We start from the raw sequence: 55634 nt of genomic DNA, 5'->3' as shown, positions 1-55634 counted from the left end.
CGGTGCCGCGCAGGTCGTCGCCGAAGTCCAGGCTCTCGGCGAGCTCGCAGACGGCGTCGAGCTCGGCGGGGGAGAAGTCGCGCCTCAGCGGTATGCGCTCGCCGCCGGTCACGAGCGTGGCCTTCTTGGGGCGCGCGCCCACGGTGACGTGCCAGGATCCCTGCCAGCAGGCGGCCGCCGCGTTGAGCGCGGAGAAGTCCGTCGCGGCGTTGCGGACGGACTCGAAGGCGGCCTGGTAGCGGTGCTTGCGCACGACGACGTGCGTGAGGACGTCGTTTCTCGCCCCGCGCTCCACGAAGGGGATGACGGGCATGGTGCCCGCCCCTTCGAGCTCGACCTCGGTGTCGAGCGCGAGCAGCGCCGTGACGATGTCGGAGAAGCCCATGCGCGCGTAGAGCGAGCCGCCCACCGTGGCGAGGTTGCGGAACTGCGTGCCCACGATGTCACGGACCGCCTCGGTGAAGATGCCGCAGGTGGCGGCCTGGAAGCGCTCATGGTTCTCGAGCTCGCCCAGGGTCACCATCGCGCCGATGCGAAACGCGTCCTCGGTCTCCTCGATCCGGTCGAGCCCGCAGTGGGAGAGGTCGATGCCGAGTGGCGAGGTCCGGTCGGCGAGGCGCAGCCACATCATGCCGCCGATCACCGTGGCCTGACGGTTCTCCCGCAGGAGCTCGTAGGCCTGTCGCGTGGTGCCGGGGCGGACGTACTTCTCGAAGGTGAGCACGTGTCCTCCTCTTGGTTCTTCTCGGTAGCGCCTCAAGAATACCGCAGGTAGGGGGCGCCGGGGTGCGCACCGTTATACTTTCGGCGAGACAACGCCCCGGCATGGCGGGGCCTGGCCCGCACTTCTCGCCCAGACAGAGCCAATCGACAAAAACATCCCCTCGAGGGCAGGATTTTGTCCGGATGCTCTGTCTCGGCGCGTGGCGAGAAGCCCGCCCGGGCGCGCCCTCCCGTCATCCCGGCGTGAGGTAAGATTGTCGCCGCTGCGTCGGCCGTCGAGGGAGGTGGGATGGGCGAGAAGATCGTGGACGCGCATGGCGTCAGCCACGCGTACGTGAGGGGCCGCGCCACGCTGCGCGACGTCTCGCTCGGCATCTCCCGGGGCGAGCTCGTGGCCATCGTGGGCGAGAACGGCTCCGGCAAGACCACGCTCGCGCGGCACCTGAACGCGCTCATCTCCCTGCAGGCCGGCGAGCTGCGCGTCGCCGGGATAGACGCGGCGGACCCGTCGCGCGTCTGGGAGCTGCGCCGCGTCTGCGGCATGGTCTTCCAGAACCCCGAGAACCAGTTCGTCTCCTCCGTGGTGGGGGAGGACGTGGCCTTCGGGCCGCTGAACTTCGGCGCCGACGGGCCACGCGCGCGGGAGGCGGCGTCGGCGGCCCTCGCCGCGGTGGGGCTCGCGGGCTTCGAGCGGCGCGACACGCACGCGCTCTCCGGAGGCCAGCAGCAGCGCGTGGCCCTCGCGGGCGTGCTCGCGTGCGACGCCGACGTCATCGTGCTCGACGAGGCGACCTCGATGATCGACCCGCGGGGGCGCGACGAGCTCGTGCGCGCCGTGGCGCGGGCGCGCGAGGAGCGGGGCACCACGGTCATCTGGATCACGCACGACATGGAGCTCGCCGCCCGCGCCGACCGCGTCGTGGTCATGCGCGGCGGGGAGGTCGCGGCCGACGGCGCCCCGGCGGACGTGCTCTCGGACGAGGCGCTGCTCGAGGGGGCCGGCCTGGAGCCGCCGCTCGTGGTCCGCGCCTGGCGCGAGCTCGAGGGGGCCGGCGTCGTGGCCGGGCCCGCGCCCGTCACGGTCGAAGGGCTGGTGAGCGCGCTGTGCGAGTGAGGCTCGAGGGGGTTTCCGTCACCTACGAGGGCGCGGCGGGCGAGAGGAACCGTGCGCTCGACGACGTCACGCTCTCGCTCGAGGGCGGCGTCACCGGGCTCATGGGACAGACGGGCTCGGGCAAGTCGACCCTGCTCGACGTCCTTGCCGGCGTGCTGCCGCCCGACTCCGGGCAGCTGCTCGTGAACGGCGCGGACGCCCTGCGGGGCCCCGGCGCCCGAGCGCTCGCCGCGTCCGTCGGGCTCGTCTTCCAGATCCCCGAGCGGCAGTTCTTCGAGGCCACGGTGGAGCGCGAGGTGTCCTTCGGGCTGCTCGCGCGCGGCATGGGCGCGGCCAAGGCGCGCGAGCGGGCGGGCTCGGCGCTCGCGCTCATGGGGCTCTCCCTGGACGAGCTGGGCCACCGCTCCCCGTTCGCGCTCTCGGGCGGCCAGCAGCGGCGCGTCGCCATCGCGTCCGTGCTGGCGCTGCGTCCCGCGCTGCTGCTGCTCGACGAGCCCACGGCCGGGCTCGACCCGCGCGCCCGCTCGGCGTGCCTCGCGGCGGTGCGCGCCGCGGCCGAGGACGGGGCCACGGTCGTCGTGGCCAGCCACGACGCCAACGCGCTCGCTGCGGTCGCGGACCGCGTGGTGGCGCTCGAGGCCGGACGCGTGACCCTCGACGGGCCGATGCGCGCCCTTCTCGGCGACGCGGGGCTCATGCGCGCCCACGGCCTCGAGGGCGCCTGTGCCGCTCGTGCCGCCTCGGCTCTGAGGCGCTCCGGCATCGACGTGCCGGGCGCGCCCCTCACGGCCGGGGAGCTCGCGTCGGCCATCGCGCGGGGGAGGGCGTCATGAGGTCGCTTGCCGGATACGTGTGGGTGGACTCGCCGCTCCATCGCATGGGGGCCGGTCCCAAGCTCGTCGGTCTTCTCGCCTGCGCCCTTCTCGTCGTGCTCGCCACGACCCCGCTCGAGCTCTTCGCCGTCTCGGCGGGCGTCTGCGCCCTCGTGGCCGTCTCGCGCGTGGGCTGGCGCGCCGCGGGACGGGCCGCGTGGGGCCTGCGCTGGTTCCTGCTCATGGTCCTCGCCATGAACGCTCTCTTCTTCAGCGACGCCGACCCCCTCGTCTCGCTCGGGCCCGCGCACCTCACCCCCGCGGGGCTCGCGCAGGGCGCGCGCGTGGTGGTGCGAACGCTTCTGGTGGTGGTCCTGGGCACCCTCCTCACGGCGACCACGCGCCCCCAGGAGCTCGTGGACGGCGTGAGGCGCCTGCTGCGCCCGCTCGGCCGCCTCGGCCTGCCCACGGAGGCGGCCGCGCTCGCCGTGGGCGTGACGGTGCAGTTTGTGCCGACGCTCCTGCGGGAGAGCCGGCAGCTCATGCGCGCCCAGGAAATACGTTGCGGTGGCGTCGCTTCTCATGGTATTGTGCGACGAGCCGTCAGCTATGTACGGCTGCTCGTACCCATCTTCGTATCGGCGATGAGGCGAGCCGACGAGCTCTCCTGCGCCATGGAGGCCCGCGGGTACCGGATCGACCGCCCGCGCGCCGCCGACACGACGGGAGAGGGGAAGAGGAACCAATGAGTCAGGTGAAGAAGGTCGTCGTCGCCGCCGTGTGCGCGGCGCTCGGGATCGTGCTCCCGATGGCGTTCCACTCCATTCCCAACGCGGGCGCCACCTGGCTGCCCATGCACATTCCCGTGATGATCTCCGGCCTCGTGGCCGGCCCCGTCGCGGGCGCCGCGACCGGCGTGCTCGCGCCCGTCCTGTCCGGCCTGCTCACGGGCATGCCGCCCGCGCCGATGCTGCCGCCCATGACCTGCGAGCTTCTCGTCTACGGCCTGGTCTCCGGCCTGCTCTCGCGCGTGGTCCGCACGGGCAACACCACCGCCGACCTCTACATCTCGCTCGTGGGCGCCATGCTCGCCGGGCGCGTGGTGAACGGCGTGCTGCGCGCGCTGATCTTCTCGGCGGGCGCCTACTCGCTCGAGGCCTGGCTCACGGCCTCCTTCGTGACGGCGATCACGGGCATCGTCCTGCAACTCGCCGTCGTGGTGCCGATCGTGGTCTCGCTCGAGCGCGCCGGGCTCGTCCCGCCGCGCTATTCGGAGGAGTAGCCGACGACGTTTCCCGGATTCGTCCCGAACACCCCACACGTCTGTCGTGGGGGGGGCTCGCGACGTTTGCATCGAGAAAAGCGTCGCGAACGCCCCGCTCGGCAACCGTGCGGGGCCTTCGCGACAGAAGCGGGGAGAAGAGCGTCGCATTCGCCCCGCTCCGCAACTGTGCGGGGCCCTCGCGACGTTCTTCTCGGCATGAGGGGCGTCCCCGCCGTCACGCCAGCCGCGTGCTCGCGCGCTCGATGACGGTGCCGGGCACCTCGATTCGCTCGGTCGGTCGGGCCGGGTCCTTCGCCCGGGCGAGCACGCGCACGAGCACCTCGCCGGCCACGCGTGCCGTGTCCTGGGCGACCGTGGTCACGCCGCCGAAGAGCACGCGGTTCCAGGCGTAGTCGTCGAAGGTGGCGAGCGCCACGTCATGACCGACCGCAAGGCCGCTCCCCCTGATGGCCTCGGCGAGGCGCAGGAAGACGAGGCCGTTTACCGCCACGATGGCGAGCGGCCCCTCCCCGCGCTCGTGCGCGAGGCGGCCGAGCACCTCCTCGATGCCCTCGCCCCCCTCGCCGAGCCCCTCGACGGAGCCGACCATGCCGCGCCTGGCCAGGCCAGATGCGAAGGCCTCGGCTCGGGCGCGCCGCGTGGCGCTCGTGGAGACGGGCTCCGTGAGCAGCGCGGCCCTTCTCGCCCCGCGTCGGGCGAGAAGGTCGAGCAGGTGCTCCACGAGCCGGGTGTTGTCCGAGGTCACGAGGTCGACCGCGCACGCGCCCCCGTCCGGTCCCGAGATGGCGCGATCGAGCAGGCAGGTGGGGACGCGCGCCGCGGTCTCGGCGATGAGCTCGTCGTTGCCGCCGGTGGTGTTGACCACGAGGCCGTCCACGCGGGCGTCCACGAGCCGCTCGATGGCCTCCGCCTCGCGCGTGGGGTCGTTCTCGGAGAAGGAGCACATGAGCGTGTAGCCCGCGGACTCGGCCTGGTCGCAGAGCTCCTGCAGGACCTCGCCGGAATAGGGGTTGCGCACGTCCGCCATGACCACGCCGAGCGTGTGGGAGGTCTCGAGGCGGAGGCTGCGCGCCACGCTGCTCGGCCGGTAGCCCGTGCGCTCCACCACCTCGGCGATGCGCTCGCGCGTCTCGGCCGACATGGAGGTCCAGCGGCCGTTCAGGAACCGCGACACCGTGGCCGGGCTCACGCCCGCCTCGCGGGCGACATCCCGTATGCTCGTGCGCGCCATGCCGCCCCCTCGCGTTTGTCGAGACTTCGTGTGCGCGCGCCTTCACGCGCAGATCGTTCTTCTCGGTACTATACTACATGCCGTTGGGAAATCGATTTCCCAAAGCTAGACACGCTAAAGAGGGGAGACGTGGTGGACGAGAAGACCAAGGTGCTCGCGTTCGGTGAGATCATGATGCGGCTCTCGCCGCCGGACAACCTCCGACTGGAGCAGGCCTCGACGTTCGAGGTCCGCTACGGCGGCGCCGAGGCCAACGTCGCGCTCTCCCTCGCGTTCCAGGGCGACGACGCGGCCTTCGTTTCCATCGTCCCCGCCAACCGCATCGGCGACTGCGCGTTGCGCTCGCTCACGTCCTACGGCGTCGACGTCTCCCGCGTCGTCCGCTCGGGGGACCGCCTCGGGTCCTACTTCTTCGAGGTGGGCGCGTCGGTGCGCTCCAACGGCTGCGTCTACGACCGCAAGTACTCCGCGATCTCGCTCGCGGGCCACGACGAGCTCGACTGGGACGCCATCCTCGAGGGCGTCGGCGCCTTCTACGTCTCCGGCGTGACCCCCGCCGTCTCCGAGGAGATGGCCCTCGCGTGCGAGGAGGCTCTCGCCGCCTGCCGCGAGTGCGGGATCACCACCGTGCTCGACCTCAACTACCGCGGCAAGCTCTGGTCCCCCGAGCGCGCCCAGGCCGTGATGGCGCGCCTCATGCCCCACGTCGACGTCTGCGTGGCCAACGACGAGGATGCCCCCTCCGCGCTGGGGATGACCTGCGTCTCCGGCTCGCTCGCCAACGGGATCGAGGAGCGCGAGGACTACGTCGAGATGGCGCGCCAGATCTGCGAGCGCTACGGCTGCAGGATGGTGGCCTCCGTCATCCGCGACGTTCGCGCCGTCGAGGACTCCGACTGGATGGGCATGGTCTACGCCGACGGCGCGCCGCACTTCTCGTCCGTCCACCACGTGCACGTGCTCGAGGGCGTGGCCGCCGGCGACGCCTACGGCGCCGGGCTCGTCCACGCGCTGCTCCACGGCTTCGACCTCGACCACGCGAGCGAGTACGCCATCGCGGCGAGCGTCCTCAAGCTCACGATCCACGGGGACTCCAACCTCGTGACGCCCGCCGAGATCGAGGCGGTGGCGTCGAAGGGCGCCGGCACGCGCGTCGCCCGCTAGCCGCGCCGCTGTGCCGCTGGCGTCAGGTTTATTTGGCACGTTCGTCAGGTTTTGCCGGGGGTCCCGGCAGGAGGGGAGAGACATGGGATACATGGACGGGTTCTACCGCGAGGTGGAGAAGGTCGGCGTGGTGCCGGTCGTCGTGCTCGACCGCGTCGAGGACGCGCTGCCGGTGGCGGACGTGCTCGTGAGGGGCGGCCTGCCCTCCGCCGAGGTCACCTTCCGCACCGCCTGCGCCGCCGACGCCATCCACGAGATGAGCGAGAAGTGCCCCGACCTCCTCGTGGGCGCCGGCACCGTGCTCAACCTCGATCAGGCGCGCCGCGCCGTTGACGCGGGCGCTCGCTACATCGTCTCCCCGGGCTACAACATGCAGGTCGTCGACTGGTGCCTCGAGCACGAGGTGCCGGTGCTTCCTGCCGGCGTCACCCCCACCGAGGTCACCGCGCTCGTGAACGCGGGCCTCGAGGTCACCAAGTTCTTCCCGGCGGCGCAGTACGGCGGCCTCGCCACGATCAAGGCGCTCGCCTCGGTCTTCGTGGGGCACCGCTTCATGCCCACCGGCGGCGTGTCTGCGTCAAACCTGCGCGAGTACCTCGAGTGTCCGGCGATCCTCGCCTGCGGCGGCACCTGGATGGTCAAGCCCGACCTCATCCGCGCTGGCGAGTTCGACCGCATGCTCGAGCTCACCGCCGAGGCCTCCGCGCTCGTCCGCGAGATCAGGGGCTAGTCGTGGCCGTCCACGTCATCGAGGAGGCCAACCGCTGCCTGGGCTGCCGCCGGGCGATGTGCCAGGAGCGTGGCTGCCCCGTCCACACGCCCATCCCCGAGGTCATCCGGCTCTTCAAGGAGCGCAGGATGGACGAGGCCGGCGCGCTGCTCTTCGAGAACAACCCCATGAGCGCCGTGTGCTCGCTCGTGTGCAACCACTCCAACCAGTGCGAGGGCAATTGCGTCCAGGCGCGCAAGGGCAACCCCGTGCACTTCTCGAGCATCGAGCACTACATCTCGAGCACCTACCTCGACCGGCTGGAGCCCGAGCGGCCGCAGCCCTGCGGGAAGTCCGTCGCCGTCATCGGCTCGGGGCCCGCGGGGATCACGGTGGCGATCAAGCTCGCCGAGCGCGGCTGCGCCGTCACGGTCTTCGAGCAGCGCACGGAGATCGGGGGCGTGCTGCAGTACGGCATCCCCGAGTTCCGCCTCTCCAAGGAGCTCGTCCAGCGGTATCGCGAGGTCATGTGTGCGCTCGGGGTGCGCGTGCGCCCCTCCACCACGATCGGCGGCGCCCTGCACATCGACGACCTCTTCCGCGACGGCTACGACGCGGTCTTCGTGGGCACCGGCACCTGGCGCGCCCGCAAGCTCGACATCCTGGGGCAGGCGCGCGGCAACGTCTTCTTTGGCATCGACTACCTCGTCGACCCCTCGAGCGTGTCCATCGGCCGCGACGTGGCCATCATCGGCGTGGGCAACGTCGCGATGGACGTGGCGCGCTCGGCCCTGCGCCACGGCGCGCGCCGCGTGACGCTCTACTCCAACACGCACGAGGTCACCGCCAGCTCCGAGGAGGTCGAGTACGCCGAGCTCGAGGGCGCCGAGATCGTCTACGGCAAGGACGTCGTCTCCATCGACGACGAGGGCCCGACCTTCCGCACCGCGATCTTCGACGAGAAGAACGACGTCGTCGGCTACGAGGACGAGCTCGACCACGTGCGCTGCGACACCGTGATCATCGCCGTCTCCCAGCTCCCCAAGAACAAGCTCGTGCTCACCACGACGGGGCTTGCCACCAACGAGCGCGGCCTGCTTGAGGTCGACGAGTCCTGCATGACCACCGTCCCGGGCGTCTTTGCCGCGGGCGACGTGGCCACCGGCCCGCGGACCGTGGTGCACGCCGTTGCCGGGGCCAAGCGCGCCGTCGAGGGGATGCTCGCCTACATGGGCCTTCCCGCCGACGCCGACCCGGCAACGCCCTAGCCATCATCGATGACCCATCTCGACGCGGGGTCCCGCCATGCACCCCTCGCCGAGCCTCCTTTCCAGTGCCGCGCCCCGCCTCCCAGCACAGGCGGGGCGCGGCGTTTTGCGGGTAGGGGGCAAGCGGGACGGCGCGCATCATGCATTCTGCGCCGTGTCCTTCTCGCCATCTGCGCCCCTGCGGGGCTCGTCGCGCAGAATGCGTGCGAGGGGCGTCGACTCGGGCCGTCGACTCAGCGGCTGCGCCCGACGCGCTCGAAGAACGCGAGCGCGTTGCCCGAGCAGAGCCGCGCGCATACCTCATCGCCAAAGCGCCTGGCGAGAAGGGCCTGGAGGGAGGGCAGCGTCCGCGCGCCGTCGAGGAAGGCGGGGACGGTGGCGCCGTCGAAGTCGGCCCCGAGCGCGATGACCCCCTCGCCCCCGAGGTCGAGCCAGTGCTCGACGTGGGCCGCCACGTCATCGAACGTGACGTCGTCGGCGCCGGCCCCCTCGCGCAGGAAGCCGCAGCAGAGGTTGAGGCCCACGAGGCCTCCCCGGTCGCGAATCTCCAGGAACTGCCGGTCGGTGAGGTTCCTCGGGTGCGCGCAGAAGGCGCGGGAGTTGGAGTGGCTCGCCACGACGGGGCGCGTCGCGAGGGCGAGCGCGTCCGCGAGGCTCTCGTCGTTGAGATGAGAGACGTCGAGCACCATGCCGGCGCGCTCCATCTCCGCCAGCGCCTGCGCGCCGAGCGGGGTGAGTCCGGCATGGGAGTCGCAGCCGCTCGCGAGCGGGCCCTCGGCGTTCCAGCTGAGGGAGGCCATGAGGACGCCCTGCTCTGCGAGGCGTCCCACGAGGCCGAGGTCCGCGGCGAAGAGGCGCGCGTTCTCGATCGTGCGGACGGCGGCCATGCGGCCCGACCGGAGGGCGGGGCGGATCTCGTCGGCACCGCTCACGAGGGCGACCGCGCTCGCGTTCTTCCGGACCTCGGCCTCGAGGTACGCCGCGACGTGCCGGTAGAAGCGGGCGGCCTGCTCGGGGGAGAGCTCGTCGGGGATGAAGCAGGCGAAGCACTGCGCCCAGGGCGTCTCGCCGACGGCCTCGAGGGAGACGTGGCAGCGGCTCCGGGCGAGCTCGCGGCAGCCCTCGGGGTCCTCTCCGTCGCCGGGGCCGTAGAAGTCCGTCCCGCAGGCGCGGCGCAGGTCATCCGGCAGTGTCTGCCACGCGAGGCGGTCGGCGGTGTCGCAGTGCAGGTCAAATACGGGGTGGCGCATGAGGCCTCCTTGGGTGCGGGACGGGTCGGCGGGCCCGGCCCGTCGTGCAATCTGACGGATAGTGCGAAGAATCTGCCAACGGGCCTGCAATCAGGCGGATAGTGCGAAGAATCTGCCAACGGGCCTGCAATCAGGCGGATAGTGCGAAGCAATTATCCGCCTTCTGAGGCGCCCCGTCGGGTGTCCGTCCCCTGCCCGGGGCAAAACGGCCAGTTGGCAGCGGCGTCTCTTGGGGAGCGGGGCCGGAAAAGGCTTCCCACTATCCGCCCGATTGCAGGCCGCTCAGGGAAAGTTTCCCACTATCCGCCTGATTGCAGGCGATGGCCGCCCCAGGGCCGTCGGGATGCCGGGCTCAGCGCCGCCCCTCCCCCTCGAGGAGTCGCCCGAGGCGCGCGAGGCAGTAGAGCGCCCCGGCGGCGGCGATGACGCCGCCCACGAGCCCCACGCCGACGGGCCCCGCGGCGTCGCACACTAGGCCGCCGATGATCGAGCCCGTGCCGATTCCCACGTTGAAGAGGCCGGAGAAGACCGACATGGCGACCGGGGTGGCCGCCTGCGAGGTGCTGCGGATGACCTCGGCCTGCGCGGCGACGTTGTAGGCGGTGGCGGAGACGCCCCAGATGACGCAGACCGCGAAGGGCCCGGCCGGAACCCCCGCGAGGGGGAGGAGCAGGAGGAGCGCCGCCGCCATGCCGAGCATCGTTGCGGTGAGGAAGGGACGGCGGTGCGCGTCGAAGAGGCGGGCGAAGAGCCAGCTCCCGCCGAGCCCCGCGACGCCGAACACGGTGAGTGCGGCGGTGATGAGCGCGTCGGGCATGGCTGCCACCTGCTTGAGGAAGGGCTCGATGTAGCTGTAGCCCGTGTAGTATCCGGTCGCGAAGAGGATGGTGGCGAGGTAGAGCCCCACGAGCGCGCGGTTGCGAGCGAGCTCGGGCAGGCGGCCGAGCGTGAACGGCTCTCCCGCCTCGAGCCGCGGGAAGAACGCGACGAGGCCGACCAGCGCCACCGCGGCGGCCGTCCCCACGCAGACGAAGGTCATCCGCCAGCCGAGGGCGAGCCCGAGCGCGCGGCCGAGCGGCAGCCCGAAGATCATGGCGACGGAGGTTCCCGTGACGATCATGCTCATGGCGAGCGAGGACCTCTCGGGCGCCGCCACGCGCACGGCAAAGGGGGAGGCCACCGACCAGAAGACCGCGTGCGCGGCGGCAACGATGAGGCGGGATGCCACGAGCAGCTCGAACGTGGGGGCAAGGGCCGAGGCGACCTGCCCGCCGCAGAAGACGGCGAGCACCGAGACGATGAGGGCCCTCGGGGAGATGCGGCTCGCGGCGAGCATGAGCGGCAGCGAGAGGAGCGCCACGGCCCATGCGTAGATGGAGATCATGGCGCCGGCGCCCGACTCGCTGAGCGAGAACGCCCCGGCGATGTCCGTGAGCAGGCCGATGGGCACGAACTCCGAGGTGTTGAGCAGGAAGGCTGACAGGGTGAGGGCGACGAGCGGGAGGAGCTCTCGCGTCGTCATGCGGGGCGTGGGGGAGGCCATGGGTTCCCTTCGTACGGTCGCGGCTCGACGTTTCCGGGGGAGACTCTAGCGTAACCAGAGCCAGAGGGATAGCAGCATGGCATCAGGTCTCATGCCCCCTTGCGAGGTCTTTCGGGAGCGGCCCGAAGGCGCGGCACTCATGCGAGCGGCGCCCGCCCCGGGGGGCGGGCGCCGCATGAAAGGGGCCTGTATGGCAGGTCCTTCTCGCCCTAGCGCTCTGCCTGCTCCTTGATCTTGCCGGACAGCACGAAGCACAGCACCGCGAAGACGATCGAGACCACGTACATGCTCATGTTGGCGGCAGCGCCGTCGAGCGCGACGCCGAGCACGAGGCCGACCACCGAGAAGACGACGGCGACGAGGCTCATGGCGCGGAAGGGCCCGATCTTGCGCGGCGTGTTGGCGCCGCGGATGCCCGCTCCGGCGTAGATGAGGTAGAAGACGCCGGACACGATGCCCCAGATGCCGAAGATGACGGCCCAGGCCTGCAGGTTGAAGTCGATGCCGCCCACGCTCACGACGTCGGCGGGGTCGAGCAGCCCCATGCCGGCGAGCGTTATGCCGCCGAAGACGAGGCAGGCGAGGGCGTCGAGGATGTACAGGAAGCAGACGATCTTGAGGAGCTTGCGCTCTTTTGACATGGTTCCTCCTTAGGGTGACGGTCACCTCAACTATACCGCGAGCCGTCTCCCGTCATCCTTATAATGGGGCGCGTGAAGGTATCCGACGAAGGGTTGGTCATGACGAGGGTTGCAATCATCTTCGGTGGCGTCTCCACCGAGCACGACATCTCCTGCAAGTCCGCGGACAACGTCATCTCCGCGCTGGGCGGTCGCTTCGAGCTCGTGCTCGTGGGCATCACGCGCGACGGACGCTGGCTGCGCTACGCGGGGGACCCGGCGGAGCTCACCGGGTCGTGGGAGGAGCACGACTGCGCGCCCGTGGCGCTCGTCCCGGGGTCGGGCCTCGTCGAGCTGGGAGAGGGCGGCGTCGCGCGTCCACTAGCGGTTGACGTCGCCCTTCCCGTCCTGCACGGCCAGGGCGGCGAGGACGGGACCGTCCAGGGCGCGCTCGAGGTCGCCGGCGTCCCGTACGTTGGCTGCGGCGTCATGGCGAGCGCCGTGTGCATGGACAAGGACGCGTCTCACCGGCTGGCCGCGGCGGCCGGCGTGCGCTCGCCGCGCTGCGAGGTGCTCTGGCGCGGGTGCTCCCCGGAGGAGTGCGCCGCGGCCGTCGAGGCCTGCGGCGGCTACCCGGTCTTCGTGAAGCCCGCGCGCGGCGGCTCCTCGATCGGCGTCTCCCGCGCCGCCGACGAGGCAGCATACGCCGAGGCTCTCGACGCGGCCTTCGCGCTCGACGAGAAGGTCGCCGTCGAGGAGGCCATCACGGGCGTCGAGGTGGGCTGCGCCATCGTGGGCGACGCCGTGCGCGGCACCTGGATGGGCGAGCCCGACGAGATCGTGGTCTCCGGCGACGGGTTCTTCCGCATCCACCTCGAGAAGGACCCGGGCGCAAACACCGAGCTCCGCTGCCCCGCCCAGCTCCCCGAGGATGTCCTCGCGCGCGTCCGCGCCGCCGGGACGGCCGTCTACGAGGCGCTTGGCTGCGAGGGCCTCGCGCGCGTGGACCTCTTCGTCACGCCGGAGGGCGAGGTCGTCTTCAACGAGGTCAACTCCATGCCGGGTCTCACGTACTACTCGCGCTTCCCCCAGATGATGCGCGTCGCCGGCCACGAGCTCGGCGACGTCCTCGAGTCCCTCGTCGCCGAAAAACTCGCCTAAAAGGGGCCAGGCCCCTTTTAGGCGAGTTTTCGTGGAGGGCGCATCGCGTCGCTCGCCGTGGGTAGGATACGGGCGGAAGAACCCGACCAGAGAGGAGCTCTCCATGCCCGCGTCCGATTCACCCTCATACCGCCTGTTCGTCATGCCCGGCTGCCCCTACTGCCAGAAGGTCCTCGCGTACCTCTCCCGCGTCGGGCTCGATGACGGGCGCGTGACGGTGGAGGACATCACCTCCGACCCCGCCGCGCGCGACGAGCTCGTTCGCGTGGGCGGCAAGGGTCAGGTCCCCTGCCTCTTCGTCGACGGCGAGCCGATGTACGAGTCGGAGGACATCATCGCCTACCTCGGGGCAAACCTCCGCTGAGAGACTGGAAGGGGGCGGTCCGTCGGGGCCGCCCCCTGTTCCGTTTAGCGCGCTACTCCGCGCGCATGCAGCGCATGGCGTTGAGGATCGCGATCATCGCAACGCCCACGTCCCCGAAGACCGCGAGCCACATGCTGGCGACGCCGAAGGCGGCGAGCACAAGGATCAGCACCTTCACGCCGATGGCAAACACGATGTTCTGCCAGACGATTCGCATGGTCTTTCGGGCCACGCGCATGGCCTGGGCGATCTTGGAGGGCCTGTCGTCCATGAGGACGACGTCGGCGGCCTCGATGGCGGCGTCGGAGCCCATCGCGCCCATGGCGACGCCCACGTCCGCGCGCATGAGCACGGGCGCGTCGTTGATGCCGTCGCCCACGAAGGCCAGGCGCGCGCCGTCCTTCTCGCCTGCGAGCAGGCGCTCCACGGCATCGACCTTGTCCTGGGGGAGGAGCTGTGCGCGGACCTCGTCGATGCCGAGGCGTGCGGCCACGGCCTCGGCCACGTCCTGACGGTCTCCGGTCAGCATGACGCAGCGGCGCACGCCGGCGGCGTGGAGGTCGCGGATGGCCTTCTCGGCGTCCTCCTTGACGACGTCGGCGATCACGATGTGGCCCACGTACTCGCCGTCGACGGTGACGTGCAGGATCGTGCCGGTGAGGTCGCAGTCGTGCCAGGCGGCCCCGTGCTCGGCCATGAGCTTGTCGTTGCCCACGAGGACCAGGTGCTCGTTCACGCGGGCGCTCACGCCGTGGCCGGACTCCTCACGGGCCTCGGCGATCCTCTCGCGGTCGATCTCTCCGGAGTAGGCGGCGCGCACGGAGACGGCGATGGGGTGGTCAGAGAAGGACTCGGCGTGCGCCGCCATGGAGAGCACGTAGTCGGGGTCCACACCGGCCTCCGGGTGGATGGCCACCACGTTGAAGGTGCCCGAGGTGAGCGTGCCGGTCTTGTCGAAGACCACGGTGTCCACGTGGGCGAGAAGCTCGAGGTAGTTGGAGCCCTTGACGAGGATGCCGAGGCGCGAGGCGCCGCCGATGCCGCCGAAGAAGGAGAGCGGCACGGAGATGACGAGCGCGCACGGGCAGCTCACCACGAGGAAGGTGAGGCCGCGCAGGACCCAGTCGGACCAGGCGCCCATGCCGGCGAGCGGCGGGATCACGGCGAGCGCGAGCGCCGAGAGCGTGACTGCCGGCGTGTAGACGCGGGCGAAGCGTGTGATGAAGTTCTCGGTGCGGGCCTTCTTCTCGCTCGCGTTCTCCACGAGCTCGAGGATGCGGGCGACCGTGGACTCTCCGTAGGGCTTGGTCGTGCGGACACGCAGGACGCCCGTCATGTTGACGCAGCCGGAGATGACGTCTGCGCCCGGCTCCACGTGGCGCGGGACGGACTCGCCGGTGAGCGCGGCGGTGTCGAGCTGGGAGGCGCCGTCCGTGACCACGCCGTCTATCGGGACGCGCTCGCCGGGCTTGACCACGATCGTCTCGCCCACGGCGACCTCGGCGGGGTCCACCTCTACGAGCTCTCCGTCCTTCTCGACGTTGGCGTACTCGGGCGCGATGTCCATCATGGCGGCGATGGACTTGCGGCTCTGGCCCACGGCGTAGCTCTGGAAGAGCTCGCCCACCTGGTAGAAGAGCATGACCGCCGCGCCCTCGGCCATGTGGGGCTCGGTCTCGGGGAAGAAGACCATCGCAAAGGCGCCGAGCGAGGCCACGGACATGAGGAACGCCTCGTCGAAGGGGTCTCCGCGACGGATGTTGCGCGCGGCCTCGAGCAGGGTCTTGTAGCCCGCGATGAGGTAGGGGACGAAGAAGAGCGCGAAGCTCGCGTAGACGTCGCCCGGCGTCCCAAAGAGCGTGGCGAGAAGCCCGCTCTCCTCGACGGCGAACGCCGCGGCGAAGAGGGCCAGGGCGACGATGATGCGGTTGCGCCACCGCTTCTGCTTCTTGTTCACAGCAGCTCCTCTGCAAATTGGGGACGTGTTTTTTCTCTCAGAGAATTTGGGACAGGCCTGGGCTGTGTGGCGCGCCATGTGCCGCGCGCGTTATCGACCTGTCCCGAAAACTCTGAGAGAAATAACCCGTCCCCTTCTAGCGCTTCTAGCGGATGATCTCGCAGTCGGGCTCGATCTTGGCCGCGAGCGCGACCACGCGGCCCAGCACGTCGTCGAAGCGGTCGTCGGCTGCGGAGAGCGTGAGCTTCTGCGTCATGAAGTTCACCGAGACGGCGTCCACGCCGTCCACCCTGGCGAGCTCGTCCTGCAGCTTGCGCGCGCAGTTGGCGCAGTCGATCTCATCGAGCTTGAATGACTTTCGCATCGCGGTCTCCTTACTCGCAGATGTGGGACATGCCCTGGTTGAGCATCGTGTAGACGTGGTCGTCGGCAAGCGAGTAGAGGACGTTGCGCCCGTCTCGCTGGAACTTCACCAGGCGCGCCGACTTGAGGGTCCTCAGCTGGTGGGAGACGGCGCTCTGCGTGGACCCCGTCTCCTCGGCGATGTCCGCGACACAGAGCTCGCGACCCATGAGCGCGTAGAGGATCTTGATGCGCGTGGTGTCGCTGAAGACCTTGAACAGGTCGGCGAGGTCGTAGAGCAGCTCCTCGTCGGGCATCTCGTCGGGGGCCTCCCCGGCTGCTACCTTCTCGGCCATGATGAGCCTCCTCTCACGTGAGAATGAACATCTGAACGGATGTTCATACGTTTTCTTACTCATGATTATATGAGCATCTGTTCATATGTCAACGGGAATTTGGCGTCTGGTCGCGCCGTGGACGCGCACGGACCCCTGTGCCCCAGACGGCAGGGGACAGGGGTGACGATTGTCGGTGATCTTTGAGCGGAATGCTCGGTAGCGGCAAAAAGAGGCTACAAGAAGCGCAGGTAGAAAATGTCACAGTCGGGGTAGTACTGGAGTCTCGTCCAGAAAGCCACCGACAATCGAAGCCTGGGCAGGGTGCCGCGCCTACGCGAACACGATCTCGCCGGTCTCGGCGTCCATGGACTTCACGATGGCGAGCGACTCCACCTGGTAGCCGCGGCGGCGCAGCTCGTCGCCGCCCGGCTGGAAGCCCTTCTCGATGGCGATGCCGATGCCCTCCACGATGACGCCCGCCTCGTCGCAGATCTGGAGCAGGCCGTTCATCGCGCAGCCCATGGCCATGAAGTCGTCGATGATGAGCACGTGCTCGCCGGGCGTGAGGAAGCGCTTGGCAACGATGACCTGGTACTCACGGCCCTTGGTGTAGCTCGTGATGTTGGTGCGGTACTGGTCGCCGTCGAGGTTCTTGGACTCGGTCTTGCGCGCAAAGACCACGGGCACGCCGCCGAAGTGGGTTGCCGCCACGCACGCGATGCCAATGCCGGAGGCCTCGATCGTGAGGATCTTGTCGATGCGCTTGCCGGCAAAGAGGCGCGCCCACTCGGCGCCCATGTGGTCGTAGAGGGCCACGTCGCACTGGTGGTTGAGGAAGTTGTCGACCTTGAGGACGTTGCCCTCGCGAACGATCCCGTCCCTGCGGATGCGGTCCTCAAGCTCCAGCATGTGCCTGCCCCTCTCGTGTGGTGTTGGCGTCCCGTCCATTATGCACGCTCGGCGCGCATTTGGTTCCGCTCACCTGAAACTTCGTCTGGAATTGTCGGGAGTCAGCGGCTGGCAGCGTCGGGACGCACGCCGAGAGGGGCGCGGGCGAGAAGGACGCGCGCCCGCTACTTGGCGCGCCGACCGAAGAACGGCAGGCGCGGCAGCCGCCCGCGGTACGGGCTCACGAAGTCCTCGTCCCCGATCTGCTCGGCGGCCTCGACCTCGGGAGGCACGCTCTCCACCACGCCGTTGGGCACGTCGGCCACCGGCATGTCGGTGATGTCGGGGACCACGGTGGCGACGGGGCGCTCCTCGCCCGCGGCCTCGGCGGCCGCCTCCGCCTTCTCGCGGTAGCGCATCATCATGTCGCGCTGCAGCTCGACGACGCTCGGCGGAGCCCAGATGAGCGCGTTCGCGCCCGCGGCGATGGTGGCCGCGGCGGTCTCGTCGTCGCGCCCGCCGGTGGCGATGATCGGCAGCGTGGGGAAGGCGGCGCGCAGCTCGGCGATGACCTCGGGCGTGCGCCGGCCGGCCGCCACGTTGATGATGCGCGCGCCGGACTGGATCTTCTCGGCGGCCTCATTGTCAAAGCGCGTGATCGTGGCGATCACGGGGATGTCCACGGTGGAGGCCACCTGGGCGACCATCTCCGGGGTGGCGGGGGAGTTCAGGACCACGCCCGCGGCTCCCTGCATCTCCGAGACCGCGGCGAGCTCCGCGGCGCGCCGGCCCGTGGTGGTGCCGCCGCCCACGCCCACGAAGAGCGGCGCCTCGGCTACCGTGAGCAGCGCCTGCGTGATGGCGGGCTGCGCGGTGAACGGGTAGACGGCAAAGATCGCGTCCGCGTTGGAGTTGCGGATCGCGGCGACGTCGGTGGAGTAGAGCAGCGTCCGGATGCGCCGGCCGAAGAGCGTGAAGCCGCTGCACTCCTCGTAGTTGTCAGGCACGCGCAGCGGCGCCTTGCGCAGGCGGCCCTCGATCGGCTCGGGGCCGTCCGCGGCGGGGACGACCTCGTTGGGCGAGTGGCCGACCTCGAAGATGCCGGGGCTCGCGAAGTGAGCGTTGTGCTCGGGGGCCGGGTTCTTCTCGGCGTGCGTGTCTTCCATGGGGCCTCCCGGGTCTCGTCGTTTTCAGACAGTGTTTTGTTCCCCGCTACGGCCGCTCGTATTCACGTGGCGAGAAAAACCATCTGGCTCGCCTAGGCCTCGGTCTCGAACTCGGCCGCGACCTCCTTGAGCAGATCGCGGATGGGCAGGTGCTGCGGGCACGCGCGCTCGCAGGCGCCGCAGCCCACGCACTCGGACGCAAGGCCGTGGCCGTGCCCCGTGTGGACGGACTTGTAGTAGAACTCGGCCGAGCTCTCCCCGTAGGCGCGCTTGGCGTTGAGGCAGGAGAAGACGTCGGGGATGTTGATCTTCTTGGGGCAGCCGTCCACGCAGTAGCGGCAGGCCGTGCACTCGATGGCGTTCTGGCCGCGCAGGATCTGCGTCACGCGGTCGATGGCGTCGCGCTCGGCGGGGGAGAGCGGCCTGAGCGGCGAGAACGTCGCCACGTTCTCCGCAATCATCTCGGGCGTGCCCATGCCGGAGAGGACCATCTCGACGCCCGGCAGCCCCGCGGCGAAGCGCAGCGCGTAGCTCGCGGGCGAGCCGGGCCCCGCGGCGGCGAGCGCCTCGCGCGCCTCGTCGGGCAGGTTGACGAGCCGGCCGCCCTTGACGGGCTCCATCACGATGATGGGCTTGCCGTGGGCGGCCGCGACCTCGCAGCACGCGCGGCTCTGGATGACGCCGCTCTCCCAGTCGAGGTAGTTGACCTGCAGCTGGACGAACTCGACGTCGGGGTGGTCGGTCAGGATGCGGTCGAGGAAGGCGGCGTTGCTGTGGAACGAGAAGCCCACGTGGCGCACGAGCCCGGCGTCGCGCGCGGCGAAGGCCTCCTCGTAGGCGCCCTCGCGCTGGTACTTCTCGTAGTTGCCCATGCCCTGCGAGTGCATGAGGTAGAAGTCGAAGTAGTCCACGCCGCAGGCGCGCAGCTGGTCCTCGATGAGCGGTCGGATGTCCTCGCGGCGCTCGAAGCCGTTGGGGGAGAGCTTGTCCGCGAGCAGGAACTCGGAGCGGTCGTGGCGCGAGGTGAGCGCCTGCGCGAGCGCCGGCTCGGAGCCTCCGGAGTGGTAGGGGCGCGCGGTGTCGAAGTAGTTGAGGCCACCGTCGAGGAAGGCGTCGACCATCTGCGTGAACGTGGCGATGTCGACGGCGCCGTCCTCAAGCTTGGGCAGGCGCATGCAGCCGAAGCCGAGCTTGCCCCTGGCGTCCTGGAACGGCGCGACGCGCGTGGTCTCTGATCCGATCATGGGTCCCCTCTCCCTCGATGGTCCGGGACCATTGTACGCCGTCCCGGGCGGCCCGTCTCGATTTTGATGCGGGGCGCGCCGCGAGCCGGGCCCCGGGCAGCGAGGCCTCACCTAGAGCGCGAGCTGGGCGAGCTTGAAGAGCGCCACGGCGATCGACCCCACGGCGACGATGCCCTTGAGCAGGGGGGCGTTGATCCTGTGCGCGTTGAAGCTGCCGAGAAGGACGCCCGCCCCGTGCGCCACCAGCGCCGCGGGCAGAAGCGACCACACCTCGGCCCCGACGCCGCCCCCGAGGAGGTAGCCCACGGTCGCGGGCACGGCTATGGCGACGGAGTCGAGCAGTGCCATGCCCACGGCCGTGCGCGGCCCCACGCCCATGAGCATGAGCACGGGAACCACGAGCACGGGCCCGCCCGCGCCTGAGGCGGCGCAGACCACGGCGGTCACGAGGCCCACGACGAAGAGCCTCCCGGCGCCGGGCATGGGCGCGACGTCGGCCGCGCCCTTCTCGCCGGCGCGCATGCGGAGAAGGACGGAGGCCCCCGAGCCCAGCACCACGAGGTAGAGGATCACGGTCAGCACGTCTGCCGGCAGGACGAGCCCGACCTGCGTGCCCGCGAGGGCGCCGAGGAAGCTGCCCGCGAGCAGCCCCGCGCTCGCGCGCAGCGGCAGGTCGCCGGTGCGGCGGTAGGCGGGGCAGCCCAGGGCGCCGGAGACGATGAAGGCCGCGAAGGAGAGCGCGAGGCCTTCCACGGGTGCGAGGCCGAGAAAGCCGGCGTAGAACATCGGCAGCAGGAAGCCCGCGATGCCCGTGAGGCCCACGCAGGCGCCCACGAGCGCGTTGGCGGCCGCGACGAGCGCGAGCGTGCCGGCGCCCACTACGCGACCGCCCCGCTCTTCTCGGCCTCATGCGCGGCGGCGTCGGCGAGCTCGTCGAGGTGGGCCTGGTAGTCCGCGGCGCGGTCCATGATGGCGGCCTCGTCGAGCGTGAGGACCTCGCGGTCGCGCATGACGAGCCGCCCGTCCACGACCATGTCGCGCACGTCTGCCGCGCCCGCGCACTCCACGAGGGTGTTCACGACGTTGCCGGTGGGATACATGCCCGGGTTCACCAGGTCGACGGTGATGAGGTCGGCCACGGCGCCGAGCTCGACTGCGCCCGCGCCCTCGGTGCCCATGAAGGCGGCGCCGTTCTCGGTGGCCATGTTGACGATCGCGCGGGCGGGCATGACGGCGGGGTCGGCGATGGGCACGCCGTGGGTGACGTTCATGATCGAGCGGAAGAGGTGCATCTCCGCCCAGAGGGAGAGCCCGCCGTGGGCCGCGCCGTCGGTGCCGAGGCCCTCGACGACGCCGCGGGAGCGCAGGCTCGGGGTCTCGGGCGTGGCCTTGGCGCAGTTGGAGAACGGGCAGTGGCAGACCTTGACGCCGCGCTCGACGAGGATGTTCTTCTCGACCTCGGAGAGCATGAGGCAGTGCGCGCCGAGGAAGCGCTCGGAGAGCACGCCGCCCAGGCGCTCGAGGTACTCGAAGGGCCGCACGCCCTGGCTCTGGAGGGTGTAGTTGACCTCGGCCGCGTACTCGTTCATGTGGGCCTGGATGAGGGCGCCGCGCTCGTTGGCGTGCTCTGCCGTGCGGCGGATGAGCTCCTCGGAGCAGCTCATGAGCGCGCGCAGGGCGTAGGCCACGCGGATGCGGCCGCCCGCGGCGCCGTCCCAGCGCTCGTAGAGGGCGTCGGCCACGGCCACGGCCTCGTCGGTCGTGGTGGCGATGGAGGCGGGAAGGCCCGGCTGGTCCATCGTGGAGACGGAGAGCGTGGCGCGCAGGCCGGCGGCCTCGTAGACGGAGGCGGCCTCGTCCATGAAGTAGCTGCCGGCGTCCACAAGCGAGGTGGTGCCGGACTTGATCATCTCGAGCGCGGAGAGCTCGGCCGAGAGGCGCATGAGCTCGGGCGTGAGCGTGGACTCGAAGGGCAGCATGATGCGCGTCCAGATCATGGGGAGCTCGTCGAGGACGCGGCCCTTGAGCAGCTGCTGGCCGGTGTGGGTGTGGCAGTCCACGAGGCCGGGCATGACGAGCTTGCCGCGGCCGTCGATGCGCTCGGCGGCCCCGAGGGCGGCGTCGGCCTCTGCGTCCGCCGCGCGCAGCAGGGCGATGCGCCCCGCTTCGATGCCGACGGTCTGGTGGCGGGCCACGCCGGCGGCGTGGGGGAGCAGGACGGTCGCGTCCGTGATGAGGATGTCGAGCATGGTTGCCTCCTGGGGATGTTGAGAGGAAACGGTGCGAAGGGCGTGCCACCGGCGCCGGTGAGGGTGAGCAGGAGCTGGGAGATGATGGCGGTGATGACGAAGGAGCCCGTCATGAAGACGATGCCCACGACGACCATCTTCCAGCCCTGGCGCGCGAAGAAGCCGAGCTGGTCGGCCACGCCGATGCCGGCGAACGCGCCCACGAGCGCGAGCGGCGCCGTGAGGTTGATCACGCCCACCGAGGCGATCACAAAGTCGCGCACCGGGCTCCACGGGCCGGCCACGAGCAGGCCCAGGATCGAGACGTAGGCCACGATCGGGAGCTTGAGCGGGATGAGCTTGGTGCATGCCATGCCCGCGAGGGAGAGCGCCACGAGGATGAGGATCCCCGGCAGGCTCTCCACGATGCCCACCTGAAAGCCCACGAGGTTGGCCAGCGCGATGCCCACCGCGGACACCACGAAGAGAAACGCCCATTCGATGCTGCGCACGCTACTCACCGCCCTTCTCGCCCGCGCCGCCCCTGCCCGCCGCGGCCGCCTCGCGCTCGGCGAGGACCGCGGAGGGCTCGTGCCTCAGCGCCGCGAAGCGCGGCTCGAGGGTCCTGTAGAGCCCGGCGGCGAGCGGCAGCGCGACGAACATCGCCAGGTACACGCCGTCGATGCCGGCGATGGTCTGGCTTGCGGAGGCGAGCGCCGTGATCTGGTCGGCCTGCCCGGGGTAGATGGCGCCGAGCACGCCCGTGGCCGCGGCCATCATGATGCCCGCGCCCACGCCGGCGGCAAGGCCGAGGGAGAGTGGGTCAAAGAGGCCGAACGCCGCCACGAGGCTGGCGAGAAGCCCGAAGTAGATGGTGCCGAGCATGCCGCCCACCACGTAGATGGCGAGGCTGCCCTTGGCCTCCGGGCTCTCCGCGCCGTAGACGTCCGTGGTGACGGCGAGGTTGGTCTCGCGGTTGATCGAGCTCGCGGCGCCGATGGTCTCGCGCTTGAGGCCGAGCGCTAGGGCCACCGGCACGGCGATGAGGATCGTGAGGATGTCGCCGAAGGCGTGTGCGAAGAGCGCCGGCCCCGCCGAGATGACGGTGTCGAGCGAGGCGCCCGCGTTGATGCCGAGCTTGGCGATGAAGGGGCAGATTGCCACGATCACGAGCTTGGAGGCGGCCTTCACCTGGGGGGTCTTGAAGATCTTGGCCACGCTCGGGCCCGAGAGGACGCCCATGATGAGCGAGTAGAAGATGGGGAAGAGGATGAGCGTCCCCGGCCCCAGGGGGATCGAGATCTGGCCGATGGCGCTCGCTATGACCGCGAACACCAGCGCCACGAGATAGGTCTTCCATTCCGCGCGAACGCGCTCCGCGAGCGACGCGTAGGCATACGCCGGCGGCTCCTCGGGCTTTGCCATGAGGCTCCTCCCGTCGACCTTGGGGTTGTGGACGACACGAGGATATCAGAGGTCAGGCGGCATGCGGAAAGAATCTCCCTACCAGAGGCCGTAGATGCTCGTGAAGGCGTCGGCGAGCCCGTCGGCGTCGGCGACCCACCCGTCGCCCTCGCGCAGGAGGCCGATCGAGCTGAAGGCCTCGATGCCCTCGGCGTCCTCGAGCACGCCCGCAAAGACGTCGCCCACGTGCGCCCGCTGCTCGTCGGTGAGGTCAGTGGCCTGGTCCCCGCCGTAGACGCCCCAGAGGTCCTGCTCGACGAGGTATCCCGCGATCGCGTCGTCGAAGGCCCAGAAGACGTCGTTGACGCTGGGCGCGACGACGTCGGCGTACACGACGGCCGTCCCGTCCCCGCGGTCGTACGTGCCGCTGGTCGAGAAGGACGTGCTGGTGATCGCCCACGCGGCGAAGGCGTCCGCGTCTATCCCCAGCTCCTCGGCGGTGTAGCCCTCGACGGAGAGGAGCTTGTCGTCCAGGTAGCCGGCGATGAGGTCGTGCAGGGCGCCGGACTCGGGGTCTGCGAGCGCGCCCGAGAGGGCGGCCGAGGCGGCGAGCTCCATGGCGCCCTCGTCGGCCTCGTCGCTCTCGTAGGAGGTCGGGTAGGACGTGTCCTCGGCGGCGTCGAAGGCGCTTCCGGCGGACGAGGAGACGTTTTCCACGAACTCGCCCACGAGCATGAGGACGGGCACCGCCACGTTCACGGCGATGAGGACGGCGACGACCGCCGCGATGAGCTTCCCGAGCCTCGAGCCCGAGGCCCCGCGGGCGCTGACGGGCTCGGCCGCCGCGGGGGGGGGGGGACGGGGTGGACCGCCGCAACCCCACTGGTGACCCGCGCGGGGGGGGGGGGGGGGGGGAGGGGGGGGGCGGCTTGTCTTCCCCCCCCCCCCCCCCCCCCCCCCCCCGCCGCACGGGCGCGCCGCGCGTGCGCGCCCCTGAGGGAGGTCTCGCCATGGCGCTTCTCGCAAGCTATCACCTGCCCGGGCTCGTCGTGGAGGACCGCTCCTGCGACGTCCCGCTCGACTGGTCGGGCCGTCGCTTCCCCGGCCGCTCGACCAGCCTCTTCTACCGCGTGCTCTGCTCGCCCGAGAACGCGGGGCGCGACCTCCCGTACCTCGTGTTCCTCCAGGGCGGGCCCGGCGGGGCGTGCCCGAGGCTCACCTCGCCGACGAGCGACGGCTGGGTCGAGGAGGCCGTCCGCCACTTCCGCGTGGTCCTTCCCGACCAGCGCGGCACCGGACGCTCCGGGCGCGTTGACGGCGCCGTCGTCGCGCGCGAGGGCGACGCCCGCGCGCAGGCGGCGTTCCTGCGCTGCTTTCTCGCGGACTCGATCGTGCGCGACCTCGAGCACCTGCGGGTGCACGAGCTCGGCGGCGCGCGCTGGGTGACGCTCGGCCAGAGCTACGGCGGATTCCTCACGCTCGCGTACCTCTCGGCCTTCCCCGGCGCGGCGCGGGCGAGCTTCGTCTGCGGGGGCGTCCCGCACGTTCCCGCGAGCGCGGACGAGGTATATGCGCACACCTTCCCGCGCATGGCGGCCAAGACGCGCCTCCTCTACGAGCGCTACCCGCAGGACGAGGAGCGGCTCGCGTTGCTTGCCGAGCGCGCCTCGGCGGGCGGCCTGACGCTGCCCGACGGCTCTCCGCTCGCGGTCAGGCGCCTCCAGTCGCTCGGCCAGGGGCTTGGGATGAAACCGGGCCACGAGCGGCTTCACAACCTGCTCGACCTCGCCTTCTCTGCAGGTGACGGCACGGCGGGGGCCGCGCTTGACGCGGCGGGCGGCGATGTTGCGAGCGTGGAGGTGTCGCCGGCGTTCCTCGCGGGCGTCTGGTCCGCGACCAACGTCGTGGCGAACCCGCTCTACTGGGTGCTTCAGGAGCTCATCTATGCGGACGGCGAGCTCGAGCGTCCGGTCGCGTGGGCCGCGGAGCGCGCCCTGCGGGAGCGCCCGGAGTTCTCGCCCGACGCCCGCCCGCTCATGCTCACCGGAGAGGCGTGCTTCCCGTGGATGTTCGAGGAGATGCCGGAGCTTCGCCCCTTCGCGGGCGCGATGGGCGTCCTCATGGGGGAGACCTCGTTCGGGCGGCTCTACGACCCGGAGGTCCTTCTCGCCAACGAGACGCCGCTCCAGGCCGCCGTCTACCACGACGACCTCTACGTGGACGCGGGCCTGCAGCTGGACACGCTCTCGCGCGTGGGCGCGAGCCACGCCTGGGTGACCAACGAGTTCGAGCACGACGGCGTGCACGGCAGCCAGGTGTTCGGGCGCCTGCTGGAGATGGCCCGCGACCGCGGCGACCTGGACGGCGTGCTGTAGGCCCGCGCTGCCCGTCGCCGGCTCCGTTGGCTCCCGTCAGCCCTGTCGCCCCTGTCACCTCCGTTGTCCCTGCCACCTCCGCCGCCCCTGTCGCCCCTTCGGCTTAGGTGAGCAAATAGATCTAACCGTCGACCCCCTCTTTGCTTAGGTGAGTCGCGTTTCCCCAGGTTCCCGAGGCCTCGGCCCCTTAGGTGAGCAGTGTTGGTTCAAGATTTGTGCTCACCTAAGGAAGGGGACTGGGGCGCGCGGCGAGAAGGGCGCACGGCGAGAAGGACGCGCGGCGAGAAGGACCGCCCGCTAGAACCCCGCCAGCACCTCGGACGTGAGGCGCTCCGCCACGGCGACGGCCACCTCGGCCGCGGCGCGCACGTCGTCGACGCGGCAGATCGCCGTCCCGGCGTGCACGTAGCGACACGGCACGCCCGCCACCACGCAGGGGACGTCGAGCTGGTGCACGGGCCCGCCGTCGGTGCCGCCGCCCTCGCGCACGGAGGTCTGCGCGGGAAGCCCCGCCTCGGACGCCACGCCAAGAACGAAGCGCTGGTAGCGCGGGTGCGTGATCATGCAGCGGTCGAAGTAGCGAAACATCGGGCCCCGGCCCAGCGCGGCCTGCACCTCGTCGGGCGGGCAGAACGTGTCGTCCGCGGGACAGCCCTCGAAGAGGAACGCCGTGGCGGGCGAGAAGCGCCGTGCCGCCGCGGCCACCCCGCGCTCGCCGACCTCCTCCTGCGCGGAGATCGAGGCCACCACGTCGACGGGGAGGTCGTCGCGACGGGAGAGCTCGCGCAGGGCAAGCAGCATCGCGCAGACGCCCGCGCGGCAGTCGAACGCCTTGCCAAAGGCTACGCCGCGGGCCGCGTCGTAGGAGAACGCCGTGTCCGGCACGATCGGCTCGCCCATGCCCATGCGAAAGGCCTCGACCGCCTCCTCGTGCGAGCGCGCGCCCACGTCGAGGATGAGGGCGGTCTTCCCCGATGCGCGCTCGGCCTCGCTCAGGAAGTGCGGCGGCTTCACGCCCACCACGCCTCGCACCCACGAGCCGTCGGTCGCGCGCACCCGCATCCCCTGCCCGGCAAGCGCGCCCGGCGTGAAGCGGCCCAGCTCGACGAAGCTCATCGTGCCGTTGGAGAGCACTGCCTTGACCATGCCGCCCACCTCGTCACCGTGGGCGTCCAGCATGAGGACGGGCTTCTCCCCGGTGAAGTTGCGCGGCGTGATGAGGCCGTCGCGCAGCGTGTTCTCCTCGAAGCTCGCCCAGCCCTCGCAGAACGCGCGCGCCACGGCGAGCGCCTCGTCCTCGAAGCCTGACGGCGCCTTCGCGTTGGAGAGCGCGCCAAGAAGCGCCGCGAGCTCGTCGTTGCTGACGTCCATGCGCATCCTTTCGCCATGTGCAAAAGGGACAGTCACTTTTGCACGCTTTTCCACGTCGGGCGGCGGCGTGCCGGGCCAGCGAGGGCCGTCGCTTCCGACCGTGCCCCACAGTATAGTCTGGCGCAGTCCCTCCGTCGGCGCGTGCGCCCGGGCGAGTGCGGACTGCGGCGAATGGCTCTGGGGGCGGACGGTCGGTCCGGCTTCTCGGGGGAAGGGCTCGCTCACATTGGGGAGGTCATCTCGTCGACCTCGAATCTTGCTCTCGGGTTCGCCGCTGATGGGGGTTCGAGAATGCCTCGGGTTGCTATGATCGGTTCGTACTGACCAGCGCCAGGCGAGAAGAACGGAGCGCTCGATGACGGACGGCATGCCCGGCTGGGCCGCGTGGGGGAGCCTCGCGGAGGAGGAGCTCGCCAGTGAGGCTGAGGCGCTGCTGCGCGAGAGCCGCCGTGCGCCGGTGGACCGAAGGCGCGTGGAGAGGCTGCTCGAGCTCTACGGGCAGCGCTACGACACGCTGCCGGCACGCATCCGCCGCATCGTGGGAGAGATCGAGGTCGAGGACTGAGCGCCGTGCGAAGGGGGCGCGGCCTCTGGCAGAGTCGAGCGCCCTTCTCGCCCCCTGCGCTCGCTAGAATGCTACCAACGGCTCCGTACGGGGAGGTGCACCATGGCAAACCTGCTGAAGGAACGCTACGACGCGCTGGTCGAGAAGTGGGTCGCGCTGCCCGACGCGCGCCGCGAGAGGCTCCTCGGCGACTTCGTCGCCGACTACGTCTACAACTCCGAGAAGATCGAGAACGAGGAGCTCACGTTTGCCACGGTGAGCCAGATCATCAAGGGCGACGCCGTCAGGGACTACACCGGCGACGTCCAGGTGCTCGTGGAGACGCGCAACCTCAAGATCTCCTGGGACCTCGCCCGCGTCAGGCTCGCGGAGGACCCGTGCCTCTCCGAGGAGCTCATCCAGGAGGCCCAGGGGCTCGTGACCATGGGGACGTACAAGGAGAAGCTCCTGCTCGCAGGCGAGCGCCCGGGCACCTTCAAGCTGGAGAACTACGTCGGCGGCCCGGCGAGCGTCGGCATCCCCGCGGTTGAGGTACCGCACGCGGTGGGCGTCCTCGCCGACGACGTCAACACCGAGCTCGAGGCGGGTGGGCGCCACCTCACCATCGCCGCCTACCTTCACGCGCGCCTCTCGGAGATCCACCCCTTCGCGGACGGCAACGGCCGCACCGCGCGGCTGCTCATGAACGGGGTGCTCCTCGCCATGGGGATGCCGCCCATCGTGATCCGCGCGCAGGACCACGGGGCGTACCACGCCGGGCTCGACGTCTTCCACCTCGAGGGCGACCTCAGCCCGTTCCGGCGGTTCCTCCGCAACGAGACGCTGCTCACCTGGGAGGGGCTCATCGACTAGACATGGCGGGAAACCCCTTCGACCTCAACCGGGACGGACGCTGGTCCACGCCGGAGCGCGCGTTCACGCACTACGGCGTGGACCCGCTCGTGCGCGGAGGGGGAGGGGGCGCCCGCGGCGGCTGCGGGTGCGCGCTCGCGCTTCTCGCCCTGCTGGCGCTCGTTCTTCTCTCCCTTGTGATGTGAAGATGTGGACTCCTCAAAAAAGTCCTTGCATCGGACGGCGGGGTCTTGCATAATAGTCGAGCTGCTTGAAGAGGTGGCCAAAATGGTGGGTGTAGCTCAGTTGGCAGAGCGACGGACTGTGGCTCCGTAGGTCGAGGGTTCGAGACCCTTCGCCCACCCCATTTAATCGAATACGGATCGTTAGCTCAGCTGGTAGAGCAGGGGACTCTTAATCCCAAGGTCCAGGGTTCGAACCCCTGACGATCCACCACTTTTGGATCGTTAGCTCAGCTGGTAGAGCAGGGGACTCTTAATCCCAAGGTCCAGGGTTCGAACCCCTGACGATCCACCACGATAGATTCGGCCGGGTGCCTTCGGGTGCCCGGCCGTTTTGCTGTGTCGCGGCCGGGGCGGGCTGGGGCCGCCCGAGCATGCCCCCACGCACGGATCGCTGGCCCCGAGCGGGAGGTTCCGTGCGCGGGGGCATGCTCGCGAGGCGCCCCCTCAACCACGCCGCAAGCCGCGGCGGGCCCCCGATTCCGTCCGGGCGGCATGGTATCCTGCCTGTGCAGGAAAGGGGAGGGAAGGCACATGGCAAGAAGGACGGACGGCGCGCGGCGCCCCCAGAGCAGGCCCGCGCTCATCGTTGCGATACTCTTCGTCGCGCTCCTGGCGCTCGGCGCAGCGGGCGCGCTCCCGGGCGTCCCCGGGCTGCAGGCGGCGCAGGAGCCGACGCGCATATCCGAGCGGCAGGCCGGCTACACCGAGTGGGACCCCGACGAGAGCCCGGACTACTACCGCGTGGTCGGGACGGCCGTCGTCGACGTGGACCTGGAGCCGGGGGAGACCCGCTACGAGGGGCTCGACTCGCTCGGGCGCACGGGCCGCGTGGTCGCGCTCGTCACGCCCGAGATGTCGCGCGAGGGCACGGACCGCGAGCGCGAGGACATCCACGAGATACACCCCGCCGGGTGGGGGCACAACCGCGAGGTGGACATCGTGAACCCCGACGGCTCCACCTACCACGGCGCGATCTTCAACCGCAGCCACCTGCTCGCCAAGTCCCTCGGAGGGGACGACGCGGACTACAATCTGGTCACGGGCACGCGCACGCAGAACGTCGGCGACAACACGGGCCAGAACGGCGGCATGGCCTACACCGAGGGCCTCGCGCGCGACTGGCTGCGCCACAACGACGGGACCGTCTACTACTCCGCGACGCCCGTCTACGAGGGCGACGAGCTCCTGCCGAGGAGCGTCATCGTGGACGTGCGCAGCTCGGACGGCGAGCTTGACCTCGAGGTCGAGGTCTACAACGCCGTGGCCGGGTACGACGTCGACTACGCGACGGGGCGCTTCTCCGTCGCGGGGGAGTGAGGGGGCATGTCCGAGGGACCTGACGTCATCGAGGCCGCGCTCGAGCCTGACGACGCCCTGCTCGAGCAGGTGGTCGAGAAGGACGTAGAGTGGGAGGGGCGCATCTTCTCCGTTGAGCACCTGCGGGTGGCGCTCTCCGACGGCTCCCTCGACTGGCGCGAGGTGGTGCGCCATCACGGCGGCGCCGGCGTGGTTGCGGTGCGCGACGGGCGCGTGTGCCTGGTGCGCCAGTATCGCGTGGCGTTGGGGCGCATGACGCTCGAGATCCCCGCCGGCAAGGTCGACCCGGACGAGCCGCGCGACGTCTGCGCCGCCCGCGAGCTCACCGAGGAGACGGGCCTCGTGGCCGACCGCCTGGAGCTCCTCGCGGAGTCCTACGGCGCCCCCGGCTTCACGAACGAGCACACCTCGGTGTACTTCGCCCACGGCCTCACGCAGGGGGAGGCGGCGCCCGACGAGGGCGAGTTCCTGAACGTCCTGTGGGTGGGCGTCGAGGACGCCGTGGAGGCCATTCGTCGCGGCCTCATCGACGACGCCAAGACCGTGACCGGCATTCTCGCGGCGTGGGCGTACGGGTTGCTATAGAATGACCACGCGGCATGCCGCGACGCGCGCCCTTAGCTCAGTTGGATAGAGCCGCGGACTTCTAATCCGAAGGTCGGGGGTTCGAATCCCTCAGGGCGCACCATGACTGCCTCGGGCCGGGCCACCCCCTGTGGGGCCCGGCCCGTTCTTCTCGCCGGCCCCTCCACCTCGGTCGGCGCGTCCGCAGCAGCTACTGATATATGAGATGGTTCCCCGTCCCAGACGCGCTCGCGGGGGCCGGGACGGCCCTTTGGCGGAAATCCTTACGCCGTATAGGCGATTCCCGGTTTGTTGCGAGGGTGTTATGCGGCATACTTGAGTCCGTGAGTCTGCCCGTTGGAAGGAGCGCGCGTTGATTTACACAATGACGTTGAACCCCGCCCTTGACTACGTCATGCACCCGCTGACGCTGGACATGGGCTTTACCAACAGGTCCTCGAACGAGGAGCTGCACTGCGGCGGCAACGGCATCAACATCTCGACCCTGCTCAACGAGCTCGACGTCCCCAGCATCGCGATGGGCATCGCCGCCGGCTTCACCGGCGACTACCTCCTCAGGCGCCTGCAGGAGAAGGGCATCGCGAGCAACTTCGTCATCCTCGACCGCGGCTACACGCGCATCAACGTCAAGCTCAACGGCATCGTCATGACGATGGTCAACGGCATGGGCCCCAAGATCCCCGAGAAGAAGGTCAACGAGCTGCTCGAGCGCATGGACATCGTCGGCTCCGACGATACGCTCGTCCTGACGGGCTCGATTCCCAACTCCCTGCCCGAGGACATGTACATGCAGATCATGCGCCGCCTCGGCGGGCGCGGCATCCAGTTCGTCGTGGACGCCCCCGGCCAGCTCCTGATGGAGTCCCTCGAGGCGCACCCGTTCCTCATCAAGCCCAACAACCACGAGGTCGGCCGCATCTTCGGCGCGGAGATCGAGGAGCCCGAGGAGTGCATGCCGTACGCCCACAAGCTCCAGGAGGCCGGCGCGCGCAACGTCATCATCTCCTGTGGCGGCCACGGCTCGCTGCTGCTCGACGAGAACGGCGCCGAGCACGTCGTCCCGACCGCCAAGATCCGCCTGGTCAACGCCACCGGCGCCGGCGACTCCATGGTCGGCGGCTTCCTCGCCCAGGTCACGCGCGGCGTGGACTACGAGACCGCGCTCATCTTCGCCTCCGCCTGCGGCACCGCGACGGCGGCGAGCAAGGGCATCGCCAAGCGCTCGACGATCGACCGCGTCGTCGGCGCGCTCTACAAGAAGATGGGCCGCGCCATTCCCGGCTCCATCGCGCGCGACATGGAGGCCAACAAGGCCCGCGAGGCCGCGCTCGAGGCGGCCGAGAAGGCGGAGAAGGCCGAGAAGTAGCCTCTCGCGCGCGGGCCCTGTCGGCCCGCTCCTTGGTGTTCCCGTCCCGCAAGGGACGTGGTCATACTGGGACATGGCCGCGTCGGCGGCCAGGAAGTAGGGGGAAGAGATGTACGAGGGAGTCAACGCATCGGACGGCATCGGCATCGGCGTCGCGCGCGTCGCCGTGGAGCCCGACCTGAGCTTCACGCCGCACAAGCCCGAGGACGCCGGTGACGAGAAGCAGCGCTACGCCGCCGCCGTCGCCAAGTTCATCGAGCAGACCAACGCCCAGATCGAGCGCATGAAGGTGACGGTGGGCGAGGAGGCCGCCGCCATCATGGGCGCCCACATCGAGTTTGCCGAGGACGACGGCATCAAGGACATGGTCAACGGCTCCATCGAGAGCGGCATGTGCGCCGAGCAGGCCGTCTCCGAGGCCTATGACATGTACTACAACATGTTCGCCAACATGGAGGACGAGCTCTTCCGCGAGCGCGCGGCCGACGTCGCCGACGTCAAGACCGGGCTTCTCGCCGACCTTCTGGGCAAGGAGGTCGTCGACCTCTCCACGCTGCCCGAGAACTCCGTCGTCGTGGTGCACGAGCTCACGCCGTCCATGACCGCGGACATCGACAAGGACAACGTCGCCGCCATCGTCACCGAGACCGGCGGCCGCACGTCCCACTCCGCCATCATCGCCCGCGCGCTTGAGATCCCGGCCGTCCTCTCCGTGGCCGACGTCACCAAGAACATCAAGAGCGGCGACATGGTCATCGTCGACGGCTCGCGCGGCCGCGTCCTCGTGAACCCGGGCGACAACGACCTCGCGCACTATCGCGCCAAGGCCAAGCAGTACGCCGAGGAGAAGCTCGCGCTCGAGGCCTACCGCGGCAAGGAGACCGTCACCGGCGACGGCGAGAAGGTCCTTCTCGTCGCCAACATCGGCAACCCCGACGACGCCAACGTCGCATCCGAGCACGACTGCGAGGGCGTGGGCCTCTTCCGCTCCGAGTTCCTCTTCATGGACGCCAAGGAGCTCCCGAGCGAGGACGAGCAGTTCGCCGCGTACCAGAAGGTCGCCCTGCGCATGAAGGACCAGCCGGTCATCATCCGCACGCTCGACGTGGGCGGCGACAAGGAGATCCCGTACATGAACCTCCAGAAGGAGGAGAACCCCTTCATGGGGTACCGTGCGGTGCGCTACTGCCTCAACAACCCCGACCAGTACAAGGTCCAGCTCACGGCTCTGCTGCGCGCCTCCGCCTTCGGCGACATCAAGATCATGATCCCGCTCGTCACCAACATCGACGAGATTCGCCAGGTCAAGGCCCTCGTCGAGGAGTGCAAGGCCGAGCTCGACGCCCGCGGCGTGTCCTATAACAAGGACATCGAGGTCGGCACCATGATCGAGACGCCCGCCGCGTCGCTGATCGCCGACGACCTCGCCGCCGAGTGCGACTTCTTCTCCATCGGCACCAACGACCTCATCGGCTACACCATGTGCGCCGACCGCGGCAACGACCGCGTGGGCTACCTCTACGACGTCTACCAGCCCGCCGTGCTGCGCTCGCTCAAGCGCATCATCGAGGAGGGCCGCAAGGCCGGCATCATGGTCGGCATGTGCGGCGAGGCCGCGGCAGACCCGCTGCTCATCCCGGTGCTGCTCTCCTTCGGCCTGAACGAGTTCTCCGTGAGCGCGCCGTCGATCCTGCGCACGCGCCGCATCATCTCCGAGTGGACGAAGGCTGACGCCGACGCCCTCACCGAGAAGGTCATGAAGCTCAAGACCGCCGCCGAGGTCAAGGCCATGCTCCAGGCCGCTGCCCGCTAAAAGGGGACGCTAAAAGGGGACGGGTTATTTCTCTCAGAGTTTCTGGGACAGGTTATTGGACGGTGTCGCTAGGCGCGGCACCGTCCTTTCTGTAAATGGGGACGGGTTATTTCCTCAGAGAAGACGGGACGCCGCCTATGATGGCTTGCTTTCCGTTAGGTGACCGCTTGCGTGCTCCACGCTTACACGGTTCTTCTCGTTACTTTATCTTTGAGACTTACCAAATTATACCTATCCATTGATATTGTTTATTACCCCTTTCAGCTGATATGGTTGTTGCCTGTCGAGGATGGGAGGCAACATGCCGAGGTGCGCCAGGAGGGTCTCAGATTCAGGCTTCTACCATGTGATGCTGCGGGGAAACGGGCGACAGGTCATCTTTGAGGATGATGCGGACCGCCGTGCCTTTCTGGAGGCGCTGGCCGGGACGATGTCCGCGCGCGGCATTGCGATAGTTGCGTGGTGCCTCATGTCCAACCACGTCCACCTGCTCCTGATCGACGCCGAGGGACGCCTGAGCGAGGCGGTTCATGCGCTGACGACCGGCTACGCGGGCCGGTTCAACAGGCGTGCCGGCCATGTTGGGTCGGTGTTCGGCGGACGGTTCCGGAGCGTTCCCGTCGAGGGCGACGCCCAGCTGCTTGCGGCCGTCCGCTACATCCACGACAATCCCGTCAAGGCGGGGCTCTGCGGGGCTCCCGGGGAATACCCGTGGAGCAGCTACCGCGAGTATGTCGGGCAGCCGAGGATAGTCAGCGTCGATGCGGTCCTCGATCTGCTGGGAGGGATTGAGCAGTTTGAGCTGTTCAGTCTCGAGCATCGTCCGACCGGGTACTGCTTCATGCCGGGGACGCGCGTTCCGGAGGAGGACGCGGTCGATGTGGCGCGCGCCGCGATCTATCCCCTCGAGCTCGCGGACGTCAGGGCGCTGGATGGGGCCGAGAGGGACGGCGCGCTCTCGCTGATGAGCGAGGCCGGGCTCTCTGTCAGGCAGCTTGAGCGTCTGACGGGGGTCGGCAGGTATGCCATAGAGAGGAGTCTGCTGCTCTCGAGAAACGGATAGCGCCAAGGTCGGGCGGTGCGGGCATCGCGGCCGAACGATGCTCGCACGTGACGTCCGCGGTCGCCCCTGGCCTGTCCCATTTTCTCTGAGAGAAAAAACACGTCCCCAATTAGCACAATTAGCAGACAACGCGGAGGGCGCGGGGGATGACGTCGATCTCAAAGTGGGTGCCCTGGAGGCGTTCGCCGTCGACCTGGCAGGGCGGCTCCTCGGCGAAGTCGAGCACGGCGCGGCGGATGCGGCGCAGGCTCACGACGCTCGACCGCGCGTGGCGCCCGCTCCGCGCCAGCCCGAAGAGCGCCAGCAGGTGGGGGAGCAGCGGCTTCTTGACGTTGTAGCAGACGTCGAGAAGGCCGTCTCCGGGGTCGGCGTCAGGGCAGATCCTGAAGCCGCCGCCATAGGTGGGTCCCACCTGCACGGCAAAGATGAGCGTCTTGAGGTCGACGGGCTTCTCGTCGTCGAAGCTCGCCGTGCAGGGAAAGCCGCCGCGCGCCCGGGAGAGGATCTTGAGCCCCGAGGTGATGAAGAGCGCCTCGCCCTCCTGCGAGGTGTTGGCCGCGCGACGGTCAGTGGTGTCCAGCGCGATTGCCGCGTCGAGGCCGAACGAGAGGGTCTGCATGAAGTGGACGCCGTTGACGCGCCCGACCTCAAGCTCGCGCACCGTGCCGCGTACGAGTTGGGCAAACGCCCCCTCGACGTCGTTCTTCACCATGCCGAGCGTGCGGGCGTAGTCGTTTCCCGAGCCGAGGGGGATGACGCCGAGCTGCGGTCGAGCGGACTCCGGAAGCCTCATGAGACCGTTCACGACCTCGTGGATGACGCCGTCGCCGCCGAGCGCGAGCACCGTGTCAAAGCCAACGGCGCCGGCGGCGATCCCCACGGCGTCGCCGGGACCCTTGGTGAGGCGCACCTCGTAGCCGCGCGTGGCGGTGGAATAGCTTCCCAGGAAGTGGCGGGCAAAGTCGGCGCCGGCGGCGCCCTTGCCGCTGTGGGCGGCGGGGTTGGCAATAAGCAGCGTGCGTCCGAGCGGGGATTGTGCCATAAGACGTCCTTCTCGAGGTTCTTCTCGCCTCGATTGTACGCCAGACGTTGCTGTGCGCGGTCTATGTCCCGGCTTGGTCAAGCGGGCGAGAAGGACGGCGAGCGTCGGGCCATGGGATGTGTGGATTGGGGGCTATCCCTAATTTGCAGATTGCCCGAACGGGAGCACTCGCCTATACTGGACACTTGCGACCGGGGCGTGGCGCAGCTTGGTAGCGCATCTGCTTTGGGAGCAGAGGGTCGCTGGTTCGAATCCAGTCGCCCCGACCACGCAACGCGGGTGTGGTTCAATGGTAGAACCTCAGCCTTCCAAGCTGATGACGCGGGTTCGATTCCCGTCACCCGCTCCAGAACTTGACGAGCCCGGGCCAGCGCCCGGGCTTTTCTGTAAATTGGGGACGGGTTATTTCTCTCAGAGAAAACGGGACAGGCCTGGGGTGATTCACATTCCAGGCCTGTCCCCATCTCCCTGAGAGGGAAAACCCGTCCCCTTTTCGGGTAGAGGGCGTGTGGATTGCGCCTGTGTTTCGTGTGTACGGGAGATTACGCGCGAGGTTCGATGCCGTTACACTTCTCGTGCGGATTTGTGCCGCCACGTTTCGTCAACGTATCCTCTCTTCCGGAACTTTCGTCGCGGCTGCGGTCGCAGGAGAGGGGAGAATCCCATGACGTATTCCGAGAGAGTCATCGCCGAGCTCGAGGCCCGCTACCCCGAGCAGCTCGAGTTCATCCAGGCGGCCAAGGAGGTCCTCGAGACCCTGCAGCCCGCCCTCGACGCCCACTCCGAGTACGAGGAGAACGCGCTTCTCGAGCGCATCGTCGAGCCGGAGCGCGTGATCATGTTCCGCGTGCCGTGGGTCGACGACGAGGGGAAGGTCCAGGTCAACCGTGGCTATCGCGTCGAGTTCAACTCCGCCATCGGCCCCTACAAGGGCGGCCTGCGCTTCAACCCCACCGTCACCGTGGGCATGCTCAAGTTCCTCGGCTTCGAGCAGATCTTCAAGAACAGCCTGACCACGCTGCCCATGGGCGGCGGTAAGGGCGGCGCCGACTTCGACCCCAAGGGCAAGTCCAACCGCGAGGTCATGGCCTTCTGCCAGTCCTTCATGACCGAGCTCTTCCGCCACATCGGCCCCAACACCGACGTCCCCGCCGGCGACCTGGGCGTGGGCGGCCGTGAGGTTGCCTACATGTTCGGCCAGTACAAGCGCCTCAAGAACGAGTGGACCGGCGTCCTCACGGGCAAGGGCCTCACCTTCGGCGGCTCGCTCGCCCGCACCGAGGCCACCGGCTACGGCCTGGTCTACTTCGTCGACGAGTACCTCAAGAGCGCCGGCGACTCCTTCGAGGGCAAGAAGGTCGTCGTCCACGGCTCCGGCAACGTGGCCATCTACGCGATCCAGAAGGTCGCCCAGCTCGGCGGAACCGTCATCGCCTGCTCCGACACCAAGGGCTGGGTTGAGGACGCCGAGGGCATCGACTACCAGGTGCTCGAGCACATCTACAACAAGAAGCGCTCCGGCCACGACCAGGGCGTCTCCCTCGCGATGTACGTCGACGAGCGCCCGAACGCGGTCTGGCACGAGGGCGACGGCCGCGGCGTCTGGCAGCTCCCCTGCGACATCGCGCTGCCCTGCGCCCGCGAGAACACCCTGCACCTCGAGGACGCCCAGGCGCTCGTGGCCAACGGCTGCAAGGTCGTGGGCGAGGGCGCGAACATGCCCACCACGCCAGACGCCACCACCTACCTCATGGAGAACGGCGTCGCCTTCATGCCCGGCAAGGCGGCCAACGCCGGCGGCGTGCTCGTCTCCGGCCTTGAGATGAGCCAGAACGCCGAGCACCTCTCCTGGACCTTCGAGGAGGTCGACGGCAAGCTCGAGAGCCTCATGCGCGGCATGTTCCACAACGTGGACGACACCGCCCGCGAGTACGGCCACGAGGGCAACTTCGTCATGGGCGCCAACATCGCCGGCTTCCTCAAGGTCGCCGAGGCCATGATGGCCCAGGGCGTGTGCTAGTAGCCTGACCTGATACGCGCTGGGGGAGGCCCCTCCGGTTCTCACGCAAGAGCGTGCTTCGCTGAGCTCTTGCTTGGAGAACAGGAGGGGCCTTACGCGTACAGGGTCGCTCCCGCCGGGTTTTAGGCAAGGGCACCAAGGTAGAGCGCGGCGGCGAGAAATGCGGCGGCGGCGAGGGCGACGAGCCACACCTTCCAGTAGGGGATGAGCCAGCGAAAGAGGAAGTCGCCCGGGGGCGGCTCGGTTGGGTCGCGCCCCTCGAGGTATGCCGCGGTGGCTATCGCGTTTTCGAGGCCGTGGCTGCGCATGAAGGAGCGGAGGCGCGGCAGCGCGCGAAAGCCGAGGACCAGCTCGCACGCAAGGGCGATGACGAGCAGGGCGATTCTCAGCACGTCCGCCTCGGGGCTGCTACCGCGCAGCGGACTGAGCAGGTAGGCCACCATCACGATCAGGAGGCCGAGCGCCAGCAGGGTCCCCGCCGACGCGAGAAGCCGCGCGAGCGCGTGCCGATCCTCGGCGGTAGGCCTCACGGCGCGCGACCCCCTCTCGCCGATCAGGTCGTCCACCGTGGTCCCAAAGACCTGGGCGAGAAGGACGAGGCTCTGCACGTCCGCCAGGGTACGCCCGGCCTCCCAGTTCCCGACCGTCTGGCGTGAGACGTAGACGCGGCGCGCCAGCTCGGCCTGGGAGATCCCCGCCGCCTCGCGGCGCTCGCGGATGTGCGCCCCGATGATCTGCTGCGCGGATGTCTGGCTCTCGTCCATGCGGCCCTCCCTGATGCCAGTGTATCCATGTGCTGCGCGCGAGGTGCAGATGGGCCGGCGAGCAGCGTGACAAACGGCTTTGCCAGGGTCGCGACCTGCGGCGCATTGGACATGCCCGCCGTCGACGGACGCCATGTCACGGCGATGGGCTAGAGTGGTGTCGCCGGCTCCCGCAATGTGGAAAGGTGGACCCGTGGTTCTTATCGCCCTCGTTGGCGCGCCCGCGCTCGTGCTGCCCGTGGTTGCCGCCGTGGGCTCCCGTCCCTCGGCGCGGACGCTGGGCCTCGTTGCCGCAAGCTACTTCTTCATCGCCCTCTGCCTGACGTCGGTGCTCTGGAGCAACACCTTGGTCGACGAGTCGTCCCTTGTGGACACCGTGCACGGGTGGCTCTTCGGGGCGGTCTTCCTCATGGCGTGGTCGACGCTCTTCTCGGCCGTCGCCCTCGTGCGCATGATGGGAAGGGGCCGCCCCATTTCATCATGAGGGCTCACGGCGCCCGTGGGTTCCGCGCTCGGTGCGCTCGTGCGGCTCGGGGCCGGCGCTCGAGTAGCGCCGCCGCGACGCGACGCTCGCGCGACGGCGTTGCCCTGGGCAACCCCGCCATCGACCTCTTCCTGCGCCGCGGCTTTACCGAGGGGTGACGAAGCGACGAGTTCGTCATCATTCGCGAGTCCGCGCCAACCTCCGACGGAATGGAATGGGCGACGGGCCGTCCGCTCGGGCACCATCCGCCAAAGGCGTGCCGCCCCGCCGAGGCGTCGTCGGGGGAGCGCGTGATGCCGGGGGTCATCCCTTCGCGCTCACGGGACAATACGACGAGGGCGAGAGGGCCATGGGCGGCGCATCTTCCGGTCTTGTGTCGGCGAGGAGTGTCGGCACGGCCGGCGGGCGATGGCGAGGAGCGTCGGCTCCTTCTCGGCGTCTGTCGAGAAGTGCGGGCTCGAGACCCGCGGCGTGCCGGCACTCATGAGTGCCGGCGGGGATTTGAAGGTATGATGTGCAAAAGTGACTGTCCCTTTTGCACACGGGAGGGAGTGGGATGACGCGCGTCGCCATCATGGGGGTCATCGTCGAGGACCCGAGGTCCGTCGAGGCCCTGAACGAGCTGCTGCACGAGTATCGGGACCACATCTTCGGGCGCATGGGGGTGCCGTACCGCGAGCGCGGGGTGAGCGTGATCTCCGTGGCGCTCGACGCTCCCCAGGACGTCACCTCGTCGCTCGCCGGCAAGGTGGGGGCGCTCCCGGGCGTGAGCGTGAAGACGCTCTACTCCAACGTGATCGCCGAGGAGCGCGGCGCTGATGACTGACGGAGCGGGCTCGCGCGGCCGCGAGCTCGTAGACCGCCTGGCCGCCGAGCACGCGCTTCCGGTCGAGAAGTACGAGGAGCTCGTGAGGTCCTTCTCGCCCGCGCTCGCGGCCTACGCGGCGGAGCGTGCCGTGGCGGCCCGCCGAGAGGTCTACGGCGACGAGGTCTTCATCCGCGGGCTCATCGAGGTCAGCAGCCACTGCAGGAACGACTGCCGCTACTGCGGGCTGCGGAGGTCAAACCGCTCCGCCGCGCGCTACCGCCTTGCTCCCGAGGTGATCCTTGCCTGCTGCGACGCGGGCTACGACCTGGGCTTCAGGACCTTCGTCCTCCAGGGCGGCGAGGACCCTGCGCTCACGGATGCCGTCGTGTGCGACGTGGTCTCCCGCATCAAGGCCGCGCACCCCGACTGCGCCGTGACGCTCTCGCTGGGCGAGCGGAGCCGGGAGAGCTGCCAGGCGCTCCATGACGCGGGGGCGGACCGCTACCTCCTGCGGCACGAGACGGCCGACGCCGCCCACTACGCGCGCCTGCACCCGGCGGAGCTCACGCTCGAGCGCCGCCTCGCGTGCCTGTGCGACCTGCGGGAGGTCGGCTTCCAGGTGGGCTGCGGCTTCATGGTGGGCTCGCCCGGCCAGACGCCCGCAACGCTCGCGGAGGACCTCAAGCTCGTCGAGGAGCTTCGCCCGGAGATGTGCGGCATCGGGCCCTTCGTGCCGCATCACGCGACGCCGTTCGCCGAGGAGCCGGCGGGCTCGGTCGCCCTCACGTGCTACCTGCTGTCGCTCCTGAGGCTGATCGATCCGCGCCTGCTCCTGCCTGCGACGACGGCGCTCGCCACGCTCGACCCGCGCGGTCGTGAGCGAGGCATGCTCGCCGGCGCCAACGTGGCCATGCCCAACCTTTCGCCGATGGACGCGCGCGAGAAGTACGAGCTCTACGATAATAAGGCGCACGCCGGGAGCGAGGCGGCCGAGGGGCTGGCCGAGCTGAGGCGGCGCATGGAGTCGGTCGGCTGCCGCGTGGTGGTCGACCGGGGCGACGCGAGGCGTCGCTAGCGCGGGAGGGGTCCCGCGCGTCAGGACGCGCGGGCTTCTCGCCAAGCCCGCTGCGCGAAACGCTGAGGGGGAAGGCCCGGGGGTTCCGGGTCCTGACCGCGAAGGGGAGGAACATATGGCGAAGTATGACCCGAAGTCCCGCTCTGCCGAGGACTTCATCAACGACGAGGAGATTCGCGAGACCCTCGACTACGCCGCCGCGCACGCGCGCGACGTGCCGCTGATCGAGTCCCTGCTCGAGAAGGCCCGGCCGCGCCTCCTGGGCAACGGCTGCCACTGCGCGGGCCTCACGCACCGCGAGGCGAGCGTCCTTCTCGCCTGCGAGGTCCCGGAGCTCAACGAGAAGATCTTCCAGCTGGCGCGAGAGATCAAGCTCGCCTATTACGGTAACCGCATCGTGCTCTTTGCCCCGCTCTACCTCTCCAACTACTGCGTCAACGGCTGCACGTACTGCCCGTACCACGCCAGGAACAAGCACATCGCGCGCAAGAAGCTCACGCAGGAGGAGGTCCGCCGCGAGGTGATCGCCCTGCAGGACATGGGTCACAAGCGACTGGCGATCGAGGCGGGCGAGGACCCGCGGATGAACCCCATCGAGTACATCCTCGAGTGCATTCAGACGATCTACTCGATCAAGCACAAGAACGGCGCCATCCGCCGCGTGAACGTGAACATCGCCGCCACCACGGTGGAGGAGTACCGCATACTCAAGGACGCGGGCATCGGGACCTACATCCTCTTCCAGGAGACCTACGACAAGAAGGGCTACCTCGAGCTGCACCCCACGGGGCCCAAGCACGACTACGACTACCACACCGAGGCCATGGACCGCGCCATGGACGGCGGCATCGACGACGTGGGCCTGGGCGTGCTCTTCGGCCTCGAGAAGTACCGCTACGAGTTCGCGGGCCTGCTCATGCACGCCGAGCATCTCGAGGCCGTGCACGGCGTGGGGCCGCACACCATCTCCGTGCCGCGCCTCAAGCGCGCCGACGACATCGACCCGGACCAGTTCGACAACGGCATCGACGACGACACCTTCGCCAAGATCATCGCGTGCATCCGCATCGCCGTGCCCTACACGGGCATGATCATCTCCACGCGAGAGAACGAGGCCGTGCGCGGGCGGGCGCTCGAGCTCGGCATCTCCCAGATCTCCGGGGGCTCGCGCACGAGCGTGGGCGGCTACGACGAGGAGGTGCGCCCGCACGACTCCGAGCAGTTCGACGTCTCTGACCAGCGCTCGCTCGACGAGGTGGTCCGCTGGCTCATGCAGCTCGACCACATCCCCTCGTTCTGTACGGCGTGCTATCGCGAGGGGCGCACGGGGGACCGCTTCATGAGCCTGTGCAAGAGCGGCCAGATCCTCAACTGCTGCCATCCAAACGCGCTCATGACGCTCGCGGAGTACCTCGTGGACTACGCCTCGCCCGCCACGGCGGAGGTGGGCTGGCCGCTCATCGAGCGCGAGCTGGGGCGCATCCCCAACGAGCGCACGCGCTCGCTCGCGGCCGAGCACGTGGCCGACATCCGCGCATCCAACCGCCGCGACTTCCGGTTCTAGCAGAAGGGGACGGGTTTTTTCTCTCAGAGTTTTTGGGACAGGTCCCGACGGGCCGCTCGCGGAACCTGTCCCAAAATCCCTGAGAGAAAAAACCCGTCCCCAAATGGAGGAGAGATGGGGCTTAACGAGACGCCGTCGGGCGAGCGCGCGCACATCGCCTTCTTCGGGGTGCGCAACGCGGGGAAGTCGAGCGTGGTGAACGCCGTCACGGGCCAGGAGCTCTCCGTGGTCTCCGACGTCCGCGGCACCACCACTGACCCGGTCAGGAAGGCCATGGAGCTCCTGCCGCTGGGCCCCGTGGTGATCGTGGACACCCCGGGCATCGACGACGAGGGCGCGCTCGGCGCCAAGCGCGTGGAGCGCTCGCTGCGAACGCTCGCGAGCTGCGACGCGGCGGTGCTCGTGGTGGACGGGGAGCGCGGGCTCGCCCCCGCGGACCGCGAGCTCGTGCGGCAGTTCGAGGCTCGCCAGATGGCATACGTCGTCGCCTGGAACAAGTGCGACCGCGCCCCCGCCCGGGCCGGCCTTCTCGCGCTCGGCGAGAAGGACCCCGGCCTCGCGGGACGCGCGGTCGGCGTGAGCGCCCTGACGGGAGAGGGGGTCGACGAGCTCAAGGAGCGCCTCGCACGCCTGGCCCGGCCCGAGGGGCGCGAGCGCCGCATCGTCGCGGACCTCGTGCGCCCGGGGAGCGTCGTGGTCCTCGTCTGCCCGATCGACGCGTCCGCGCCCAGGGGCCGCCTCATCCTGCCGCAGCAGATGACCATCCGCGACCTCCTCGATGCCGGATGCGTGCCGGTGGTCTGCCGAGAGACGGAGCTCGGGCGCGCGCTCGCCTCGCTCGCCGCCCCTCCGGCCCTGGTGGTCACGGACTCCCAGGCGTTCGGGCCCGTCGCGCGCGTCGTGCCCGACGCGGTGCCGCTCACGTCGTTCTCGATACTCATGCTGCGCTACAAGGCCGACCTCGCGCTCGCCGTCGCGGGCGCGGCCGCCCTCGACCGCCTGCGCGACGGCGACCGCGTCCTCATAAGCGAGGGCTGCACGCACCACCGCCAGTGCGAGGACATTGGGACCGTCAAGATGCCCGCGTGGCTTGCCGCGCACACCGGCGCCGAGCTGGGGCTCTCCTTCACGAGCGGCGCGGACTTCCCGGACGACCTCTCGCCCTACGCCGCCGTCGTCCACTGCGGGGGCTGCACGCTCACCGCCCGCGAGATGCGGCGCCGCCAGGCCCGGGCCGCGGCGCAGGGCGTCCCGTTCACCAACTACGGCGTCGCCATCGCCCACATGCACGGCATTCTGCGCCGCAGCCTCGCCCCCTTCCCGGAGGCGCTCGCGGCGCTGGACGGCTAGCATTTGGGGACGGGTTATTTCTCCCAGAGACTTTGGGACAGGCCTGGCTCGGCCTGTCCCAAAGTCTCTGGGAGAAATAACCCGTCCCCAAACCGCCCGCCCCTCGCGTTTTTTGCGAATGCGTTATGTCGCAACACGGTGAACGCGTTTCCGGCTATACTGTCCCATGACCTTTAAGACGGTACGAGAGACCGAAAAGGCGTCCACAACCTAATCGCAGCTGCCTTATTCGGAGTCTCCGCCCCGCGGCGGGTGCTCCGTTTTTTGTAGCTGCGAGTTTGCCCCTGGGCGCACGACGAAAGGGCGGTGTTGCTGTGAACCTACTGGTTGACGACGGCAGGCATCCTAAGGCGCTTCTCGCGCTCGAGAACGGGATGTACTTCTTTGGGCGCTCTGCCGGCGCCGAGGGGGAGACCTTCGGCGAGATCGTGTTCAATACCTCGATGGTCGGCTACCAGGAGATCGTGAGCGACCCGTCCTACGCGGGCCAGATCGTCACGCTCACGTACCCCCAGATCGGCAACTACGGCATCAACGAGAAGGACATGCAGGGCGACCCGCTCCACCTGGCCGGCCTCGTGGTCCACGACATGTGCTACACGCCGAGCAACTGGCAGTCCGTGGAGACCTTCCCGAACTTCCTCGCGCAGAACGGCGTTGTGGCCATCGAGGACGTGGACACGCGCGCGCTCACCATCGCCATCCGCGAGGGCGGCGCCATGAGGGCGGCCATCTCCACCACGGACCTCGACCCCGAAAGCCTCGTCGCGCGCGTCAAGGCGTCGCCGGCCATCGCCGACCACAACTACGTGGCCGACGTCTCCACGAAGGAGCCCTACGTCGTGCCCGGCCAGGACGCCGACGGCCAGCCGCGCCTGCACGTCGTGGCCTACGACTGCGGTGAGAAGAAGGGCATCGGCAAGCGCCTCTCCGCCGCCGGCTGCGAGGTCACCGTCGTGCCGTGGGACACGCCCGCCGAGAAGGTCCTCGAGATGAGCCCCGACGGCGTGTTCTTCTCCAACGGCCCCGGAGACCCGGTCAGCGTTCCGCCCGTGGTCGACGCCGTGCGCGCGTGCCTCGGCAAGCTCCCGGTCTTTGGCATCTGCCTCGGCAACCAGGTCATCTCCATGGCGGCCGGCGCCCAGATCGAGAAGCTCCCGTACGGCCACCACGGCGGCAACGAGCCCGTGATGAACCTGCTCACCGGCAAGGTGGAGATCACCGCGCAGAACCACAACTACGGCCCGGTCTTCTCGTCCTTCGGCCCGCTCGTGCCCGAGCTCTCCGACGGCGTGACCGAGCACCCCGCCGACGAGGACCTGCGCTTCTGGTCCCGCCGCCACGTGGCGCCCGTCGTCATGACCGAGAAGTACGGCCGTGTGCGCCTCACGCACGTCAACCTCAACGACGGCACGCCCGAGGGCATCCAGTTCCTGGACATCCCGGCCTTCTCCATGCAGTACCACCCCGAGGCCAAGCCCGGCCCCAACGACTCCACGTACGCCTTCTCGGCGTTTGCCAAGCTCATGCGCGGCGAGGACGACTACCTCGCCATCGACGTCCGCGAGGGGAGGCGCTTCTAGATGCCCAAGCGCACCGACATCAAGAAGATCCTTATCATCGGCTCCGGCCCCATCGTCATCGGCCAGGCCTGCGAGTTCGACTACTCCGGCACCCAGGCCTGCAAGGCCCTGCGCTCGGAGGGCTACGAGGTCGTCCTCGTGAACTCCAACCCGGCCACCATCATGACCGACCCGGAGACCGCCGACCGCACCTATATCGAGCCCATCACCGTCGAGTCCGTGACCAAGGTCATCGAGAAGGAACGTCCTGACGCGCTTCTTCCCAACATGGGCGGCCAGACGGGCCTCAACTGCGCCGTGGCCCTCGGCAAGGCGGGCATCCTCGAGAAGTACGGCGTCGAGGTCATCGGCTGCGACGTCGACTCCATCGAGACCGGCGAGGACCGCGAGCTCTTCGCCAACGCCATGCGCGACATCGGCCTCGAGGTCGCCAAGTCCGGCATCGCGCACACCGTCGAGGAGTGCGAGAAGATCGCAGACGAGCTCGGCTACCCCGTGGTCCTGCGCCCGGCCTTCACGCTCGGCGGTGCCGGCGGCGGCATGGCCTACGACCACGACGACCTCGTGCACATCGCCGAGCAGGGTCTCGCCCTCTCGCCCGAGAGCGAGGTGCTCGTCGAGCAGTCCGTCGAGGGCTGGAAGGAGATCGAGATGGAGGTGATGCGCGACTCCGCGGGCAACGGCGTCGTCATCTGCTCCATCGAGAACCTCGACCCCATGGGCGTCCACACCGGCGACTCCATCACCGTTGCCCCGTGCCAGACGCTCAACGACTTCGAGCTCCAGCGCCTGCGCGACTACTCGCTCGCCATCCTCGAGCGCGTCGGCGTGGCCTGCGGCGGCTCCAACGTGCAGTTTGCCGTGAACCCCGACGACGGCCGCGTCATCGTCATCGAGATGAACCCGCGCGTCTCCCGCTCCTCCGCGCTCGCCTCCAAGGCAACCGGCTTCCCGATCGCCAAGATGGCGGCCCTTCTCTCCGTGGGCTACACCCTCGACGAGATCGAGAACGACATCACGCGCGAGACGCCGGCCTGCTTCGAGCCGTCAATCGACTACTGCGTGGTCAAGGTCCCGCGCTTCGCTTTCGAGAAGTTCAAGGGCACCGACGACACGCTCACCACGCGCATGAAGGCCGTGGGCGAGGTCATGTCCATCGGCGCCACCTTCGAGGAGGCCATGCAGAAGGCCATGCGTTCCCTCGAGCAGGGGCACGCCGGCCTCGGCGCGGACGGCAGCGACAGCTTCGAGGGTCTCTCCGAGGAGGAGTTCGAGCACCGCGTGGCCACGCCCACGCCGGACCGCATCCTCTACGTGACCGAGGCGCTGCGCCGCGGCTGGACCGTCGAGCGCGTCTTCGACCTCACCAAGATCGACCACTGGTTCCTCAACCGCATCAAGGACATCGTGACCGCCGAGCGCGTCATCGCCGAGAAGGGCCTTGCCGGCCTCGACGCGGACACGATGATGGCCGCCAAGCAGCTGGGCTTCTCCGACGCCCAGCTCGCGCACCTCACCAACCAGCGCGAGGACACCGTGCGCGCCGTGCGCGAGGTCCTGGGCGTGCGCCCGTGCATCAAGACCGTCGACACCTGCGCCGGCGAGTTCGCGGCCCGCACGAGCTACCACTACCTCACCTACGAGAAGGGCGGCGTGACCGAGTTCCACGAGGCCGAGAAGCCACGCGTGGTCATCCTCTCCGCCGGCCCCAACCGCATCGGCCAGGGCATCGAGTTCGACTACTGCTGCGTCCACGCGGCCTACGCGCTCGCGGCAAAGGGCTACGAGACCGTCATGGTCAACTGCAACCCCGAGACCGTCTCCACGGACTACGACACCTCCGACCGCCTCTACTTCGAGCCGCTCACCTTCGAGGACGTCATGAACGTCATCGAGGTCGAGAAGCCCGTGGGCGTGATCGTCACCCTCGGCGGCCAGACCCCGATCAACCTCGCCAAGCGCCTCAAGGCCGCCGGCGTCCCCATCATGGGCACCCAGCCCGAGGCCATCGACCTCGCCGAGGACCGCGACCGCTTTGCGAGCCTGCTCGACCGCCTCGAGATCGCCTACCCGCCCTCGAGCACGGCCGAGACCGTGGACGAGGCCAAGGCCGTGGCGCGCCGCGTGGGCTACCCGCTGCTCGTCCGCCCGAGCTACGTGCTCGGCGGCCGCGGCATGGGCATCGTCTACGATGACGACGACCTCGTGAGCTACATGGAGGAGGCCACCAAGGTCTCCCCGGACCACCCCGTCTACCTCGACGCCTTCCTCGAGGACGCCATCGAGCTCGACGTGGACGCCCTCTGCGACACCGAGCAGTGCTACGTGGGCGCGGTCCTCGAGCACATCGAGGAGTGCGGCATCCACTCCGGCGACTCGGCCTGCTGCTTCCCGCCCTTCTCGCTCTCCGACCGCCTGGTGGAGAAGGTCCGCGAGACCACGCGTCGCCTGGCGCTCTCCTGCCACATCCAGGGACTTCTCAACGTGCAGTACGCCGTCCGCGACGAGCAGGTCTTCGTGATCGAGCTCAACCCGCGCGCGAGCCGCACCGTGCCCTTCTCGTCCAAGGCCACCGGCGTGCCGCTGGCCAAGTGCGCCGCGCGCATCATGAGCGGCGAGAAAATCGCCGACCTCGGCCTTCCCGAGGAGGGACGCGACCTCGGCTACTACGCGGTCAAGGAGGCCGTCATGCCGTGGAGCCGCTTCCCGGGCGCCGACGTCACGCTCGGCCCCGAGATGAAGTCCACCGGCGAGGTCATGGGGCTCGACGTCACCTTCCCCAAGGCGTACGCCAAGACCCGCGAGGCCATCGAGTACGACGTGCCGCAGTCCGGCAACGTCTTCATCTCGGTCTGCGACCGCGACAAGCGCTCCGTGGCGCCCGTGGCGCTGTCGCTGCGCAACCTGGGGTACGACCTGCTCGCCACGCGCGGCACCGCCAAGACGCTGCGCGCCGCCGGCATCCCGTGCGAGGTCGTGAAGACCATCTCCGAGGGCTCGCCCAACATCCTCGACCTCATGGCGGACGGCAAGATCTCGTTCCTCATCAACACGCCCAAGGGCCACAGCTCCCGCGGCGACGGCACCAAGATGAGGAGCGAGGCCGTGAGCCGCGGCATCGACATGGCCACCACCATGTCCGGCGCCGTGGCGCTCGTCCAGGCCATCGCGGCGCTGCGCGAGGGCCCGCTCTCCGTCAACGCCCTCCAGGACCTGTAAGTGATTCAAAAGGGGACAGACCCCTTTTGAATCATTTGGGCCGCCGGGTTTCCTGCCCGGCGGCCCTATTCTTGGGCCGATTTGCCCGCCCTTACGGAGCTCTAACCGGCATGGGCTAAAATTAAGGGAATTTGGTTTGCTTAAAATGCCCTCTTGGTCAAAGAAACCGCAGTTGGCGATTTTCTTTAAGGAAACCAAATTCCCTTATTTTCCGGCAGGGGAATACAGACGGAGGACGGTCATGGCAGAACCGCTCAAGCCAGGCTCGATTGTCGATTGTCATACGCACACACGCCACTCTGATGGCGTTGGCACGTTTGAGGAGAACGCTTGCGCCGCCGTGGCGGCGGGTTGCTCCGTCCTCGTGTCGACCGACCACCTCACGCTGCCGTCGGGGCCGATGGACCCGGTGGGTCAGGTGCAGGTCGTGGAGGGAGACCTCGCTGCATATAAACGTGAGTGGGAGATGGCGCGCGACGCCCATCCCGAGCTCGAGATGATTCTGGGCTTTGAGGCGGACTGGTATCCCGGTTGCGAGGACAACGTCGCTCGCTGGAGCGCCGGCGCGCAGGTGCTCCTGGGCAGCGTTCACTGGCTGGGCACCGTCGACGATGGCGCGTGGATCGACGACACGTCAAACATGACAATCTGGAACGAGCTGGGCGCGGACGAGGTCTGGCGTCGCTACGTTGACGCCTGGTGCCGTGCCTGCGAGAGCCCCCTGCCCTTTGCGACCATGGCGCATCCGGATCTGCCCGAGCGCATGCGCAACGAGGGGTTTGCCGCCACGATTGACCTTGCGCCGCTCTGGGACGAGATGGTGGCCTGCGCGCGAGACACCGGCAGGCGCGTGGAGCTCTCCACGGTAGGATGGCGCAAGGGGGTGGGGGACTACTACCCCTCGCGCGGACTGCTTGAGCGCTTCTGTCAGGCTGGCGTTCCCATTACCGTTGGCTCCGACGCGCACGTTCCCACCGACATGTGCGACGGCATCCGCAAGGCGTACGCGCACGCGTGGGACGTGGGCTATCGCACGCTGGAGGTGCCGCGCGCCGACGGCACCTGGGAGTCCATGCTGCTGCAGTAATGGCCAAGACAAAAGGCCGTGAGGCGCGGCCGGTGTGCGGGCGCGCTGTCGCGAGAGTCCGTCCAACCCACCCGGCTAGTCGGCAAAGATGGGGTTTGACCAGGCTGTCCGACCGCGCTCGTCGACACACTCAATCCGCAGGTAGGCCTCGGTCCCGCGTAGGCCAAACTCGGCGTGCGTGAGGGGAGCCCCCTCTGGTGCGATCACGGTCTCGCCGGCGCCCACCGGTCCGCCGGCGATGAGGTTCACGCGCTCGCACGGGCTACAGTCAACCCACGCGCGACCATCGCTCACGCCCCAGTTGATGATGTCGGGCCCGGAACTCGAGTAGTAGTCGCCGGCAAGAAGCGCGCGTACGATTGCGTCGCGCGAGAGCGCGCGAGCGCATACCACGACCCAGCCGCCAAAGGCGTCGTCGAACTTCCCCTCGTTGTGATTGTCATCCGAGGCAAAGCCGAGCACTCGTCGTCCCCGTCGCAGCATCGTGTCCCAGTAGGTGACGTCATACCCGGTGCCCGACTCGTTCACCGTGTTGTAGTTGAACACCTCGAGCGCAAAGAACCCCTCGGCGTCGCAGAAGTCGTCCGCCTCCACGCGACTCCAGATGGGATGGTTGTAGGTGATGACGCAGCCACGGCGCCTTAGTCGCTCGGCAAGCTCCTCCGCAACCGCGGCGCCGTCCCAGGTGCCGTGACGGCGGATGGGCTCAAGACGCTCCATGTGGCAAAAGCGCTCGGGTGCGGAGGCAACCATCTCGCTCGTGCCCAGGATGCCGTGCATGTGGTGGCAGCGCAGCCTGACGCCCTCGCTCTCGTCCGCATAGAGGTATGCCGAGGCCTCAAGCCCGGGCAGGATGATGAAGTCCTCGCAGTCAAACTCTCCCGAGAGGTCGGTGTAGAGGTCGTGCTCGGAGAGGCAGAGAAACGAGTAGCCATGCGCCCTGAAGGCGGCCACGGACTGCTCGGGAGCGAGGCATCCGTCGGAGTTGGTGGTGTGGCTGTGGAGGTTGCCCTTGAAGCGAGGGAACTCGTGAGAAAGGCATATGCGGTCGTGAAACGCCATGGTGCTCCTTAGTCTATGAGGGGCCCGTGCGCCAGGGAGGGAGGGGGCGCACGGGCCAGGGGTGGGCGAGAAGAACGGACGAGAAGAACCTGACGGAATAGCCGCGCCTCTGTCCTCTAGGCCGCGTTGCTCTCCGGGATGGCGAGGCAGTCGTGCTCGGGGAGCACGAGGTAGACCTCGTCGCCCTTGTCGAACATGTGAAAGCTGCGGAAGAGCACGTCGACGCGAAGGCACGCCGGACCGGTCTTGACCGTGTAGCGCAGGACGTTCCCGCGCGGGGTGCTGTCCTGGACGGTGCCGCGCACGACGTATGCGCCGTCGGTGTGAGCGGGCGCCTCCTTCTGGATCCCGATGGTCTCGGGACGGATGGCAACGACATGCCCGGCGGGCACCATGGCTCCCGTGACCTCGGAGAACACGGCGGCGTCGAGCTGGTTGTAGCTTCCGATGAAGCTCGCGGCAAACTCGGAGACCGGCTTGGTGTAGACGTCGACGGGGCTTCCAGCCTGCTCGATGCGCCCGTCGTGGAAGAGCTGAATCACGTCAGACATGACCATGGCCTCGTCCTGGTCATGCGTGACAAAGATCGAGGTGAGTCCCAGCTCCTGGTTGATCTCGCGAATGCGGGACTGCAGCGCCTTGCGCAGCTTGGCGTCGATCGCCGAGAGCGGCTCGTCAAGAAGGAGAACGGAGGGCTCGGTCACGATGGAGCGCGCCAGCGCGGCGCGCTGCTGCTGGCCACCGGAGAGGCTCGCGGGATAGGACTTCTCCTTTCCGGTGAGCTCGACCATGGCGATGGCGTCCGTGACCTTCTGCTGGATCTTCTCGGCCGGGACCTTCTTCATCCTGAGGCCAAACGCCACGTTCTGCTCTACGGTCATGTTGGGGAAGAGGCTGTACTGCTGGAAGACCATGCCGATGTTGCGCTTGCTGGCGGGAACGTCCGTGATGTCGCGCCCGTCGAGGACGATCCTACCCTCGGTGACGCTCTCCAGGCCGGAGAGGCAGCGCAGCAGCGTGGACTTGCCGCAGCCCGAGGGGCCGAGCAGCGTGACAAGGTCGCCCTGCTCGACGCCAAAGTCGATGTGGTCCAGGACCGTGTTGTCGCCAAAGCGCTTGACCACGCCCTTGAATTCAATGTAGGCCATCTTGGCTACTCCTTACCTGTTCTGGGAGCTCCGCTGGAGCTTGAGGACGATTGCGGTGACCGCGGCAACAACGACGAAGATGATGACCACGATGGCGCTGGAGAGGCCGCTCGAGCGCGCCATGTTGGCCTGAAGGAATACCTGGATGTTCTGGTAGTTGGTGCCGGCGATGTTGTTGGCGAGGACGAAGTCGCCAAACACGATGCTCTCCGCGAGCAGGCTCGAGACGAGGATGCCCGAGACGATGTTGGGCAGGACCACCTGCACGTAGGCGCGGAAGCGCCCGCAGCCGAGCATCTCGGCCGCCTGGATGAGCATGTTGGCATCGATGGCGTTGAGTGCGTTTCTGATGCCCTGGTAGATGTAGGGGAGCACGAGAATCGTGTAGGCGCCAAACAGCATGAACATGCGGTTGGAGAGGATCGTGCCGGTGCCGGTGTAGAGCGAGATGATGCCGATGGAGAGGATGACGCCCTGGAGCGCGTAGGGGATCATGCAGACAAACTGCATGAAGCGCCCGAGCCTGCGGTTCACCGCCACCACGACGTACATCGCCAGGAGGAGAAGGACGATGGTGATGGCCACGCTCACGAGACACAGCACCAGCGTGCGCCCGATGGAGAGCCAGAACGTCGAGTTGGTGAAGAGTTCGGCGTAGTTGCGCAGCGTGAAGCCGGAGGGAAGGACGTCGGTCCACTCGACGAAGAGGGAGTAGACGAGCGTGGTGAGAAACGGGACAAGAAGGTAGAGCGCGCAGGCGCCCAGGAAGATGCGCGCGGCGAGCGGCGTCTTCTGGGCCGGTGCGGCGCTTGCGGCCTTAGCCTTGGAACTCATATGACCTCACGACCCTTCGACGCACGCTTGGTAAAGTAGTTGTTTACGAGGGTGCAGACCACCATCAGGATGATGAGCACGACGGCAAGCGCGCCGCCGGTGGCCGTGTCGATCTGGACGTCGCCCTTGAACTTGGACGTGATCTGCAGCGGCAGCAGCGCGTAGTTGTTCATGACGACGGCAAAGGCCGTGGCGTACGCGGCGAGCGCGTTGGAGAAGAGCACCGAGAGCGTGCCGAGAATAGAGGGCATGAGGTTGGGGATGACGATCCTGAACCAGTAGTCAAACGGCGTGGCCTGAAGGATTGTCGCGGCCTCGCGCCACTCCTTGCGGATTCCGCTGAAAGCGGGAAGGAGCAGAAGCGTGGCGAGGGGGATCTGGAAGTAGATGTAGAGGACCATGAGCCCCTCGCCGGTGTAGAGGTCAAAGTCTGCGAGAAAGGGGATGCCCCAGCGCTCGCCGAGGATGGTCAGCACTCCCGAGTTACCCATGAGGATCATAAAGGCAAAGGCGAGAGGAACACCGGAGAAGTTGGACATCATGTTGAGGACCATCGTGAAGGCGTTGCGCACGCGCGGGCTCGACTCGTAGGCAAACCGAGCCGCGAGGAACGAGACGATGATGCCCACGATGGCAGAGACGGCGCTGATCCAGACGCTGTTGATGATCGACTGCTGGTAGAGCGGGGTGGTGAAGACCTTGACGAAGTTCTCCAGGCCGAGCGTGCCCGACTCCTTGCCAACGAGGCTGTCCAGGACGAGCTGACCGAGCGGTAGAAGCTCGTATCCGATGATGACGAGCAAGAAGGGGATAAAGGCGGCGTAGCCTATCCACTTCTTGCTCTTGTGGGGCTTCTTCGAGGCGGAGGCGGCCCGGGCGGGCTCTCTTGCCGCGCCTAGGGTGGCCTCGCTGACGGTGAGCGTGGCGCTCGCCTGTGACATGTCTGCCACGGTACCTCCTTTGACGTTGTCGCTTGCTGTTGGGTTTGGCTGCTCGTCCTTCTCGCCAGGCGTGGCGAGAAGGACCGCTAAGAAGAGGGCGGCCCTGAGGCCGCCCGGTGCGCCGTCTGCGGTTTGTGGGCGAGCGGCGCCTTTTGGCGACTAGCCCAGGATGGGGATGATGTTCTCCTGGTACCAGGTCACGAGCTCGTTGGTGACGTCGGTCCACTTGTCGTAGTCGATGGACTGGACCTGGTCGCCGTACTGCTCGTCCGGGAGGCGCAGAGCCTTGACGTCCTCCGGGAGCTCGACGGAGCTGCGGATGGGCGTGGCGTAGCCACGGGCGAGGTTGACCTGGCCCTCGTCGGAGAGGATGTACTCGCGGGCGAGGCAGGCCGCTGCGGGGTGAGGCGCGTTGGCGTTGATGATGGTTGCGTAGCCGGACTGCACGGAGCCGTCGGTGGGGATGCTCACCGTGAACTTGGCGTCGGGGTTGTTCTGCAGGATCTGCGCGCGGTAGTTGAGGGAGTTGTAGTCCCAGTTGAGGCCGACGGCCACCTCGCCGCTCTCCAGGCGGGCGACGGAGACGTCGGAGACGTCCAGGCGGCCGGCCTCAGCGATCTTGGTGATGAAGTCGTAGGCAGGCTGCATGTTGTCGAGGCCGCCGCCAAGGGCAACGGCGATGGCGAGAACCGCGTGCTGGGCGGCAGCGGCGGCGGTGATGTCGCCGATGGAGACCTTGTAGTCGCCTTCGGCGAGCTCGGCGAGCGTCGTGGGCGGGTTGGGTACCTGGTCGTCGTTGGAGATGATGGACATGGTGCCGTAGTAGCCCACGACCCAGTCGCCGTCGTCGTCCTTGGCCCAGTCGGGAATCTCGTCCCAGTAGCTGGTCTTGTACTTGAGGGTCACGCCCTCGGCCTCGGCCGTGGGGCCCCACTGCTGGCCCACGTCGCCGATGTCCTTGGTGCCGTCGGTGCCCTCCTGCTTGAACATGGCGATCTCCTCAGCGGAGGACATGTCCTGGTCGGCCTGCGTGATGCCGTACTTCTCCTCGATATCGTCCCAGGTGCCGACCCAGTTGGCCCAGGTGTCTGGCATGCCCACGGAGTTGATCTGGCCCTCCTCCTTGGCCTGGGCGATGATGTCGTCCAGGGACATGGAGTTGTAGTCCACGGCCTCCGCGGCGGGGGCGGCGCTGTCCTCGCAGCCGGTGAGGCCCAGGCCGGCGGTGCAGGCGATGCCTGCGAGACCGAGCATGCCGAGGAACGACCTGCGCGACATGGCGTGCGCGTTGGTGACGCTGTTCTTCACAAGAGCTCCCCTCATCTTTGAGGTGTCCGCGGCCCCATGCCGCAGGACTCAAACCGCGGCTCACGATATGGCTCGCTCGCGGGCTTTTTGCGTGCGGTGGGGGAGTTCTTGCACAGCGCTGACGGGACTTTACTTGGCTTTTAACGGGCTGCGGGCGTTGTTTACACGTGCCTGATGATTCAAAAGGGGACAGACCCCTTTTGAATCACTGCGCATGCGCTACCATTTCAGAGGTTTAGATTGTGGCGGAAAGGCGGTTGCCGTGGCGCGGGTGCTGGTCATAGAGGATGACGCGGCGATCAACGACGTCGTGGCAACGCGTCTGGCGCGCGACGGTCATGCGGTGACACAGGCGTTCTCCGGCTCCGAGGCGCGCCTTCTGCTGGGCGAGAAGGACGCGGCGTTTGACCTTGTCATCAGCGACCTCATGCTGCCCGGCGCGACGGGCGAGGAGCTCGTGGGGCTCATCCGAGGGCAGGGCGCGTCGACACCCGTGATCGTTATCTCCGCCCGCACGACGGCCGCCGACAGGGTGGACCTCCTGCGCCTCGGAGCGGACGACTATCTCTCCAAGCCCTTCGACCTCGACGAGCTCGCCGCGCGCGTCGAGGTGCAGCTGCGCCATCGCGGGACGCCCGCCCCGGGCGGCAGGACGCTGCGCCGGCGCCGCTGGGAGCTCGACCCGGAGGCCCGCACGCTCACGGTGGCCCCCGGCGAGGGCGACGGGCGCGGCGGCGCCGTCTCGCTCACCAGGATCGAGTTCAACATTCTGGAGGCGCTTGTCCGCCGACCCAACCGCGTGTTCTCAAAATCGGAGCTCTTCGAGCTTGCATGGGGCGAGCCCTTCGCCGGCGACGACTCCACGGTCGCGGTGCACGTGTCCAACATCCGCTCCAAGCTGCGCGAGACCGGCACGGACGACTACGTCCGCACCGTCTGGTGAGACAAGGGGGACGGGTTCATTTGTCTCATTAGAGCTCTAATGAGACAAATGAACCCGTCC

General features: G+C 68.7%; 52 protein-coding genes and 6 tRNA genes (1 of these 58 running past the window's edge). 34 read left to right on the top strand and 24 right to left on the bottom strand.

Translation table 11 applies throughout. From position 1 onward, the window contains the following. Positions 1 to 724, bottom strand: the 5' portion of a protein-coding gene (locus tag ACULPM_RS06170) for an FAD binding domain-containing protein (RefSeq protein ID WP_445331987.1). 89 nt of this gene lie to the left of the window's left edge; the window shows 724 of its 813 coding nt (coding positions 1-724); its start codon is at positions 722 to 724; the stop codon falls past the left edge of the window. Between the two features lie 288 nt (positions 725 to 1012). Here ACULPM_RS06170 and ACULPM_RS06165 point away from each other — a divergent pair, with 288 nt between their 5' ends. Genes ACULPM_RS06165 through ACULPM_RS06150 form a run of 4 tightly spaced genes read left to right on the top strand, consistent with a single transcriptional unit; the run spans position 1013 to position 3931 of the window. Then, on the top strand, positions 1013 to 1837 hold the full coding sequence (locus ACULPM_RS06165) for an ATP-binding cassette domain-containing protein (protein WP_445331986.1): 825 nt from the start codon (positions 1013 to 1015) through the stop codon (positions 1835 to 1837). Continuing rightward, positions 1828 to 2670, top strand: coding sequence for an ATP-binding cassette domain-containing protein (locus tag ACULPM_RS06160; protein ID WP_445331985.1), 843 nt, complete (start codon positions 1828 to 1830; stop codon positions 2668 to 2670). Before ACULPM_RS06165 ends, ACULPM_RS06160 begins: the two co-directional genes overlap by 10 nt. Next, the gene (locus tag ACULPM_RS06155; protein WP_445331984.1) at positions 2667 to 3398 is read left to right on the top strand and encodes an energy-coupling factor transporter transmembrane component T family protein; all 732 of its coding nucleotides are present in this window, start codon (positions 2667 to 2669) and stop codon (positions 3396 to 3398) included. The genes ACULPM_RS06160 and ACULPM_RS06155 overlap by 4 nt, the downstream gene beginning before the upstream one ends. Beyond that, positions 3395 to 3931, top strand: coding sequence for an ECF transporter S component (locus tag ACULPM_RS06150; RefSeq protein WP_445331983.1), 537 nt, complete (start codon positions 3395 to 3397; stop codon positions 3929 to 3931). Before ACULPM_RS06155 ends, ACULPM_RS06150 begins: the two co-directional genes overlap by 4 nt. Before the next feature lie 217 nt (positions 3932 to 4148). Here the strand turns inward: ACULPM_RS06150 and ACULPM_RS06145 are convergent, their stop codons facing one another. Continuing rightward, entirely contained in the window at positions 4149 to 5165 is a 1017-nt protein-coding gene (locus ACULPM_RS06145; RefSeq protein ID WP_445331982.1) for a LacI family DNA-binding transcriptional regulator, read from the bottom strand. A gap of 132 nt (positions 5166 to 5297) precedes the next feature. On the opposite strand from ACULPM_RS06145, the gene ACULPM_RS06140 reads away from it, so the two are divergent. The 3 genes from ACULPM_RS06140 (at position 5298) to ACULPM_RS06130 (ending at position 8306) form a co-directional block, all read left to right on the top strand. Next, the gene (locus ACULPM_RS06140) at positions 5298 to 6329 is read left to right on the top strand and encodes a PfkB family carbohydrate kinase (protein WP_445331981.1); all 1032 of its coding nucleotides are present in this window, start codon (positions 5298 to 5300) and stop codon (positions 6327 to 6329) included. Between the two features lie 82 nt (positions 6330 to 6411). Then, a complete protein-coding gene (gene eda, locus ACULPM_RS06135; protein WP_445331980.1) occupies positions 6412 to 7059 on the top strand; it encodes a bifunctional 4-hydroxy-2-oxoglutarate aldolase/2-dehydro-3-deoxy-phosphogluconate aldolase in 648 nt (215 codons plus the stop codon). Between the two features lie 2 nt (positions 7060 to 7061). Next, a complete protein-coding gene (locus ACULPM_RS06130; protein WP_167930254.1) occupies positions 7062 to 8306 on the top strand; it encodes an FAD-dependent oxidoreductase in 1245 nt (414 codons plus the stop codon). A gap of 233 nt (positions 8307 to 8539) precedes the next feature. On the opposite strand, the gene ACULPM_RS06125 is transcribed toward ACULPM_RS06130, so the two are convergent. The 3 genes from ACULPM_RS06125 to ACULPM_RS06115 all read right to left on the bottom strand — a co-directional run bounded on the left by ACULPM_RS06125 (position 8540) and on the right by ACULPM_RS06115 (position 11740). Beyond that, positions 8540 to 9556 carry a dipeptidase gene (locus ACULPM_RS06125; protein ID WP_445331979.1) on the bottom strand — a complete coding sequence of 339 codons (1017 nt, stop codon included), beginning with the start codon at positions 9554 to 9556 and terminating at the stop codon, positions 8540 to 8542. A 352-nt stretch (positions 9557 to 9908) separates the two neighbouring features. Next, positions 9909 to 11099: an MFS transporter gene (locus tag ACULPM_RS06120; RefSeq protein WP_445331978.1), complete on the bottom strand. Its 1191-nt coding sequence runs from the start codon at positions 11097 to 11099 to the stop codon at positions 9909 to 9911. Between the two features lie 209 nt (positions 11100 to 11308). Beyond that, on the bottom strand, positions 11309 to 11740 hold the full coding sequence (locus tag ACULPM_RS06115; protein ID WP_445331977.1) for a hypothetical protein: 432 nt from the start codon (positions 11738 to 11740) through the stop codon (positions 11309 to 11311). 99 nt (positions 11741 to 11839) lie between these two features. Between ACULPM_RS06115 and ACULPM_RS06110 the strand changes: the two genes are divergently transcribed. Together ACULPM_RS06110 and ACULPM_RS06105 are read left to right on the top strand one after the other, a co-directional pair. Next, complete coding sequence (locus tag ACULPM_RS06110; protein WP_445331976.1) at positions 11840 to 12880, top strand: D-alanine--D-alanine ligase family protein; 1041 nt, start codon at positions 11840 to 11842, stop codon at positions 12878 to 12880. Positions 12881 to 12983: 103 nt separating this feature from the next. After that, positions 12984 to 13244 (top strand): glutaredoxin family protein, encoded by a 261-nt coding sequence (locus ACULPM_RS06105; protein ID WP_167930250.1) that lies wholly within the window; start codon positions 12984 to 12986, stop codon positions 13242 to 13244. A 52-nt stretch (positions 13245 to 13296) separates the two neighbouring features. On the opposite strand, the gene ACULPM_RS06100 is transcribed toward ACULPM_RS06105, so the two are convergent. The 11 genes from ACULPM_RS06100 to ACULPM_RS06050 all read right to left on the bottom strand — a co-directional run bounded on the left by ACULPM_RS06100 (position 13297) and on the right by ACULPM_RS06050 (position 23558). Continuing rightward, positions 13297 to 15201, bottom strand: a complete 1905-nt coding sequence (locus ACULPM_RS06100; protein ID WP_445331975.1) for a heavy metal translocating P-type ATPase — start codon at positions 15199 to 15201, stop codon at positions 13297 to 13299. A 145-nt stretch (positions 15202 to 15346) separates the two neighbouring features. Further along, entirely contained in the window at positions 15347 to 15565 is a 219-nt protein-coding gene (locus ACULPM_RS06095) for a cation transporter (protein WP_167930248.1), read from the bottom strand. 10 nt (positions 15566 to 15575) lie between these two features. Beyond that, a complete protein-coding gene (locus ACULPM_RS06090) occupies positions 15576 to 15899 on the bottom strand; it encodes an ArsR/SmtB family transcription factor (RefSeq protein ID WP_167930247.1) in 324 nt (107 codons plus the stop codon). 312 nt (positions 15900 to 16211) lie between these two features. Beyond that, entirely contained in the window at positions 16212 to 16790 is a 579-nt protein-coding gene (locus ACULPM_RS06085) for a xanthine phosphoribosyltransferase (RefSeq protein WP_167930246.1), read from the bottom strand. A 164-nt stretch (positions 16791 to 16954) separates the two neighbouring features. Further along, positions 16955 to 17935 (bottom strand): hypothetical protein, encoded by a 981-nt coding sequence (locus ACULPM_RS06080; protein ID WP_445331974.1) that lies wholly within the window; start codon positions 17933 to 17935, stop codon positions 16955 to 16957. A gap of 92 nt (positions 17936 to 18027) precedes the next feature. Then, entirely contained in the window at positions 18028 to 19179 is a 1152-nt protein-coding gene (locus tag ACULPM_RS06075) for an aldo/keto reductase (RefSeq protein ID WP_445331973.1), read from the bottom strand. A 111-nt stretch (positions 19180 to 19290) separates the two neighbouring features. Further along, positions 19291 to 20058, bottom strand: a complete 768-nt coding sequence (locus tag ACULPM_RS06070) for a sulfite exporter TauE/SafE family protein (protein WP_167930244.1) — start codon at positions 20056 to 20058, stop codon at positions 19291 to 19293. Further along, positions 20058 to 21251: an amidohydrolase family protein gene (locus ACULPM_RS06065; RefSeq protein WP_445332006.1), complete on the bottom strand. Its 1194-nt coding sequence runs from the start codon at positions 21249 to 21251 to the stop codon at positions 20058 to 20060. The genes ACULPM_RS06070 and ACULPM_RS06065 overlap by 1 nt, the downstream gene beginning before the upstream one ends. Beyond that, positions 21173 to 21928, bottom strand: a complete 756-nt coding sequence (locus tag ACULPM_RS06060; protein WP_445331972.1) for a hypothetical protein — start codon at positions 21926 to 21928, stop codon at positions 21173 to 21175. The genes ACULPM_RS06065 and ACULPM_RS06060 overlap by 79 nt, the downstream gene beginning before the upstream one ends. Next, positions 21921 to 22832, bottom strand: a complete 912-nt coding sequence (locus ACULPM_RS06055; RefSeq protein WP_445331971.1) for a DUF3100 domain-containing protein — start codon at positions 22830 to 22832, stop codon at positions 21921 to 21923. Before ACULPM_RS06055 ends, ACULPM_RS06060 begins: the two co-directional genes overlap by 8 nt. 78 nt (positions 22833 to 22910) lie before the next feature. Beyond that, positions 22911 to 23558: a hypothetical protein gene (locus ACULPM_RS06050; RefSeq protein WP_445332323.1), complete on the bottom strand. Its 648-nt coding sequence runs from the start codon at positions 23556 to 23558 to the stop codon at positions 22911 to 22913. Positions 23559 to 23821: 263 nt separating this feature from the next. Here ACULPM_RS06050 and ACULPM_RS06045 point away from each other — a divergent pair, with 263 nt between their 5' ends. Next, entirely contained in the window at positions 23822 to 25186 is a 1365-nt protein-coding gene (locus tag ACULPM_RS06045; protein ID WP_445331817.1) for an alpha/beta fold hydrolase, read from the top strand. A gap of 297 nt (positions 25187 to 25483) precedes the next feature. Here the strand turns inward: ACULPM_RS06045 and ACULPM_RS06040 are convergent, their stop codons facing one another. Then, positions 25484 to 26557 (bottom strand): M42 family metallopeptidase, encoded by a 1074-nt coding sequence (locus ACULPM_RS06040; RefSeq protein WP_445331818.1) that lies wholly within the window; start codon positions 26555 to 26557, stop codon positions 25484 to 25486. Positions 26558 to 26912: 355 nt separating this feature from the next. Here ACULPM_RS06040 and ACULPM_RS06035 point away from each other — a divergent pair, with 355 nt between their 5' ends. The 12 genes from ACULPM_RS06035 to ACULPM_RS05980 all read left to right on the top strand — a co-directional run bounded on the left by ACULPM_RS06035 (position 26913) and on the right by ACULPM_RS05980 (position 34342). Next, the gene (locus ACULPM_RS06035; protein WP_445331819.1) at positions 26913 to 27122 is read left to right on the top strand and encodes a hypothetical protein; all 210 of its coding nucleotides are present in this window, start codon (positions 26913 to 26915) and stop codon (positions 27120 to 27122) included. 102 nt (positions 27123 to 27224) lie between these two features. Next, positions 27225 to 27974 (top strand): Fic family protein, encoded by a 750-nt coding sequence (locus ACULPM_RS06030; RefSeq protein ID WP_445331820.1) that lies wholly within the window; start codon positions 27225 to 27227, stop codon positions 27972 to 27974. A gap of 2 nt (positions 27975 to 27976) precedes the next feature. Then, complete coding sequence (locus ACULPM_RS06025) at positions 27977 to 28159, top strand: hypothetical protein (protein WP_445331821.1); 183 nt, start codon at positions 27977 to 27979, stop codon at positions 28157 to 28159. An 85-nt stretch (positions 28160 to 28244) separates the two neighbouring features. Further along, positions 28245 to 28320: transfer RNA gene (locus ACULPM_RS06020), tRNA-His, on the top strand. A 13-nt stretch (positions 28321 to 28333) separates the two neighbouring features. After that, positions 28334 to 28409 (top strand) — tRNA-Lys (locus ACULPM_RS06015). A gap of 5 nt (positions 28410 to 28414) precedes the next feature. Continuing rightward, positions 28415 to 28490: transfer RNA gene (locus ACULPM_RS06010), tRNA-Lys, on the top strand. Positions 28491 to 28729: 239 nt separating this feature from the next. After that, positions 28730 to 29515 (top strand): DNA/RNA non-specific endonuclease, encoded by a 786-nt coding sequence (locus ACULPM_RS06005; RefSeq protein ID WP_445331822.1) that lies wholly within the window; start codon positions 28730 to 28732, stop codon positions 29513 to 29515. A gap of 6 nt (positions 29516 to 29521) precedes the next feature. Next, positions 29522 to 30100 (top strand): NUDIX hydrolase, encoded by a 579-nt coding sequence (locus ACULPM_RS06000; protein WP_445331823.1) that lies wholly within the window; start codon positions 29522 to 29524, stop codon positions 30098 to 30100. Between the two features lie 26 nt (positions 30101 to 30126). After that, positions 30127 to 30203, top strand: a tRNA-Arg gene (locus ACULPM_RS05995). 249 nt (positions 30204 to 30452) lie between these two features. After that, the gene (locus tag ACULPM_RS05990; RefSeq protein ID WP_167929604.1) at positions 30453 to 31466 is read left to right on the top strand and encodes a 1-phosphofructokinase family hexose kinase; all 1014 of its coding nucleotides are present in this window, start codon (positions 30453 to 30455) and stop codon (positions 31464 to 31466) included. A 109-nt stretch (positions 31467 to 31575) separates the two neighbouring features. Beyond that, positions 31576 to 33279, top strand: coding sequence for a phosphoenolpyruvate--protein phosphotransferase (ptsP, locus tag ACULPM_RS05985; RefSeq protein WP_167929605.1), 1704 nt, complete (start codon positions 31576 to 31578; stop codon positions 33277 to 33279). A gap of 301 nt (positions 33280 to 33580) precedes the next feature. Then, positions 33581 to 34342: a transposase gene (locus ACULPM_RS05980; RefSeq protein ID WP_445331824.1), complete on the top strand. Its 762-nt coding sequence runs from the start codon at positions 33581 to 33583 to the stop codon at positions 34340 to 34342. A 118-nt stretch (positions 34343 to 34460) separates the two neighbouring features. Here the strand turns inward: ACULPM_RS05980 and ACULPM_RS05975 are convergent, their stop codons facing one another. Beyond that, positions 34461 to 35384, bottom strand: coding sequence for a diacylglycerol/lipid kinase family protein (locus ACULPM_RS05975; protein ID WP_445331825.1), 924 nt, complete (start codon positions 35382 to 35384; stop codon positions 34461 to 34463). Positions 35385 to 35576: 192 nt separating this feature from the next. Between ACULPM_RS05975 and ACULPM_RS05970 the strand changes: the two genes are divergently transcribed. From ACULPM_RS05970 to gdhA, 3 genes are all read left to right on the top strand, one after another. Then, positions 35577 to 35653 (top strand) — tRNA-Pro (locus tag ACULPM_RS05970). A 6-nt stretch (positions 35654 to 35659) separates the two neighbouring features. Next, positions 35660 to 35733, top strand: a tRNA-Gly gene (locus ACULPM_RS05965). A 315-nt stretch (positions 35734 to 36048) separates the two neighbouring features. After that, positions 36049 to 37404, top strand: coding sequence for an NADP-specific glutamate dehydrogenase (gdhA, locus tag ACULPM_RS05960; RefSeq protein WP_445331826.1), 1356 nt, complete (start codon positions 36049 to 36051; stop codon positions 37402 to 37404). Between the two features lie 122 nt (positions 37405 to 37526). Here gdhA and ACULPM_RS05955 read toward each other — a convergent pair whose 3' ends face one another. Then, entirely contained in the window at positions 37527 to 38168 is a 642-nt protein-coding gene (locus ACULPM_RS05955) for a helix-turn-helix domain-containing protein (protein ID WP_445331827.1), read from the bottom strand. Positions 38169 to 38361: 193 nt separating this feature from the next. Between ACULPM_RS05955 and ACULPM_RS05950 the strand changes: the two genes are divergently transcribed. The 8 genes from ACULPM_RS05950 (at position 38362) to ACULPM_RS05915 (ending at position 49338) form a co-directional block, all read left to right on the top strand. Further along, entirely contained in the window at positions 38362 to 38652 is a 291-nt protein-coding gene (locus tag ACULPM_RS05950; protein WP_445331828.1) for a hypothetical protein, read from the top strand. Between the two features lie 556 nt (positions 38653 to 39208). Further along, complete coding sequence (locus ACULPM_RS05945) at positions 39209 to 39478, top strand: TM1266 family iron-only hydrogenase system putative regulator (RefSeq protein WP_167929611.1); 270 nt, start codon at positions 39209 to 39211, stop codon at positions 39476 to 39478. After that, complete coding sequence (hydE, locus tag ACULPM_RS05940; protein ID WP_445331829.1) at positions 39471 to 40535, top strand: [FeFe] hydrogenase H-cluster radical SAM maturase HydE; 1065 nt, start codon at positions 39471 to 39473, stop codon at positions 40533 to 40535. The genes ACULPM_RS05945 and hydE overlap by 8 nt, the downstream gene beginning before the upstream one ends. 115 nt (positions 40536 to 40650) lie before the next feature. Continuing rightward, a complete protein-coding gene (gene hydG, locus ACULPM_RS05935; protein ID WP_445331830.1) occupies positions 40651 to 42099 on the top strand; it encodes a [FeFe] hydrogenase H-cluster radical SAM maturase HydG in 1449 nt (482 codons plus the stop codon). Between the two features lie 114 nt (positions 42100 to 42213). After that, complete coding sequence (gene hydF / locus ACULPM_RS05930; RefSeq protein WP_445331831.1) at positions 42214 to 43449, top strand: [FeFe] hydrogenase H-cluster maturation GTPase HydF; 1236 nt, start codon at positions 42214 to 42216, stop codon at positions 43447 to 43449. Positions 43450 to 43763: 314 nt separating this feature from the next. Next, the gene (carA, locus tag ACULPM_RS05925; protein WP_167929615.1) at positions 43764 to 45032 is read left to right on the top strand and encodes a glutamine-hydrolyzing carbamoyl-phosphate synthase small subunit; all 1269 of its coding nucleotides are present in this window, start codon (positions 43764 to 43766) and stop codon (positions 45030 to 45032) included. Continuing rightward, positions 45033 to 48251, top strand: coding sequence for a carbamoyl-phosphate synthase large subunit (gene carB, locus ACULPM_RS05920; protein WP_445331832.1), 3219 nt, complete (start codon positions 45033 to 45035; stop codon positions 48249 to 48251). Between the two features lie 241 nt (positions 48252 to 48492). Next, positions 48493 to 49338: a PHP domain-containing protein gene (locus tag ACULPM_RS05915; RefSeq protein WP_445331833.1), complete on the top strand. Its 846-nt coding sequence runs from the start codon at positions 48493 to 48495 to the stop codon at positions 49336 to 49338. Between the two features lie 75 nt (positions 49339 to 49413). On the opposite strand, the gene ACULPM_RS05910 is transcribed toward ACULPM_RS05915, so the two are convergent. The 5 genes from ACULPM_RS05910 to ACULPM_RS05890 all read right to left on the bottom strand — a co-directional run bounded on the left by ACULPM_RS05910 (position 49414) and on the right by ACULPM_RS05890 (position 54631). After that, the gene (locus ACULPM_RS05910) at positions 49414 to 50400 is read right to left on the bottom strand and encodes a hypothetical protein (protein ID WP_445331834.1); all 987 of its coding nucleotides are present in this window, start codon (positions 50398 to 50400) and stop codon (positions 49414 to 49416) included. Positions 50401 to 50516: 116 nt separating this feature from the next. Next, positions 50517 to 51548 (bottom strand): ABC transporter ATP-binding protein, encoded by a 1032-nt coding sequence (locus tag ACULPM_RS05905; RefSeq protein WP_445331835.1) that lies wholly within the window; start codon positions 51546 to 51548, stop codon positions 50517 to 50519. A gap of 12 nt (positions 51549 to 51560) precedes the next feature. Beyond that, positions 51561 to 52382: an ABC transporter permease gene (locus ACULPM_RS05900; protein ID WP_167929620.1), complete on the bottom strand. Its 822-nt coding sequence runs from the start codon at positions 52380 to 52382 to the stop codon at positions 51561 to 51563. Continuing rightward, entirely contained in the window at positions 52379 to 53323 is a 945-nt protein-coding gene (locus ACULPM_RS05895; RefSeq protein WP_167929633.1) for an ABC transporter permease, read from the bottom strand. Before ACULPM_RS05895 ends, ACULPM_RS05900 begins: the two co-directional genes overlap by 4 nt. 159 nt (positions 53324 to 53482) lie before the next feature. Next, positions 53483 to 54631: an ABC transporter substrate-binding protein gene (locus ACULPM_RS05890; protein ID WP_445331836.1), complete on the bottom strand. Its 1149-nt coding sequence runs from the start codon at positions 54629 to 54631 to the stop codon at positions 53483 to 53485. A 262-nt stretch (positions 54632 to 54893) separates the two neighbouring features. Here ACULPM_RS05890 and ACULPM_RS05885 point away from each other — a divergent pair, with 262 nt between their 5' ends. Next, positions 54894 to 55574 (top strand): response regulator transcription factor, encoded by a 681-nt coding sequence (locus ACULPM_RS05885; protein ID WP_445331837.1) that lies wholly within the window; start codon positions 54894 to 54896, stop codon positions 55572 to 55574. Positions 55575 to 55634: the final 60 nt, after the last annotated feature.

Source organism: Thermophilibacter sp. ZX-H3 (genome assembly GCF_052599055.1).
Note: the sequence above shows the minus strand (reverse complement) of the source record. Positions and strands in the feature narration are given on the sequence as shown.

Excerpts from the sequence above, each read along its gene's own strand:
- ACULPM_RS06165 (WP_445331986.1), top strand. The coding sequence starts at position 1,013 with ATGGGCGAGAAGATCGTGGACGCGCATGGCGTCAGCCACGCGTACGTG.
- ACULPM_RS06155 (WP_445331984.1), top strand. The coding sequence starts at position 2,667 with ATGAGGTCGCTTGCCGGATACGTGTGGGTGGACTCGCCGCTCCATCGC.
- ACULPM_RS06150 (WP_445331983.1), top strand. The coding sequence starts at position 3,395 with ATGAGTCAGGTGAAGAAGGTCGTCGTCGCCGCCGTGTGCGCGGCGCTC.
- ACULPM_RS06145 (WP_445331982.1), bottom strand. The coding sequence starts at position 5,165 with ATGGCGCGCACGAGCATACGGGATGTCGCCCGCGAGGCGGGCGTGAGC.
- eda (WP_445331980.1), top strand. The coding sequence starts at position 6,412 with ATGGGATACATGGACGGGTTCTACCGCGAGGTGGAGAAGGTCGGCGTG.
- ACULPM_RS06125 (WP_445331979.1), bottom strand. The coding sequence starts at position 9,556 with ATGCGCCACCCCGTATTTGACCTGCACTGCGACACCGCCGACCGCCTC.
- ACULPM_RS06120 (WP_445331978.1), bottom strand. The coding sequence starts at position 11,099 with ATGGCCTCCCCCACGCCCCGCATGACGACGCGAGAGCTCCTCCCGCTC.
- ACULPM_RS06115 (WP_445331977.1), bottom strand. The coding sequence starts at position 11,740 with ATGTCAAAAGAGCGCAAGCTCCTCAAGATCGTCTGCTTCCTGTACATC.
- ACULPM_RS06110 (WP_445331976.1), top strand. The coding sequence starts at position 11,840 with ATGACGAGGGTTGCAATCATCTTCGGTGGCGTCTCCACCGAGCACGAC.
- ACULPM_RS06105 (WP_167930250.1), top strand. The coding sequence starts at position 12,984 with ATGCCCGCGTCCGATTCACCCTCATACCGCCTGTTCGTCATGCCCGGC.
- ACULPM_RS06095 (WP_167930248.1), bottom strand. The coding sequence starts at position 15,565 with ATGCGAAAGTCATTCAAGCTCGATGAGATCGACTGCGCCAACTGCGCG.
- ACULPM_RS06090 (WP_167930247.1), bottom strand. The coding sequence starts at position 15,899 with ATGGCCGAGAAGGTAGCAGCCGGGGAGGCCCCCGACGAGATGCCCGAC.
- ACULPM_RS06085 (WP_167930246.1), bottom strand. The coding sequence starts at position 16,790 with ATGCTGGAGCTTGAGGACCGCATCCGCAGGGACGGGATCGTTCGCGAG.
- ACULPM_RS06080 (WP_445331974.1), bottom strand. The coding sequence starts at position 17,935 with ATGGAAGACACGCACGCCGAGAAGAACCCGGCCCCCGAGCACAACGCT.
- ACULPM_RS06075 (WP_445331973.1), bottom strand. The coding sequence starts at position 19,179 with ATGATCGGATCAGAGACCACGCGCGTCGCGCCGTTCCAGGACGCCAGG.
- ACULPM_RS06065 (WP_445332006.1), bottom strand. The coding sequence starts at position 21,251 with ATGCCCGGCCTCGTGGACTGCCACACCCACACCGGCCAGCAGCTGCTC.
- ACULPM_RS06055 (WP_445331971.1), bottom strand. The coding sequence starts at position 22,832 with ATGGCAAAGCCCGAGGAGCCGCCGGCGTATGCCTACGCGTCGCTCGCG.
- ACULPM_RS06045 (WP_445331817.1), top strand. The coding sequence starts at position 23,822 with ATGGCGCTTCTCGCAAGCTATCACCTGCCCGGGCTCGTCGTGGAGGAC.
- ACULPM_RS06040 (WP_445331818.1), bottom strand. The coding sequence starts at position 26,557 with ATGGACGTCAGCAACGACGAGCTCGCGGCGCTTCTTGGCGCGCTCTCC.
- ACULPM_RS06035 (WP_445331819.1), top strand. The coding sequence starts at position 26,913 with ATGACGGACGGCATGCCCGGCTGGGCCGCGTGGGGGAGCCTCGCGGAG.
- ACULPM_RS06030 (WP_445331820.1), top strand. The coding sequence starts at position 27,225 with ATGGCAAACCTGCTGAAGGAACGCTACGACGCGCTGGTCGAGAAGTGG.
- ACULPM_RS06025 (WP_445331821.1), top strand. The coding sequence starts at position 27,977 with ATGGCGGGAAACCCCTTCGACCTCAACCGGGACGGACGCTGGTCCACG.
- ACULPM_RS06005 (WP_445331822.1), top strand. The coding sequence starts at position 28,730 with ATGGCAAGAAGGACGGACGGCGCGCGGCGCCCCCAGAGCAGGCCCGCG.
- ACULPM_RS06000 (WP_445331823.1), top strand. The coding sequence starts at position 29,522 with ATGTCCGAGGGACCTGACGTCATCGAGGCCGCGCTCGAGCCTGACGAC.
- ptsP (WP_167929605.1), top strand. The coding sequence starts at position 31,576 with ATGTACGAGGGAGTCAACGCATCGGACGGCATCGGCATCGGCGTCGCG.
- ACULPM_RS05980 (WP_445331824.1), top strand. The coding sequence starts at position 33,581 with ATGCCGAGGTGCGCCAGGAGGGTCTCAGATTCAGGCTTCTACCATGTG.
- ACULPM_RS05975 (WP_445331825.1), bottom strand. The coding sequence starts at position 35,384 with ATGGCACAATCCCCGCTCGGACGCACGCTGCTTATTGCCAACCCCGCC.
- gdhA (WP_445331826.1), top strand. The coding sequence starts at position 36,049 with ATGACGTATTCCGAGAGAGTCATCGCCGAGCTCGAGGCCCGCTACCCC.
- ACULPM_RS05955 (WP_445331827.1), bottom strand. The coding sequence starts at position 38,168 with ATGGACGAGAGCCAGACATCCGCGCAGCAGATCATCGGGGCGCACATC.
- ACULPM_RS05945 (WP_167929611.1), top strand. The coding sequence starts at position 39,209 with ATGACGCGCGTCGCCATCATGGGGGTCATCGTCGAGGACCCGAGGTCC.
- hydE (WP_445331829.1), top strand. The coding sequence starts at position 39,471 with ATGACTGACGGAGCGGGCTCGCGCGGCCGCGAGCTCGTAGACCGCCTG.
- hydG (WP_445331830.1), top strand. The coding sequence starts at position 40,651 with ATGGCGAAGTATGACCCGAAGTCCCGCTCTGCCGAGGACTTCATCAAC.
- hydF (WP_445331831.1), top strand. The coding sequence starts at position 42,214 with ATGGGGCTTAACGAGACGCCGTCGGGCGAGCGCGCGCACATCGCCTTC.
- carB (WP_445331832.1), top strand. The coding sequence starts at position 45,033 with ATGCCCAAGCGCACCGACATCAAGAAGATCCTTATCATCGGCTCCGGC.
- ACULPM_RS05915 (WP_445331833.1), top strand. The coding sequence starts at position 48,493 with ATGGCAGAACCGCTCAAGCCAGGCTCGATTGTCGATTGTCATACGCAC.
- ACULPM_RS05910 (WP_445331834.1), bottom strand. The coding sequence starts at position 50,400 with ATGGCGTTTCACGACCGCATATGCCTTTCTCACGAGTTCCCTCGCTTC.
- ACULPM_RS05905 (WP_445331835.1), bottom strand. The coding sequence starts at position 51,548 with ATGGCCTACATTGAATTCAAGGGCGTGGTCAAGCGCTTTGGCGACAAC.
- ACULPM_RS05900 (WP_167929620.1), bottom strand. The coding sequence starts at position 52,382 with ATGAGTTCCAAGGCTAAGGCCGCAAGCGCCGCACCGGCCCAGAAGACG.
- ACULPM_RS05895 (WP_167929633.1), bottom strand. The coding sequence starts at position 53,323 with ATGTCACAGGCGAGCGCCACGCTCACCGTCAGCGAGGCCACCCTAGGC.